This window comes from Barnesiella propionica (genome assembly GCF_025567045.1).
Classification (GTDB): Bacteria; Bacteroidota; Bacteroidia; order Bacteroidales; family Barnesiellaceae; genus Barnesiella_B; species Barnesiella_B propionica.
The window spans coordinates 115,343-173,013 of sequence record NZ_JAOQJK010000006.1 but is presented as its reverse complement, the minus strand read 5'-3'; the positions used below and the strand labels follow the sequence as shown (position 1 = coordinate 173,013).

40 protein-coding genes and 1 pseudogene (2 of these 41 running past the window's edge) are annotated in these 57,671 nt (G+C 41.1%); 20 read left to right on the top strand and 21 right to left on the bottom strand.

Features of this window, described 5'->3' with window-relative positions:
* The 10 genes from OCV73_RS09830 to OCV73_RS09785 form a co-directional block, all read right to left on the bottom strand.
* Positions 1-721: the 5' portion of a sensor histidine kinase gene (locus OCV73_RS09830; RefSeq protein ID WP_147551746.1), read on the bottom strand. It extends 335 nt beyond the left edge of the window; 721 of the gene's 1,056 nt are visible here — the first part of the coding sequence; it begins with the start codon at positions 719-721; the stop codon falls past the left edge of the window.
* Between the two features lie 43 nt (positions 722-764).
* Positions 765-1,985, bottom strand: coding sequence for an ABC transporter permease (locus OCV73_RS09825; RefSeq protein WP_147551744.1), 1,221 nt, complete (start codon positions 1,983-1,985; stop codon positions 765-767).
* An 11-nt stretch (positions 1,986-1,996) separates the two neighbouring features.
* On the bottom strand, positions 1,997-2,740 hold the full coding sequence (locus OCV73_RS09820; protein WP_147551742.1) for an ABC transporter ATP-binding protein: 744 nt from the start codon (positions 2,738-2,740) through the stop codon (positions 1,997-1,999).
* Positions 2,741-2,748: 8 nt separating this feature from the next.
* Positions 2,749-3,939, bottom strand: a complete 1,191-nt coding sequence (locus OCV73_RS09815) for an efflux RND transporter periplasmic adaptor subunit (protein ID WP_147551740.1) — start codon at positions 3,937-3,939, stop codon at positions 2,749-2,751.
* A 12-nt stretch (positions 3,940-3,951) separates the two neighbouring features.
* Entirely contained in the window at positions 3,952-5,277 is a 1,326-nt protein-coding gene (locus OCV73_RS09810; protein ID WP_147551739.1) for a TolC family protein, read from the bottom strand.
* A 234-nt stretch (positions 5,278-5,511) separates the two neighbouring features.
* Positions 5,512-7,206 carry a putative transporter gene (locus tag OCV73_RS09805; RefSeq protein WP_147551737.1) on the bottom strand — a complete coding sequence of 565 codons (1,695 nt, stop codon included), beginning with the start codon at positions 7,204-7,206 and terminating at the stop codon, positions 5,512-5,514.
* A gap of 265 nt (positions 7,207-7,471) precedes the next feature.
* Positions 7,472-8,845, bottom strand: coding sequence for a glycosyltransferase family 39 protein (locus tag OCV73_RS09800; protein WP_147551735.1), 1,374 nt, complete (start codon positions 8,843-8,845; stop codon positions 7,472-7,474).
* A gap of 1 nt (position 8,846) precedes the next feature.
* Positions 8,847-9,404 carry a hypothetical protein gene (locus OCV73_RS09795; protein ID WP_167551249.1) on the bottom strand — a complete coding sequence of 186 codons (558 nt, stop codon included), beginning with the start codon at positions 9,402-9,404 and terminating at the stop codon, positions 8,847-8,849.
* Between the two features lie 7 nt (positions 9,405-9,411).
* Positions 9,412-10,131, bottom strand: coding sequence for a glycosyltransferase family 2 protein (locus OCV73_RS09790; RefSeq protein WP_167551248.1), 720 nt, complete (start codon positions 10,129-10,131; stop codon positions 9,412-9,414).
* A gap of 263 nt (positions 10,132-10,394) precedes the next feature.
* Positions 10,395-11,120, bottom strand: coding sequence for an HAD family hydrolase (locus OCV73_RS09785; protein WP_147551733.1), 726 nt, complete (start codon positions 11,118-11,120; stop codon positions 10,395-10,397).
* A 265-nt stretch (positions 11,121-11,385) separates the two neighbouring features.
* Here OCV73_RS09785 and OCV73_RS09780 point away from each other — a divergent pair, with 265 nt between their 5' ends.
* Positions 11,386-12,036 carry an HAD family hydrolase gene (locus OCV73_RS09780; RefSeq protein ID WP_147551731.1) on the top strand — a complete coding sequence of 217 codons (651 nt, stop codon included), beginning with the start codon at positions 11,386-11,388 and terminating at the stop codon, positions 12,034-12,036.
* 204 nt (positions 12,037-12,240) lie between these two features.
* On the opposite strand, the gene OCV73_RS09775 is transcribed toward OCV73_RS09780, so the two are convergent.
* Positions 12,241-12,939 carry a superoxide dismutase gene (locus OCV73_RS09775; protein WP_147551729.1) on the bottom strand — a complete coding sequence of 233 codons (699 nt, stop codon included), beginning with the start codon at positions 12,937-12,939 and terminating at the stop codon, positions 12,241-12,243.
* 150 nt (positions 12,940-13,089) lie between these two features.
* Between OCV73_RS09775 and OCV73_RS09770 the strand changes: the two genes are divergently transcribed.
* Positions 13,090-13,794, top strand: coding sequence for an OmpA family protein (locus OCV73_RS09770; RefSeq protein ID WP_317244120.1), 705 nt, complete (start codon positions 13,090-13,092; stop codon positions 13,792-13,794).
* A gap of 27 nt (positions 13,795-13,821) precedes the next feature.
* Here the strand turns inward: OCV73_RS09770 and sov are convergent, their stop codons facing one another.
* The gene (gene sov, locus OCV73_RS09765) at positions 13,822-21,264 is read right to left on the bottom strand and encodes a T9SS outer membrane translocon Sov/SprA (protein ID WP_147551868.1); all 7,443 of its coding nucleotides are present in this window, start codon (positions 21,262-21,264) and stop codon (positions 13,822-13,824) included.
* Between the two features lie 45 nt (positions 21,265-21,309).
* Positions 21,310-21,891, bottom strand: coding sequence for a Holliday junction branch migration protein RuvA (ruvA, locus tag OCV73_RS09760; RefSeq protein ID WP_147551727.1), 582 nt, complete (start codon positions 21,889-21,891; stop codon positions 21,310-21,312).
* Positions 21,892-22,126: 235 nt separating this feature from the next.
* Here ruvA and OCV73_RS09755 point away from each other — a divergent pair, with 235 nt between their 5' ends.
* Positions 22,127-23,032 carry a Ppx/GppA phosphatase family protein gene (locus OCV73_RS09755; RefSeq protein WP_147551725.1) on the top strand — a complete coding sequence of 302 codons (906 nt, stop codon included), beginning with the start codon at positions 22,127-22,129 and terminating at the stop codon, positions 23,030-23,032.
* Here OCV73_RS09755 and OCV73_RS09750 read toward each other — a convergent pair.
* The gene (locus OCV73_RS09750) at positions 23,014-23,673 is read right to left on the bottom strand and encodes a cytidylate kinase-like family protein (protein ID WP_147551723.1); all 660 of its coding nucleotides are present in this window, start codon (positions 23,671-23,673) and stop codon (positions 23,014-23,016) included. The genes OCV73_RS09755 and OCV73_RS09750 overlap by 19 nt on opposite strands.
* 192 nt (positions 23,674-23,865) lie before the next feature.
* On the opposite strand from OCV73_RS09750, the gene OCV73_RS09745 reads away from it, so the two are divergent.
* The 3 genes from OCV73_RS09745 (at position 23,866) to pflA (ending at position 27,478) form a co-directional block, all read left to right on the top strand.
* Positions 23,866-24,246 carry a hypothetical protein gene (locus OCV73_RS09745; RefSeq protein WP_147551721.1) on the top strand — a complete coding sequence of 127 codons (381 nt, stop codon included), beginning with the start codon at positions 23,866-23,868 and terminating at the stop codon, positions 24,244-24,246.
* Between the two features lie 248 nt (positions 24,247-24,494).
* Complete coding sequence (gene pflB, locus OCV73_RS09740; protein WP_147551719.1) at positions 24,495-26,723, top strand: formate C-acetyltransferase; 2,229 nt, start codon at positions 24,495-24,497, stop codon at positions 26,721-26,723.
* A gap of 29 nt (positions 26,724-26,752) precedes the next feature.
* On the top strand, positions 26,753-27,478 hold the full coding sequence (gene pflA, locus OCV73_RS09735) for a pyruvate formate-lyase-activating protein (protein WP_147551717.1): 726 nt from the start codon (positions 26,753-26,755) through the stop codon (positions 27,476-27,478).
* 15 nt (positions 27,479-27,493) lie between these two features.
* Here the strand turns inward: pflA and OCV73_RS09730 are convergent, their stop codons facing one another.
* Entirely contained in the window at positions 27,494-28,510 is a 1,017-nt protein-coding gene (locus OCV73_RS09730; protein ID WP_147551715.1) for a tetratricopeptide repeat protein, read from the bottom strand.
* A gap of 249 nt (positions 28,511-28,759) precedes the next feature.
* Between OCV73_RS09730 and OCV73_RS09725 the strand changes: the two genes are divergently transcribed.
* The 7 genes and pseudogenes from OCV73_RS09725 to OCV73_RS09695 all read left to right on the top strand — a co-directional run bounded on the left by OCV73_RS09725 (position 28,760) and on the right by OCV73_RS09695 (position 37,282).
* The gene (locus OCV73_RS09725) at positions 28,760-29,575 is read left to right on the top strand and encodes a peptidylprolyl isomerase (protein ID WP_147551713.1); all 816 of its coding nucleotides are present in this window, start codon (positions 28,760-28,762) and stop codon (positions 29,573-29,575) included.
* Positions 29,572-30,810, top strand: coding sequence for a M16 family metallopeptidase (locus OCV73_RS09720; RefSeq protein WP_147551711.1), 1,239 nt, complete (start codon positions 29,572-29,574; stop codon positions 30,808-30,810). The genes OCV73_RS09725 and OCV73_RS09720 overlap by 4 nt, the downstream gene beginning before the upstream one ends.
* 68 nt (positions 30,811-30,878) lie before the next feature.
* On the top strand, positions 30,879-31,652 hold the full coding sequence (cas6, locus tag OCV73_RS09715) for a CRISPR-associated endoribonuclease Cas6 (RefSeq protein WP_147551709.1): 774 nt from the start codon (positions 30,879-30,881) through the stop codon (positions 31,650-31,652).
* Positions 31,653-31,788: 136 nt separating this feature from the next.
* Positions 31,789-33,597, top strand: coding sequence for a DUF349 domain-containing protein (locus OCV73_RS09710; RefSeq protein ID WP_147551707.1), 1,809 nt, complete (start codon positions 31,789-31,791; stop codon positions 33,595-33,597).
* A gap of 156 nt (positions 33,598-33,753) precedes the next feature.
* Entirely contained in the window at positions 33,754-35,136 is a 1,383-nt protein-coding gene (locus OCV73_RS09705; protein ID WP_147551705.1) for an undecaprenyl-phosphate glucose phosphotransferase, read from the top strand.
* Positions 35,137-35,146: 10 nt separating this feature from the next.
* A pseudogene (gene recQ / locus OCV73_RS09700) lies at positions 35,147-36,955 on the top strand (DNA helicase RecQ); the annotation flags it as partial.
* The gene (locus OCV73_RS09695; RefSeq protein WP_394802958.1) at positions 36,938-37,282 is read left to right on the top strand and encodes a helix-turn-helix domain-containing protein; all 345 of its coding nucleotides are present in this window, start codon (positions 36,938-36,940) and stop codon (positions 37,280-37,282) included. The pseudogene recQ and the gene OCV73_RS09695, both read left to right, overlap by 18 nt.
* 3 nt (positions 37,283-37,285) lie before the next feature.
* Here OCV73_RS09695 and OCV73_RS09690 read toward each other — a convergent pair whose 3' ends face one another.
* The gene (locus OCV73_RS09690; protein WP_167551246.1) at positions 37,286-38,797 is read right to left on the bottom strand and encodes a ClC family H(+)/Cl(-) exchange transporter; all 1,512 of its coding nucleotides are present in this window, start codon (positions 38,795-38,797) and stop codon (positions 37,286-37,288) included.
* 149 nt (positions 38,798-38,946) lie between these two features.
* Here OCV73_RS09690 and OCV73_RS09685 point away from each other — a divergent pair, with 149 nt between their 5' ends.
* Positions 38,947-40,029 carry an SGNH/GDSL hydrolase family protein gene (locus tag OCV73_RS09685; RefSeq protein ID WP_147551701.1) on the top strand — a complete coding sequence of 361 codons (1,083 nt, stop codon included), beginning with the start codon at positions 38,947-38,949 and terminating at the stop codon, positions 40,027-40,029.
* Between the two features lie 86 nt (positions 40,030-40,115).
* Here OCV73_RS09685 and OCV73_RS09680 read toward each other — a convergent pair whose 3' ends face one another.
* The 5 genes from OCV73_RS09680 to OCV73_RS09660 all read right to left on the bottom strand — a co-directional run bounded on the left by OCV73_RS09680 (position 40,116) and on the right by OCV73_RS09660 (position 45,326).
* Complete coding sequence (locus OCV73_RS09680; RefSeq protein WP_147551699.1) at positions 40,116-40,493, bottom strand: YbaN family protein; 378 nt, start codon at positions 40,491-40,493, stop codon at positions 40,116-40,118.
* Between the two features lies 1 nt (position 40,494).
* Positions 40,495-41,463, bottom strand: coding sequence for a methionyl-tRNA formyltransferase (fmt, locus tag OCV73_RS09675; protein ID WP_147551697.1), 969 nt, complete (start codon positions 41,461-41,463; stop codon positions 40,495-40,497).
* Positions 41,464-41,563: 100 nt separating this feature from the next.
* A complete protein-coding gene (locus OCV73_RS09670) occupies positions 41,564-43,357 on the bottom strand; it encodes a chloride channel protein (protein ID WP_147551695.1) in 1,794 nt (597 codons plus the stop codon).
* Positions 43,357-44,766, bottom strand: a complete 1,410-nt coding sequence (locus OCV73_RS09665) for a sugar transferase (protein WP_147551693.1) — start codon at positions 44,764-44,766, stop codon at positions 43,357-43,359. Before OCV73_RS09665 ends, OCV73_RS09670 begins: the two co-directional genes overlap by 1 nt.
* Complete coding sequence (locus OCV73_RS09660; protein ID WP_147551691.1) at positions 44,763-45,326, bottom strand: L-threonylcarbamoyladenylate synthase; 564 nt, start codon at positions 45,324-45,326, stop codon at positions 44,763-44,765. The genes OCV73_RS09665 and OCV73_RS09660 overlap by 4 nt, the downstream gene beginning before the upstream one ends.
* A 215-nt stretch (positions 45,327-45,541) precedes the next feature.
* Between OCV73_RS09660 and OCV73_RS09655 the strand changes: the two genes are divergently transcribed.
* The 6 genes from OCV73_RS09655 to OCV73_RS09630 all read left to right on the top strand — a co-directional run.
* The gene (locus OCV73_RS09655) at positions 45,542-46,357 is read left to right on the top strand and encodes a patatin-like phospholipase family protein (RefSeq protein WP_147551690.1); all 816 of its coding nucleotides are present in this window, start codon (positions 45,542-45,544) and stop codon (positions 46,355-46,357) included.
* Positions 46,354-48,066: an alpha-amylase family glycosyl hydrolase gene (locus tag OCV73_RS09650; protein ID WP_262512939.1), complete on the top strand. Its 1,713-nt coding sequence runs from the start codon at positions 46,354-46,356 to the stop codon at positions 48,064-48,066. Before OCV73_RS09655 ends, OCV73_RS09650 begins: the two co-directional genes overlap by 4 nt.
* 80 nt (positions 48,067-48,146) lie before the next feature.
* A complete protein-coding gene (locus OCV73_RS09645) occupies positions 48,147-49,085 on the top strand; it encodes a ribose-phosphate pyrophosphokinase (RefSeq protein WP_147551688.1) in 939 nt (312 codons plus the stop codon).
* A gap of 415 nt (positions 49,086-49,500) precedes the next feature.
* Positions 49,501-50,415, top strand: coding sequence for a TolB-like translocation protein (locus OCV73_RS09640; protein ID WP_147551686.1), 915 nt, complete (start codon positions 49,501-49,503; stop codon positions 50,413-50,415).
* A gap of 9 nt (positions 50,416-50,424) precedes the next feature.
* On the top strand, positions 50,425-54,255 hold the full coding sequence (locus tag OCV73_RS09635; RefSeq protein WP_147551684.1) for a T9SS type A sorting domain-containing protein: 3,831 nt from the start codon (positions 50,425-50,427) through the stop codon (positions 54,253-54,255).
* A gap of 415 nt (positions 54,256-54,670) precedes the next feature.
* Positions 54,671-57,671: the 5' portion of a RecQ family ATP-dependent DNA helicase gene (locus tag OCV73_RS09630; RefSeq protein ID WP_147551682.1), read on the top strand. It continues 1,877 nt past the right edge of the window; the window shows 3,001 of its 4,878 coding nt (coding positions 1-3,001); its start codon is at positions 54,671-54,673; its stop codon lies beyond the right edge, outside the window.

Here is a 57,671-nt window from a genome sequence, read left to right as displayed (position 1 = left end):
GTATATCTACCGAAACTTTAATATCCCTCGAAAGCCTCAGTTTCATAAGTTCTATATAATTGCGGATGAAATCCAGCTCTTTTTCTATAGGGACGAACCGGCTGTTATTTTCGTAGAGCGCGTGGCGCAGGAGCTTGCTTAATTCATGAACAGCGCTTTGAGCTTTTTCGGGACTTATCGCAATGAGTGAATATATGTTGTTGAGGGTATTGAACAGAAAATGAGGGTTTAGCTGGTTCTTCAGATTTTTCAGTTCGGCCTCTGTCCTGCTTTTTTCCAGTTCCTGCAGTTCTTTTTCGGATAGTATCCACCGGTTTGTCATTTTTATTGCGACACTCAATCCAGCTGTCAAAATCAGCCATATCATATCTCTGGACATAAAAATGAATTGGTCTATTATCGGTCTTGGCCTTATGTGCACAGGAACCTGGTTTTTATGGAACAGATGGGTGATAAGTCCGGCCAGAACAATTATAAGAACGTTCCATAAAATAAAGCGGACAGTCTGTTTGCGAAACAGCAGGCGGTCTATCAACCAGAAATAATTGCTGTAAAATACCAGCATATAAGTGAGGGGAATTACCAGGAAGTCTTTGTAACCTGAAGGTGCGGGGCCCGGACCTCTTTTTTCCAGAAATAGAAAAGGAATACCGAAAAGCAAAGCCCAGGTAAGTATATGTATAAAAATATTTACAGTACGTTTTTGATTGTTCAGGTTCATGGTGTTTCTCCTTTTTGCAAAAATACTATTTTATTTTTTAATATTATTCGTAACGGATAGCTTCTATCGGATCTAAGTTCGAAGCTTTTCGTGCGGGATACCATCCGAAAAATATTCCTGTTACGGAGCATACCAGGAATGAGAGTATGACCGAATACAGTTGCACATAAACCGGCCATTTAAATACGATATTGACAAGCGCGGAAGCTCCTATACCCGATATGACTCCTATTATCCCCCCTGTAACACTGATTATAACGGCTTCGATGAGGAATTGGGCGAGGATATCCCGGCTTTTGGCTCCGATAGACATGCGCAGTCCTATTTCACGGGTACGTTCGGTAACCGAGACATACATGATATTCATGATGCCTATACCGCCTACCAGCAGTGAAATGCCGGCAATGCAGGCGAGGAGTATGGTCATCATGTCGGTTGTAGAACTCAGCATGGAGCTGAGCTCTTGTTGTGAACGTATACTGAAATCATCTTCGTCGTTTAATCTGAGTTTATGGTTACGGCGGAGGATGGTGCTGATTTCTTCGGTCGCCAGGTCAGTCATGTCTTCCGACAGGGCAGAACAATAGATACCTTGCAGATAGGTGATGGCCAATACTCTTTTTTGTATGGTCGTATAAGGAGCCAGTACCATATCGTCCTGATCCATACCCATGCTGTTGTAGCCTTTAGGCGTGAGCGTTCCTATCACTTTAAACGGTATCTTGTTGAACCGTATGATTTTTCCCACCGGACTGTCTCCTCCCGGGAACAGGTTGTCGGTAATGGTTTTGCCGATAAGGCAGACTTTTGCCGAAGTTTGTATATCTTTATCGGTAAACATGTTGCCTTCTTCTACCGATATTTTGCGGATATCTAGATAATCCTCGTTAATGCCGTATATGGTGCTGGGATAGTTATTCGCCCCGTTGATGAATTGTCCGCTGCTGTTTACCGACGGAGAACAGGAAGACACGTATTCGGTATCTTCGCTTATCGCTTTGAAATCTTCCAGTTTAAGAGTTTGCATATCCGATGCGCTTTGTCTTACGCCTCCGCGTTCCATGTTTCCCGGGTGGATCATGATCATATTGGATCCCATCTCCGATATCTGTTCCTGTATGCTGCGTTTGGAACCTTGCCCGATGGCCAGCATCGTGATGACGGATGCAACCCCTATGATAATTCCCAACATAGTAAGGAAACATCTCAGTTTGTTGTTATTCAGGGCTTTTAATGCTATTTTTGTAAGATTTCCTATATTCATGAAATTGTGATTTAGTCGTCCTCGGCCGGTAGCTTTTCCAGCATTTCTGTGGCCGATTCGGGTTTAGGATTATTTGTGTCGTTTATGATTTTTCCGTCACGCAATACGATGTTCCGGCTGCTGTATGCTGATATTTCAGGATTGTGGGTAACAAAGATGATAGTTCTCCCGCGAGCGTGTAATTCCTGGAAAAGTGCCAATATCTCAAAAGAGGTGCGTGTATCCAGATTTCCGGTAGCTTCGTCCGCAAGAATAATAACCGGGTCGTTTACCAGTGCCCTGGCAATAGCTACTCTTTGTTGTTGTCCTCCCGACATCTGATTGGATTTGTGATTCAGTCTGTCCTGTAAACCTACCGATCCGAGCGCAGCGATGGCTTTTTTCCTTCTTTCTTTAGAAGATACGTCGGAATTATATAATAAAGGTAGTTCCACATTTTCTATAGCTGTTGTTTTAGCCAGGAGATTATAAGACTGGAACACGAAACCGATCTTCATATTTCGCAAAGTCGCCCTGTCGTTTTTTCCCATTTCACGAACCGGGACGTTATCGAGAAAATAATCTCCCGAAGAAGGTGTATCCAGGCATCCCAGTATGTTAAGCAATGTCGATTTGCCTGAGCCGCTGGTTCCCATGACTGTTACAAATTCGCCGGCTTCTATAGTGAAACTTACACCTTTCAGGGCGTGCACCGTTTCATTTCCTACAATGAAATTCCGGCGTATATTTTCAAGACGGATAATTTCTTTTCCCATATCGTTCTTTATTTTTTTCCCGGAGGTTTAGGCATGAACGGACTTTCTTCTTGTTGTTTATCCGTTTCTTGTACTGTGGAGACTCCGGCTTTACGGTCTGTTATGACTTCTTCTCCTTCCTCCAATCCCGATTTTACTTCAATGTTTATCCCGTTATCCATGCCGGTAATGATTTTTCGGGGAGACAGGCTGCTGTTCTCTTTTACCCATACGATTTTGGAGGAATCGTTTTCAACTGTAAGTTTTTCTTGGGAAAGCATATGCTGAGTTTTTCCGGATGGTAATTCAGGTACGAAGCGGAGCGCTTTCAGGGGAATATTAATAACATTCTTTCTTTCCGATGTATAGATCGTTATATTGGCTGTTAAGCCGGGTTTGAGTTTCAGGTCAGGATTGGGTGCGTTCACGATTACTTCATAAGTCACTACGTTAGAGGTGGTGGTGGGCTCGAGCCGTACTTGCGTGATGTCTCCTGTAAATACGTCGTTAGGGAATGCGTCTACGGTAAAGCTTACCCGCTGGCCTTCGGTTATTTCTCCTATGTCCGCTTCGTCCACATCCGCCACTACCTGCATTTTTCTCAGGTCATTAGCTATGGTGAAAAGTGTTGGTGTAGAAAAGCTGGCAGCTACCGTTTGTCCTTCATCTACGGCACGGGAAATGACAACTCCGTCGATGGGAGAGTAAATCCTGGCATAGTTGAGATTTGTTGTTGCTTTTACCAAGTCCGCTTTACTTTTTTCATAATTGCTTTTTGCTGTTTCGAACTGATATTTTGCTGTTTCGAATTCTGTATCGCTGATCAGCTTCTTGTCATATAATTGCTTTTGACGGTCAAAGTTTCTTGTCTGATAGTCGTATTCTACTTTCGCCGCATTCAGAGTTGCCGTACTCGAAGCCAGTTCTGCTTCCAGTAAGGTACGGTCCAGTTCAGCAATAAGTTGCCCTTTGGTGACGATGGAATTGTAATCGACATATATATGACTTACGATGCCTGATACCTGAGTGCCTACTTCTACCTGGGTAATGGCTTCTACGGTTCCTGTAGCTGTTACCATATTCGCTATGTCTCCCCGTGCTACTTTAACGGTTTCAAGTGTGAATGTTGTATTTCCGTTTCCTTTCAAGAAAAGAAAATAAGCACCCGATATAAGCAGAATGATAACGATGACGAGTAATATTATATTTTTCTTTTTCATAAGATTATTATTTTATTCTAAAGTAATAGGTTCGTTATTATAATAGTCGAGTAATTTTATGTTCAATAATGCCAGATATTTCGATTGAATTTCTTCTTGGCGGGCCGATAACAGATTGTTTTTAGCCGTAAGCATTTCGAGCGTATTCTTGATTCCTACGTAGAATTGTTCTTCCACCAGCTCGTAAGTTGCTTGTGCCGATTTCACGTTTTCTTGCGCTGCCATATATTTATTCTGTGCCGAACGGGCATCCAGATATGCATTCTCTATTTTTTTAAGGAGTTCTTTTTGTTGGTTTTGTAATTCCAGATTACTGTTTATAACCTGTAATCTTGCTTTTTCTACCGAAGAACGGGTACTCCGGTTGTTGTATATGGGGATCGATAAAGTAAGCCCGATTTGCTCATTCAGTTTATTTTTCAGCTGTGTACCGAATCCTGTTCCGGTTCCTGACAAACTGCTCGTTCCTATACCCGCATTGAGGGATAGGCTGGGCCAGTATCCGGCTTTGGCTTTTGAGACGGATAACTCTGCTATCTCGTTATTTATTTTACTGCTTTGGATAGATGGTATGAATGAAAGAGCCGTTTCGTATATTTGTTTTTTATCGGGAAGGGGCTTCAATATGTCACTATTATCCAACTCGGGAGATGCCAACTTCATTTCATCGTCCATACCCAGTTCCAATAGTTGTTTCAGATCCAGTTTCAGTCCTTCCAATGTTGCTTGCGAAGTGACCAGCTGATATTTGTCGTTACTGTACTGGGATTCTATTTGAGCATAATCGCTGCGCGATATGGAACCCGCGTCCAGTAATGCTTTGGAACGTTCTTTTTGAGATGCCGAGACCTCCACCGTTTGTTCGTTTATTCGGACCGATTCCTCAGCATAAAGGATTTGCAGGTAGTTGCTGAGAATAGAAAGCTCTATATTCTGCGAAGTTTCATCCAGATCATATTGTCCTACCTTCTCCTGTAATTTTTGTTGCTTGATAGTGCTGGTGCGTTTTCCCCCGTCAAAGATTGTCCATGATGCATCCACTCCATAAGAACCGTTATAGAGATTATGGCTTGTATTCTCTTCCGATATAAAAGGATTGTTTAGATAAGAATGAGAGGTTGAAAAAGATAAAGAGGGAAAAAGTTGCGCCTTGGCCTCTTTGGTATCTATCCGGTTTCCTTCCAGACTGATACGTCCTTGTTGCAGACTGATGTTATGGACGTGCGCATAATCTATGCAGTCCTGCAGAGTCCATTCGGCCGGCCGGTTGTTTTGTGCATATAAATATGGAACGATGAATAAACCTGTAAGTATGACGATAATTTCACGACGATTCATATCTTGTCTCTTTAGTTAATATGACAAAAATAGATGTCGGTCGGGATAGGTACAATTATAATATAAGATAATCCTTATTTTGCCGACAGGGAATATGTTTTTTACGATATGGTGCAATAAAGAAACGGCATTTTTAAAATTGTGTTTTTGAAACTAAATGTATGAATAATTATCATTAAAAAACGCCTTTCTCCATATGGAAAAAAGGCGTTTTGAAATATAAATAAGATGGTGTTAAGCGAAAGCCAGTACCATCATTTGAGCGGTTAATACTCGCAGGAACATCGTCAGAGGATATACAGTAGAATAAGCTACCGAAGGTGCATCGTTTCCTGCTATTTTGTTGGCATAGGCCAGAGCAGGGGGGTCGGTGCAGCTGCCGGATAACAGTCCCATGATTGAATAATAGTTCAGTTTGTAATACCCTCTGGCTACGGTTCCTACCAGAAGTAACGGTATAATGGTAATAAGGAATCCCCATAGAACCCAGACAAGCCCTCCTGACGCGACGGTCTCCACGAAATTTCCTCCTGCGGATATACCGACACTCGCCAGGAATAAACATATTCCGATTTCCCGGAGCATAAGACTGGCACTCGTCGATGTGTAAGTCACCAGCTTCATTTTGTAACCAAAACGCCCTATGAGTATTGCGACGACCAAAGGACCTCCGGCAAGTCCCAGTTTCATGGGAATAGGCATACCGGGAAAAGCGAACGGAATGCTGCCCAATATAATACCCAGAAAAATACCTATAAATAGTGTGATCATATTAGGTTCGTTCAGTCGTTTCATAGAGTTTCCCATTTTCTCAGCCAGACGGTTGATGTCATCCAGTTTACCTACGACCGTAATTCGGTCCCCCATTTGTAGATCGAGGTTAGGTTGAGCCAGCAGATCAACACCCGAACGGTTGATACGGGTGGCGTTCAGGTTATATCCCATGCGCAGGCGTAAAGAGCCCAGTTTGCGTCCGTTGTATTCCGATTTAGTTATCAATATTCGGCGTGATACGATAGGAGCTGGTATTGCTTCCCAGTTCATTTCTATAGGAGTCCCTATAAATGCTTTCATCGCGTCTTCGTCAATAACTGAGAGTACTGTCAGTAGTAAATCACCTTCCTCCAGTTTCGTGTCCGAATTAGGTATGATGACCTCATCGTTCCGTTTAATGCGGGATACTACGAAATTCCGGTCTATGAGTGCGCTTAATTCCTGAATGGTACGTCCTACGATTAATTTGTTCTCTACTGTGTAAGTGACGATATGCGGTTTAAGCGTACTGGCTTCCTTCTCTTCTTCTATTTGTTTACTTTCTTTTTCCAGACGTACTTTAAATATGGCACGGATAATAAGCATCGCCATGATAATTCCGATTACTCCTAAAGGATAAGCCACAGCATATCCCAGGGAAATAGGCCGGTTGGCAATTGATTCGGCCATTACAGGATTGAGGGCTCCGTCGAACTGAAGTTGTGCGATAGCCTGTTCTGCAGCACCCAGCCCCGGGGTATTGGTAACGGCTCCTGAAAGAATGCCGACCATCATGGGCATTTCAATATTGCCGGCTCCGTAATAAATAACGAGGGCAACAACGATATTCAATGCGACGATGCAGACGGCCAGCATGTTTAGCGTAAGCCCTCCTTTCTTGAAAGAAGAAAAGAATCCGGGGCCTACTTGCAATCCTATAGAATATATAAACAGGATAAGGCCGAACTCTTTTACGAAATGTAGAATACTTTCGTTAGCTTCAAAACCGAAATGTCCGACGAGTAATCCTACGAAAAGCACGAAAGTGACACCCAGGGATATTCCGAAAAACTTTATTTTTCCCAAAAGTACTCCCACTGCTATTACGAAAGAATAGAGAATGACCGTGTGTGCCACAGATGCATTGTTAAATAACAGATTTTGTATCCAGTCCATATGAAAATTATAATATATATATTTATTTGTAGGATAAATTTTTGATATTAAGGCGGTTGTCTCGTTAATCCAGCTGATGGATATCTTTGTTTTTACCAGTAATTTTTTTTCAATCCCAAATTTTGCACAAAGGTAGACAATTTATTGATTAAGCGTAATGTTTCCCGGTCTATTTTCTACGAGTTCTATTATATGAAAGAAGAGTCCTTATAATAAAAAATATACCGGCTTGAATTAAGGCCGGTATATTTTTTATGAGGACAATTTATTTCAACTTCAAGAATCCTTCCAGTTTTCCCGTAAGCCATATAGCGCTGCTGTTACTTACCGTGTAAGCCCATAACAGGGGAATGAAACAGAACATGAAACGTTTGGCAGAATATGCGAGAACATTGCCGATGCTATCCCAGATGTAATCTACGTGATATAATACCAGTATATAGAACAGCATGGACAATACGATCATTATCAGCAGATTCAGCCCGATACGGTTCTTGATAGTTCCCCAACTGTTGAAGATTACGGCTAAAGCAAATGCCGCAAAACTCCATCCATAATATAGAGGATTGGTAAAAAGAGCCCATAAACCGTTCCAGATGGTTGATAGTTTTTCTGGATCCCAGAACGGATGTGAGATAACGGCATTTTCGGAATAAAATCCGTTGGATTTCATGAATATGTTCCAGATGATCATTGGAGATAATACGACGATAGTACATATTCCCAACTGTTTATATTCTTTCCGGCGGATGCTGTCTATCAGGAATAAGACACCTGCAGCAGCAACGAAGACGATACCTTCGGTACGGCACCATAAATTAGCAGCCAGTAAGGCTACGCCCATATACAGATCTTTGTTTTCTCTCTTACGTAACCACAAGGAAAAATAAAGGATTCCGGTAGAAGCGATTCCCGCTTGTATGACATTGGTGATAGACATAGAAGAGAATGAAGTCATTTCGGGGGTGAGCAATACGAAGAATGTCGCTATTGCAGCTCCAGTATTTCCGGCCATACGGCTTAACACGGCATAAAATGCGATAAGGAAAAAGAGATATGACAGTGCCGGAATAATCTTGGAAGTTTCTGCGCCCAGCAAATACACGTAAGCATAGCTTAATTGCACCATAGGGGTGTAGCTAATAGGACTTCCTGCATTATGAATAGTTGGGATATAATCAGAAGTGAAGAATGACAAGTTTTTAAGTGTATGCTCTCCAGCTATGATGAATCCGAATGTATCGAACGATGTAAGGCTATCCCTGTCGAAAGTTGGAAAATACATGCATTTGGAGAAATTCATGTATTCGTACCAGGCAACGAGGGCTAATAATAGCAAGCAGACCAGATTGACCGATGACCATTCAAAAGAAATATTTTTTAGTTCCGTCTTTATCTTTTTTCTGCGTAGCCAGGTCGGTATATTCATCAGAATAAGCAATACCAGTCCCGAACTTAATACGGATGTGGAAGTAAGAGCTATACCGATCCAGTCTATTAATAACATAAGTAAAGTCTGGCAAGCGATGCCTAAAGGGAATGACAATCCTATTTTTTCCAGCCAGGAAAATTTAAACGAGATCGCGTTTACTAAAGAAAATCCGATGAGGATTGTTAATATAATACCTGTGAATAACATGTTAGTTCTGATTTTGTGTGGGAAGATTGACCGGTAATACGGCAAATTGGTATTCTTCGGGAACCGGATAATTGAGACGATCGCGTCCGCGTCCGTTCACGATTGCTACATGTGTTATCTGTCCGGCGTACGGGCTGTCTTTTAATTCGCTTGGCGTGACAAGCTTGCGGGGAAAAAGGAATCTTGTAGCCCATACCTTATTATACGGTTCCTGCCCTTTAAACTGACTTTCCGTTCCGGGAGGGAAAAAGTCGTTCCTTTCCGGATATAGTATAATAGCATTAGGAGGAGTTTGTTCCCTGATAAATTTTAGATATGCGTACGACGTACCCAGCTTCATCTCGTATTTTTGATCCGTGGTAAGTTTCGGGTATTGTTTGATAAGTTCCATATTCTGTTTAAGCATGCCCTGCGTTATCCATTGGTAACCAGGTTGTTTGAATACGAAATGGCTGATAAGAAACCAGCAAATGAGAGCCGCCACTCCGTTTTTACATACCCATATGAAGTAATCGAAAAACGAGCGTTTGTTCTCTTTCTTGTGATTGTCAGATGTCATGGTGTGATTATTTATGAAAACGATATTTGACTAAAGTCCAGATAGCTTCGATGCCGTCGTGCCATTTAACTTTTTTCCCTTCCTCTTTGGAACGGGGATAGTAATGGATAGGAACCTCTTTTATCTGGTAACCCCGTTTTGCGATTTTTGCGGTTACTTCGGGACAAAATTCGAAACGCATACATTCTAACGGAATAGAACGTAATACGTCGGCGTCGAACATTTTATAACACGTAGGTTCATCGGTAAGCCGTAAACCATAAAGTATATTCGCGACGATTGAGACCAGCCGTCCTCCCCAGTAAAATGTTTTATATGAATGAACATTTTCTTTTTTGAGGAAGCGAGAACCATATACGACTTTGAATTCTCCGGAAAGGATAAAAGGTAACATATCGGGATAATCGGCAGGATCGCATTCCAAGTCGGCATCCTGTATGGTTATTATATCTCCCTGAGCAACGGCTATTCCGGAACGTAGTGCCATCCCTTTTCCCTGATTTTGCTTATGATTGACAAATGTGACCGGTACTTCGGGGTGAGTCTGTATGTAGGTCTCGATGCGTTCTTTGCTTCCATCTTTAGAACCGTCGTTAATAACCACGATTTCTTTGGATAGCCCGTTGGGAAGATGGACTTTATCCAACTTATCAAGGATAAGATGTACCGTGTTTTCTTCGTTGTACACAGGTACCAGAATGGATAGAGTCCTATAATTTTTGGTCATAAAACAGATGATAGTAATTTAAAGTTTTAAAAGTAGATATATTATATTGACTGTTGGCGATTATAACCCTTAAAAGATGTGAAACAGGTGTTGACCGGCATGGAATGATGTTATGGTTTCGTTTGTGAAATAATGAAAAAGATGCCGGATATATAAATATATCCCGGCATCTTTTAATAGAATCAATTCACTTTATGCTTAGAAAACCTCGGATATCTACATTCACATGCCGAATTACGAGTTTTGGGTTATATAGTAATACATTAATTTAGAGGCAATATCTTATTTATCTCTTTTAAAGTATTAATTTTAAAATCGGTTTGTCGTTTGCTTGCTACAGACACTGCTTTAGGAGTAAGCCAAGCCGTTTTGCATCCTAGTTGAGACGCCGGAACAAGGTCTGTCTGCAGAGAATTACTTATAACTAAAATCTCTTCCGGTTGCAGGTGTAAAGCAGAAACACCCTGACGGATTATATCGTTATACCGGACATTTTCATTCGTTTCAGATTCTATGATATCAGTAAAATAAGAAGCTACTCCGAAGTCGATCAGTGTATGCAGTACATTTCCATAAGATTCCGAGATAATTGCCAGTTTGTATTTTTGGAATAAAGTTTCTAGTATCTTTTCATTTTCCTTTATATTCATTATCGCATGATTATAACACATAGCGGCTAATTGCTGCGGAAGCATTTCGGTAGTCCTGTTTTGGGATATCAATCCGTTCTCTATAAGATAGCTTGCCTGTAAAGAAACTTTTATCAGTAATACTTTATAGAAGTTGTCTCCTTTTTTTATGAGCTTTTGGTTCTTTATTTCATTTTCGGCATAACGATGAGCTTCCAGATAATTGGCTTTATTAATGGGTACAGACATCTTTTGATAATTTTTCCAGATAAGGTCGAACCAATCTATGCCGTTCGTATCTATAGTGCCACCGTAATCAAAAAGGATTCCTTTAATTATATTTGTATTACGAGTTTCCATAATTCTTCTTTTTTTCTGTTACAAAGATATAGGTGACTATTGGAAGAGGAAAGGTCATTAAGCCTTATATAATGTTCTTTTTCTCTTATATATATGGGTGAAATAGTAAATATTATATATATTATGGTGTATATTTCGTATATATGAACTCTGGAAGAGATACAATCAGGAGAAAAGAAAGGGATAATTTTATAAATATTCCCGAAAGAAGGGCGGAACAACTGTTTTTTATTAATTTCGTACTAAGAAATAAATAAAGGTGTATATGACAGGACTTGTAATTTTCGATTTGGACGGAACTTTACTTAATACGATCGATGATTTGGCGATAAGTACCAATTATGCTTTAAGCCGGTGTGGTTTTCCGGAACATGATAAAAGCGAATATCCGTATTTTGTCGGGAACGGGATTAACAAATTATTTGAAAGAGCGTTGCCGGAAGGAGAAAGAACATCTGAGAATATTGCATACATGCGTCGTTATTTTCTGGACTATTATTCCGATCATAATACGGATTATACTGTTCCTTATCCCGGAATCACGGTTCTTTTATCTCAATTGGTATCGCGCGGTATATCTTTAGCCGTGGCATCTAACAAATATCAGGAAGGAACAACTAAGCTTATAAACCATTATTTCGGAGCGCTTCCTTTTGCAGCGGTTTTCGGGCAGCGTGAAGGGGTGCCACCGAAACCCGATCCGGCAATTATAAATGATATACTCCGAAAAACCGGGATCAGGAATAAGGCCAATGTATTATATGTAGGAGATTCCGGGGTAGATATGCGTACGGCCCGTAATGCCGGGTTGCGTTCGGTAGGTGTGACTTGGGGATTTCGCTCCCAAACCGAATTACGGGAGAATGGAGCGGATGTCCTTGCCGGTAAGCCCGAAGATATATTACGTTTTTTGTAAGAAAAACGGCAACTCCGCTTCCCAGCGAAAGTGCCGTACCACCAAAATATATAGAATAGTTTAATCGAAAAAAATAGTCGCTTATTTCTATCTCTTTTTCTCTTGATTACAAATATAGAGGAAGTCGGGGGAGATTAAAAATAAAATCGACCAATCTCCTGAATATATCGGTGAAAAATTGTTCTTTTACCGATGATTCGTTACTTACCGGCTGCTATGTTGTCCTGAGCCATTGCTTTGATTTTCTTCGTACCGCTCCGATATGGCATTCCAGTCTATTACGTTCCATAGCTGTTCTATGTAATCGTTCCGGTCGTTTCTGTAATCGATGTAATAAGCATGTTCCCACAAGTCCGAACCGAATAATGGTTTGAGTCCCGCTTTAAGTGGATTGCCTGCATTCTGTTCGGAGATGATATCCAACGTACCGTCTGGTTTTTCAACCAGCCATACCCATCCTGAACCGAATAACTTACGTGAAGCTTGTGTGAAATTTTTTTTGAAGTTATCGAAATTTCCCCATTGTTTTTCGATGGCTTTTGCCAGAGCCCCGGTGGGAGAAATATGAAGGTCGGGCGAGAGGGAATTGAAGAAAAAAATATGATTCCATAATTGAGCTGCATTGTTGAACAGCTCTCCTTCGGATTGAATGACAATAGTTTCCAAGTCTTTTCCTGCCAGCTTATTCCCTTGCAATAACCGGTTGGTGTTATTTAAGTAATTTCGTACATGTTTGTCGTAATGGAAGCTCATGGTTTCAGTACTTATATAAGGTTCCAGAGCTCCCGGGGCGTAGGGTAATGGAGGCATTTCGAAATATACGGCATTGGTCTGTGCCCATATGCCCGGTATGATACCGGGAAGTCCCAGTAAAAAGAAGATGATAAGAAGATTCTTTTTCATTTTGTTATGATAATTAGGTTTATATATTATAACCTTCAGTCAGAAGATTTGTTTAGGATAGTTTCTTTTCTTTTTATTATATTGACGTACTTTGTTCAACACTCCTCCTCTATTGGTTGTTGTATAAATAAAAAACTAAAAAATAAAATCATGAAAGGAATGAGTAAAAGTATAAAGATCGGGATGATAGCAGTAGTGTGCAGCTCGATGGTGATGATGGGAGGGTGTTCTGCCTATAAGAATATGAGTAAAACAGGACAAGGTGCTGTCGTTGGAGGTGGTTCCGGTGCGGCACTGGGGGCCGGTGTCGGTGCAATTGCCGGAGGGGGCAAAGGAGCCTGGATAGGTTCGCTTATCGGTGCGGCGGTGGGTTCGGGTGCCGGTGCACTCATCGGGCATAAAATGGATAAACAACAAAAAGAACTGGAAGCTGAATTGAAGAATGCCCAGATAGAGAAAGTAAAAGATAGTAATAACTTGCAGGCTATAAAAGTGACTTTTGACAATGGAATTCTTTTCGCAACAGGTTCCAGCACCCTGAGTCCTTCGGCACGTACCGATTTGAACGGTTTGGCAGCTAATTTACGTCAGAATCCCGGTACTAACGTTCAGATTTTCGGATATACCGATAATACGGGAGGACAGCAGCTCAATGAACGTTTGTCATTACAGAGGGCTCAATCGGTCGCTAACTATCTGGTAAATGCAGGGGTGAATTCCACTCGTTTGTCGGAACAAGGCATGGGATGGAATGATCCGGTTGCCAGTAATGCGACACCTGAAGGGCGTGCCCAGAACCGGCGTGTGGAAATTTATATAACAGCAGGAGAACAAATGATTAAAGATGCCCAATAAGGTTTTTGGTTATTATATATAACGATTTTATCTTGTCAGGGAAAGACGTACCGATATACCGTAATTACTGTTAGTAATAGGATATGAAGTCGATGAAACCAGAGGTTTATTCACCTGTCGGTCATAGTAGGCACCTAAAGTAATACGTTTGCTCAAGACATAGTTTGCCGTGAATTTTATTACATAACTGGATGTACCTGCAGTTGCCTGGGTATAATTCTGATCGATACGCCTGATAAGAGTGGACGTATTCCGGAACGAAATATCTCCCGTAACGGTAAGGTCGTTGCTTACTCCGGTTTCGCGTCCTTTTATTTTCAAGATGGTATTGAAGTTCGCTATTTTATAACCGGCTCCTATGGTAAAGTCTCTTGTACTGCCTTCGACCAATTGTCCTGCGGCGGGGTTGAGGGTTAGCGTACGTGAATCTTTATATTCTACATTTCCGGTAATATTATTTTTCATCGTCATTTTAAATCCGATGAGAGGAGCAAACCGTTCGATGAGAGATACCGAAGATATGTCGTATGGGGAGGACGGTACGAGTGTATTGTTCAGTTCGTCGGTTATAAAACCGAAATTACCGTCTGCTTCCACCCAAGTCAGGTATGAAGAGTAAGAGCCTACCGTGTAGGTACATTGATATGCGTGATTCAGCGTGAAACTTTTAAAATGCTGTCTGAAGAAAGGCAACTGCATCAATCCGTCGTATGTAACGCGCCAGTTCGGCAAGATGCTGGATAACGAAGGGAAAGGCGACAGACCTATTTTTCCGGCATCGCTTCCCGTATATGCAGCCAGGAATGCAGGGATCATAACATCGGGAGAGTTCCTGTTGATCTCGCCTATCGGCATATTGTTATCGGTTGCAATACCCTTACCTGCAACGCTGTTTTTCTGGTAATTCAGATTTGCGTATTTCCGGGAGAGGCGGGATGCGATTATTTCACGATTTCGCATAAATTCATCGAATGCGTCGCTCTGGTATCCATTAGATGATTTGGAAGAACGTAACGCGGTTTTTATAGCTACATGAGTTTTTGTATAACTACCGCCCCGTAATGTAGGCATGTCGTCATACATGAACTGTATCTGGTTATTGCGGTTGTCCGTACAGTTTCCGGTGAAGTTTATTTTGAGTCCCCGTATAGGTTCCAGTGCCACTTCTATGTTCAGTTCGGTTCCTTTATTTATGATGGCGGGGGTTACCTGAGATTCGTCGGCAATAAGCCATCCGCGATCCTTTGCTTTTCGTATATAACTTTCATCGGTGAAACCAAATGCGAAATCCAATCCCGGCGAGAGAGGTCCAGCCGTTGTTGATTGTCCGAATATATCACCTACATTGGGACGGAACAGAGGGATAGACATACTGTTATTAGTCCGGTAACGGACGCTTATGTTCCTGACCATCATGGCGGTGCGTAACGAATATTCCGCAACGCGCGTCCAGAACTCGTTGCCGGCATTCTTCACAGGTACGATAGTTATTTTCCAGCGTTCTTTTCCCTTATTAAGTATCTGTACACTGTTAGAGTCCATTACCTTGTACTTAACCTGTACTAGTTTGCCTGTGTTATCCCGGGCTGTTACTTTCACCTTTTTATTATTCAGGTTATGTCTTAATTGTACGGTGGTATCTTCACGCAATGTAACCTGCCGTTCAAATTTTCTTTCTTTTTTTGACGTTTTGTTGGAAAGGCGTGAACTGGTGGAGAACTTGCGGTTGATGTCTCTCAGATACCGTGATTTGTTATATAGTTGTTCGAAATTGAACCGTCCGTCGAAACTGAGCTGGGCCTGATTGTTGATATTGTTTCCCAGGTCGGTTTCATCGTCGACTTGCACTCCCCGGTCCCAGCCGTATGTAGCATTATACTTGGCGGATAAAGAAAGATAATCCAGTACCGGTATCTTATTAAACGGTACGTTATATGTTGCATTAAATGTCTGATTATAATTCCAGGGAGTTCCCAATTTTTTGACACTGCTCCATACCGTATCTTTCCATGCTTCGTATTCATCATGGAAAAGACGTTTGTTCACCGGTCCGCTAGGTTCTTCGATGCGGGCGTTTGTCATGGTTTGCAATGACAGGTTCAGGGATTTGAATAAGTTCCATTGTATAGACATTTGCCTGTCCCATAAAAAGTTTTTACTCACCGAAACGGGAAGTTCATATCCGGAGGAGCCCGATTCTGTCAGGTCACGTAATTGCTGTTCGTAATAATACCTCGATATATTCGTACTGAATGCTATATTGGTCGGCAGATAGTTGATCTCCATTTCCCTGAGGAATTTTACATGCTTCGAATTGCTCTTTATGAAGCTGAATGGTTTTAGTGGCGGTACATAGGGAGTGTAGCTATACGTAAGATTTCCCCGGTGGTCGTATGTATTCTCGTATTGTGTGGTAGGGTTCTCTTTACTTTGCCTATTGTAAGAATAACTGGCAGTAAGGTTGGCCGGATCGTAAGGCATCGGGTTCTTACTTTGTATGTCGACTTTTGCTCCTGATATGCTGAAGCCTTCCACCGTGATTTTATCGATAGACATGGATTTAATAGAATCTTTTTCGGCTTTGGAGCCGGCATTGTCTAGTGCGTCTTTCAACAATATATCCTGGTCGAGAGGATTATATTTCGGCATGGTTTTTTGTTTCGATATCGAGTAAAATACGGGTAGTTTTACTTTCGCTTTTTCAGGGAAGAAACGTCCCACCTCTACCATTGTAGCGATATTATATTGATAATAATCGTCGAGTCTGCGCTCAGTCAGGCTCTGGTCTATTCCTCCGAAACCAACTGTTTCCACCTGTCCCCCCAGGTTCAGCGTAGCTATGTCCGATATGTTCAGGTTCATATTGGCTTTGGCAGCCCATCCGCCGCTTTCATCAAAGTCGGTCAACCTCATTTCATTTACCCATATAGTTCCCTCTTTTGTGGCGTTGGAGTTGTTTCGTATACCTATGAAAATTGTACGTACATCCGATAAAGACGGATTACCTACTATCGTTACTTTGTTTTGCGGTTTTTCAGGATCGTATTCCGAATAGCGGGACTGGAAAGTAATTCCTGAATTATCTTTGCGTTTTTCGGTATTTCTTTTCAGTTTAAGATCTGTGAATACCGATAACGGGAAATCGAACATATTCTGGCTGGGCCATACAGCTTCCTGATCCTGAGAATTATAGGTATTATAAGTTCCGGGTGCAGTAAGGACCAGAGGTATTTCATATTCATAATAATTGGAACGGCTGTCAGTACCGATACGCAGGAAAACGGTCAAATCTCCGTTTTTCAAATTGCTCTTGTCGTCTATTAGTTTTTCTGCGTGTGTAAACATTTGCAAACGTTTGTAGCTACGCATGTCAAGTCCGCTGTTCTTATATACGGCCAGAGCTTCTCCTGATTTCAGGTCGGTTATTTTCAGGGACATCGCTTGTTCGTTCAGTTGTGTGATCTGTGATTGTCCCGGATCGATAATACGGGTTACACCAGGAGGCAGTACGTAGTTGACCGGGGTTTGTCCCGCATTTTCTTCTATATTTACGACAGAGATATCCAGTTTCCCTTTTACAGGTTCATCGACCTTACTGTCGGGGTTATAATCGTAGTTTCTCCATTCGCCCCGTACCAGTTCCAGTGTGGCGAAGCGAAGATGAGTTTCTTTTTCGAAATCGGTCATGAACATACGGATAAAGCGGATGGTCTTGAAATCCTGTATAGATCCTATCTTTGTGTCGTAGCTTTTTAAAGGTATCTTGAATTGATACCATACAGCTTCGGTCTCTTGTCCGTTACGCAGTTTGACCGTAGCTACGCGTTTGTCCGTAACATAGTTTTTACCGACTTCGAGATCTTCAGGGCGTAGAGATACTTTGTATTGATAATAGCGTTCGTATTCGTTCAGCGTGTAGTCCTGATTGATATCTTCTACATCGGGAACCGTACGCGAAGACATATAATACTTGTCGTTAGCCTCTTTTTCCGATAGAGAGTTCCCTTCCGTTCCGTTATATCGTTTGTACCGTTTCAGTATGCTCGCCTGTTCATTATCGTAATCTTCTCCCCGGTAATAGTGATAATTATCTCCGGCGGGGTCATTAAGGGGAGAGAACGGGTCGTTCAGCATCCGTTCTTTGGCGCCAACATTCAGTTTACTGTTTAATTGTTCCAGATATGTGGCATAGGCAGGATATACGAATTCTTCATCGGTGGAGAGACCATTGAGACCCACATCCTGTTGTTTACGGGGTACCGAATTGTCGAAACTGAATGTAAGTGACGGGCTCTTCGATACCTTTCCCCATACGGTATATGCTATTTGGGTAGTATCACCGTTAGCAGGAAGAGTGTTTTCTGCCGATTTCAGACCGTCTTTCAGAATGTCTTCCGATATTTCTCCCAGGTTGAAAAACAGTTCGCCGCCTGAAGTATTAGGATTGTTTTCATCCAGAAACGGATCCATCATCCAGAATTGTATGTATTCTATATTCATGGATTCGAAATCCGTATTATCCATTTTCTGCATAATACCTCCCCAGCGGTTTTTAGGATTGAGGAGATTCCCTTCATCATCAATGTTAGTGCCGTCCAAGTTATAAGGTCCTCTTTCTTGGGGATAAAAAGAAAGATTAAGCGTTTGAAGTACCGAGGTTTCTCCGTAGTTCAATTCTTTATTGGGGAATATTTCCCGTGAATTGATTTCCCGGACATAAGGATTGGATAATTGATCCAGATCGTTCTTAATATGGGCCGGGGTCAGGGACGAATTTTTCATGGTGAACATCCGGTCTATGTAATACCATGAGATTAATGCCCGGTCGGTACCGTATTCTATATCATTGGATTTTGCGGCGTTTAAAAAGAATTGTTTGCTCCTATCCGTTGGGTTGGGGTTATAAGGAGTTGAGGCGAGTGCCCAAGAATAAGGGGAACGCAAGTCAATTACGGTCTGTGTGGATTCGAAATCATCTATGTAAGACATTCCGCGCTGACTGCCTTTCTTCGATTTCCCGGGAATCAACTGTGCGAATTCTGCCGTTACTGCCAGGCGTGACGGGGCTGTGGCGTTCACTGTCGGTATTTTATTCAGCAGATTAGTCAGCCACAAGAATTGTGTGTTGTAGGACGTGTTGATTCCCCATAATGTATTATTGAGAACTTCATCCCCTATGTTCACTTTCTCGGTAAGGGATTTCTCAGATAAGTGCATGATAGTAGCCCCTACATTGAAATTTTTTGAAAAGGCATAGTTCAGGTCGAGTCCCAGCATGGTTTTCCTTTGCATGCTGAACATGGATTGGTTTTCCAATGTCACGCTGATAGGTGTTCCCGATTCGATAAGGCTCTGGTCCTGTATCGTAACGATACCCATAGAATAATCTACCGTATAATCTGTATTTTCGGTAAGGGTACGTCCTCCCGCCGTAACGACTACGGAACCGCGGGGAACATTGGCTGCGTTCAGCCTGATTTCAGCTCCGGAAGATGACTGGTATTCTCCGGTCATGACAAATTTGTTCTTTTCCGAGAATTGCCGGGCTACCGTGAGGGTAGAATCATATAATTCCTGAAAAATATAGTCTTTTGCAATATTGTCATTTCCGATTTTAGTTTTTAAATAATTACCGAACGGTTCTACGGAAGGAAAAATGATTTTTCCGTTTGCCGAAAGTACGGTGAAGCCTTCTACGAAGTCGAATATACCATCCGGATTAGCTTCTTGGTTGGCGTCTAACCGATCCAGGTTCATGACACGAATGAGGGGAATTCCTTTTATGTTGCCTTCGCTTATGTAGTTAAGCAATACTCCGGTCGTATCGCTGAGATATTTGATATTTAACCGGAACTTGTCTTTTTGTACCTGATATGCATTTAATGAATATACGTTCTTCATCATCAATTTCCAGATAGGAAGCTGAGGCGTAATGGTCGTGCCTTTCAACATTTTCAGAAACAGACATTGTTCTGTATTGGTAATATTACCGGAGAATTCACCCACCTGGAAAGTCTGTCCGTTATAAGTATACTCATAAGCTACGGCCAGTACCTCGTCGGGATTGAGCATCGTTTTCAGCGAAATATATCCTAATTGGGAATTCAATGTATATTCCGAACTTTCGAGTTTCCGGGCATTTTCTATTTTGACATAATCTTGCCCTCCTTCTATACCGTGAACACTAAGTCCTTCCAACGCTTGCGTAACCTGGCTGATGTTACGGGCGTCGGGATACTGCTGTGTGATAGTAGAGTAAAGATTATTAGCTGAATTCTGTGTATTGGGCTTACTTACTTGTCCTATCCAGAAATCGTTCGCTACTTTCTCATTTTCTCCCAGATCCATGAACGCTAGTATATTACGGGCCTGGTCATTGTTTCCTCGTTTATTAGTTACCCATACTTCGATGCGGCTGATACTCACTCCTGAAGAAATATATGGGAATTTGGCAATGAATTTATCGTAATTATCCCTGAAAAAATGGCCTAGAAAGAAATGACGGTTTTCGTCATACTGATCTGCGCTGAATTTGAATTCGGTCGTTTGGGCCCCACCTTTCGTGTTCACGGTTTTAGTTTCCGATTCTTGTTGCGAGACGAGAGCCGTAGCTGTTAATTTACCGAATTGCATCGTAGTTTTGATACCGAACAGGGCGGAGCTGCCCCGAATTAGCGATGAACCTGTGGTCATGCTTACGTTACCGGCTTCAATATTCTTGATAATTTCGTCTTCTTTTCCCTGATATTGCAGTTTCAGGTTTTTGGAATCGAAATCGAAAGTAGCGTCCGTATTGTAGTTCATGTTAAAACTGAGTTTATCCCCCACTTTCGCATTTACAGTTGCCTGTATTTTTTCATCAAAATCGAAATAGGTCTTTTTACGTGCGCTTTCTGGAATACCCGGGTTATCGGTTTTATTGGATTTTATACCCATATTCAGGTCGATAGACCCCTGGGTCTTTAACTGTACACCGCCGGGGCCGAATATTTTTTCCAAAGGCCCCAGAGAGAATTGCATATCAAGAAAATTGAACTCGTTCTTTTTATTATTGATAAAATTATCGGCATTCCGTTCCCGGTAATATTGCATCATCGATTGTTTCAATGTATAGTCGTTATACTCATCTGCCGATAACATGAAAGGAGTCGCAATTTCGGTGTCTCCTACTTTAGTGCGCATAACATAGCAGTTAGTGGTCGGGTCGTATTCCACTACGGTTTTTACGTTGGAAGGAGTCTTAAGGTCGGCAGGAGATTCCTTACCGATATCTTCGTATTTTTCGGGAGATGTTTTGGTGATGGGAAAATGGGTTTGGACACTATCCTTCTTTGCGGGAGTTTCTCTGGATGGAGCCTGAGAGGCAGGAGCGGGTGAATAGGCGGAGCTATATGCAGCATAAGCAGAGTAAATGCTTACTCCGCTAAACAATAATATAGTGTATATTAAAAATTTAAAGCTTCTCCTCATTCTTAAAAACCCCTGGTTGTTTTTGCGCACTTTACCGGTGGTTTATCACAACATTTTCAAGGCTACTTTAATGACTGTTTCCACATTCATCTGAGGGGATTCCTTCAGTAGCTTTTGAACAGCTTTTTGCGATTGCTGTTGTGAAAAACCTAGCATTACCAGTGCGGCGACCGCTTCATCAAATACATCGTTGTTCATCGGTGTACTTTCTAATAACGGGTCACCTGTAGGTTTTATTTTATCTTTGAGGTCAACAATTATGCGTTGAGCAGTTTTTCCGCCTATTCCTTTTACACTTTTTAGAATATTAACGTTTTCCGAAACGATGACCTGTTCCAGTTCAGACGGATTTAATGATGAAAGAATCATACGTGCGGTATTAGGGCCGACTCCCGATACCGAAATTAAGAGAAGGAACAATTCCCGTTCCCGGCGGGCGGAGAATCCGTATAAAAGATGGGCATCTTCACGTATTGCTTCGTAAACATAAAGTTTGGCATCATTCCCTTTTTGTAACGAGCTGTATGTATTAAGTGATATGTTAAGGAGATAACCTATTCCCATACATTCGATAACGGTTTCGGTAGGAGATAACTCTGCAACTTCTCCGGTGATGTATTCAATCATTGTGTCCTTTAATTAAAGATGGTACAAACTTACAAAATAATTCTCTTTGTAGAAAGTTTTCTTTTTGTATTCTCTATACCCCTTGACGAAGGCCGGGAGGTATATTTGAAGACATTCCGGGAATAAGGGTATTAAAAGGTATATGAAAAGAGTTCTTTACTATTGGATTATTGTTCTCGGAGTGATTCAAATTCGTTTTTTTTGCGTATCTTCGCCAGCCTGTAAAAGAGGTTGAATGGATAAACTTAATTTTGCTGCTATTGACATTGGTTCCAATGCCGTACGGTTGCTGATCAAGGGGATCGTTGCTGGGGAAACGGAACAGGACTTACGAAAGGTCTTTATTGTTCGTGTACCTTTACGATTAGGTCAGGATGTATTTACCAGAGGACGTGTATCAAATGAAAAAACCGAAAAACTTCTTCGTTTGGTAGGTGCTTTTAATCAGCTTATGCAGGTTTATAATGTGATAAGTTACAGGGCATGTGCAACTTCGGCCATGCGTGATGCCTCGAACGGAGCCGAAATCGTGCGTTATATTTCTGAAATGACAGGGATATATATAGAGATTATTGACGGAAAGGAGGAGGCTCGCATCGTTTATGACAGCCATAGTGTGGATATATTGGATTCCGACGGTAATTTTGCTTATGTGGATGTAGGAGGAGGAAGCACTGAGATCAGTGTCATCAGTGATCGCTCATTGATCGATTCTCATTCCTATAATATAGGAACGGTACGGATTCTGAATAACCGGGTGGATAATTCTGAATTGCAGCGTATGTATAAAGATCTTTCTGCTTTATACCGCCAATACGGGAATATGGAAATAATAGGTTCCGGTGGGAATATCAATAAATTATACCATTTGTCAGGTACGCCCGGGGGGGAACCGTTAACAGTCCGTTCCCTGACCTCAGTAGTAAACAGGTTGCGTTCCATACCGGTTAAAAAACGCATAGATGATTTGGGCCTTAAGCCCGACCGCGCCGATGTTATCGTACCGGCCGGTGAGATTTATATGCAGGTGGCTTCGCATTTGGGTGTAGAGAATATATGGGTACCTACCATAGGAATTGTCGATGGTATAACGTATACGTTGTGTGCCGGATACATCCGGGATCACAAATGTGAAAACTGATTGGTTTCTCCTTTTTTAAATCCTTGTTTGCGCAAAATAAAATCTTTGATGAAATTTGCAGTGTCTTCGGTCCCCAGTATGGAAGAATCCACTGTAAGATCATACGAAGCGGCGTCTCCCCAATCTTTATCGGTATAGAAATTATAATAAGCGGCTCTTATCTTGTTTTTCTTTTCGGCCAGGTCTCTGGCTTCCCGTTCATTGGCTCCGTCGTTTCTTGACAAGATGCGTTTGATTCTTTCTTTCTCGGGAGCATGAACGAATATGTTGTAACAGTTGGGATAATTACGCAATATATAATCGGCGCAGCGGCCTACGATAACGCAAGGACGTTCTTCTGCTATTTTTAATATTACGTCGGACTGGAATTTGAAAATGTATTCATTTGATAGTCCACCGTCGTTCAGGATACCGCCTGCACTGGTTATCCAGTTAATGGAAAAAGCATGCATAAGGCCGTTCGGGGCACGTTCGTCGGCTTTTTCAAAATATTCCGTACTGAGTCCGCTTACTTTGGATGCTTCGTTGATCAATTCTTTGTCATAATAAGCGATACCGAACTTATCGGCCAGAAGTTTTCCGATCTCTCTTCCGCCAGAGCCGAATTGACGGCCTATCGTGATAATCAGGTTTTCTTTCATGGCTTGTATGTTTTATGGTTACTATACAAACATATATATTTTTCTTAGAAATTACTATCCTCTCTTATATTTTTGAGTTTTTTTATCCTTTATCCGAAATATAAAGCACGGAACGATGATTTTTGTTTTCTTTTTCTTTTGTAAAGATGAAACTTTTTTAGTTATCTTTGTAAAATAACAAACACAACAGGAATGACTATGGGTGACGATTTACAAAAAGTATTAAGTAAAGATACCGACGGGTTACTTACCTATGAATATATAGCCAACCACATGGGGCATTGTGATGATGAAATGGGAGAACTGGCCGATAACATCATAAAGGTGGATCACAAGGGACAAATCACAGTAAGCGCAGCGCTTTATTTACATTCGACGGATAGTGAAAAATATGCTCCGTATGTGGCTAAACTTATTCAGGCTTCCCTCGAGAAAGATAGAGAACATTCTTATATAGCGGACTTACTGCCCGGTATATGGGGCGAGGATTATAAAGAGCATGTTGCCGAATATAATGCTTCGAGCGATCTTTTTCGACGTATATATAAACGTGTCTATGCAGAAGGTATTTGAACGGTTTTATGTTTTGGATAAATAAGAGAGGCAGGAACGAATTTCGTTACTGCCTCTCTTATTATTTAGATATATAATTTTAGAGTTAAAACTAATAAGAGGAATATGGCCTATGGAATATCAGTGGAAAAAATTGTGTTGAAAAACATAATTATGCAACAGATATTCTTTATGAATGGAGAATAAATCTTACCTTTGCGGCATAATTAGTTATCGGATATTTATCCTGCTTTAAAAAAGATTTTTATATGGAATTAAACAAGAACTTCAACGACGGTCTTTGGAGTAAAGAAATCAATGTAACGGACTTTGTAAAAACGAATATCACGCCTTATGACGGTGACGCTTCTTTTTTGGAAGGACCCACAGAGAGAACCAAACGGGTCTGGGCTGTATGTCTGGAAGCAATAACCGAAGAAAGAAATAATAATGGAGTGCGCTCTATAGATAACCGGAATGTTTCGACTATAATTTCACATACAGCAGGTTATATCGATAGAGAAAATGAACTGATCGTAGGATTACAGACCGATGAGCTGTTGAAACGGGCTATCAAACCTTTCGGCGGGATCAACGTTGTAGCCAAAGCTTGTAAAGAGAACGGGTTGGAAGTAGATGATAAAGTAAAAGATATTTTTACCCATTATCGAAAAACACATAATGACGGTGTATTTGACGTATATACCGAGGAGATACGTTCATTTCGCTCTTTAGGATTCCTGACGGGATTACCCGATAATTATGCACGGGGACGTATTATAGGCGATTACCGCCGTTTGGCTCTTTACGGTATAGACCGATTGATCGAGGCTAAGCAGAACGATTTGAAAGGATTGACCGGACCTATGACCGAAGCCCGTATTCGTCTAAGAGAAGAAGTGGCGGAACAGATAAAAGCACTCAGGGACATAAAAGTCATGGGAGAATATTACGGTTTGGATTTAAGTCGCCCTGCATATACCGCGCAGGAAGCTGTACAATGGGTGTATATGGCATATCTGGCCGCAGTAAAAGAACAGGATGGCGCTGCTATGTCATTGGGAAATGTTTCTTCTTTCCTGGATATTTATATCGAATATGATTTATCTCATGGGATTATTGATGAAGTATTTGCTCAGGAATTGATAGACCAGTTTGTTATAAAGTTACGTATGGTACGCCATCTGCGTATGAATTCGTATAATGAAATATTTGCGGGAGACCCTACATGGGTAACCGAATCCATAGGAGGACGTTTTAATGACGGCCGTTGCAAAGTAACGAAAACATCTTTCCGCTTCCTGCAAACACTATATAATCTCGGACCGTCTCCCGAACCGAATATGACGGTACTCTGGAGTTCCGAATTACCCGAAGGGTTCAAGAAGTTTTGTGCCAAAGTATCCATAGATACTTCTTCCGTACAATATGAAAATGACGATTTGATGCGTTTGGTACGGCATTCCGATGATTATGGGATTGCCTGCTGTGTTTCGTTTCAGGATATAGGCCGTCAGATACAGTTTTTCGGAGCCCGGGCCAATTTGGCGAAAGCTTTGTTGCTGGCTATTAACGGAGGCCGCTGTGAAAATACCGGAACACTGATGATACCCGGCATACCGGTACTTACGGGAGAGGTGCTGAAGTATGATGAGGTGATGGCTAATTACAAAGTAGTATTGAAAGAGATCGCCCGTGTGTACAACGAAGCTATGAATATCATTCATTATATGCATGATAAATATTATTATGAGAAGGCCCAGATGGCATTTGTCGATACCAATCCCCGTATTAATCTGGCTTATGGTGCGGCTGGTCTTTCGATTGCCGCCGATTCACTTTCAGCGATTAAGTTCGCTAAAGTAACCGCACACCGGAATGATATAGGATTGACCGAAAGCTTTGATATAGACGGCGATTTCCCTTGTTATGGTAATGACGATGACAGGGTAGATGAACTGGCGGTAGGTCTTACACATTATTTCAGTGAAGAATTGAGCAAGCTGCCCGTATATAAAAATGCCCGTCCTACTCTTTCCATACTTACAATCACTTCCAATGTCATGTATGGCAAGAAAACAGGTGCTACCCCCGACGGAAGAAAAAAAGGAGTAGCTTTTGCACCGGGAGCGAATCCTATGCACGGACGGGATGCAAAAGGGGCTATAGCTTCTCTTACGTCAGTTGCCAAAATCAGCTATAACGACGCTCAGGATGGAGTTAGCAATACATTTTCGATCGTTCCTAAATCTTTAGGTGTGACAGAAGAAGACCGGGTTGATAATCTGACGTGTATGATGGATGGTTATTTTTCTAAGGGAGCTCATCATCTTAACGTAAATGTGCTGAACCGTGAAATGCTGGAAGACGCTATGGAGCATCCCGAAAAATATCCTCAGCTCACAATACGCGTATCGGGTTATGCCGTTCATTTTGTAAGTCTGAGCCGCGAGCATCAGCTTGAAGTGATATCCCGTAGTTTTCATGACAGGATGTAAAGAGGAGAAATGCCGATAGAGTATAAAATATGATACAAGTACATTCATACGAAAGTATGGGGACTTTCGACGGGCCGGGACTCCGGCTCGTCGTGTTCCTTCAAGGTTGTAATTTCCGGTGTCTTTATTGTGCCAATCCCGATACCATCGCTAGTGGCGGAACAGCCACTGATGCCGAAGAAATAGTGCGTATGGCTCTTAGCCAGAAAGCTTTTTTCGGTAGGAGAGGGGGGATTACGTTCAGTGGAGGAGAACCAACATTGCAGGCTTCGGGACTGTTGCCTCTTTTCAGGAGGTTAAAAGAAGAAGATATTCATATATGTCTGGATACGAACGGAAGCGTGTGGAACTGTGATGTAGAAGAACTATTATTATTGACCGACCTTGTTCTGCTCGATATCAAGGAATACGATCCTGTTAAACATCAAAAACTGACAGGTCGTTCCAATTTACATACATTGAAAACGGCCGAATGGCTGGAGTTGCATGATAAACCTATGTGGCTGCGTTATGTTCTTGTTCCCGGATATTCCGATTTCGAGGAAGATATCAGATCCGTAGGTAGAGATTTAGGCGATTATAGAATGATACAAAGAGTCGAGATTTTGCCTTATCATACTTTAGGAGTACATAAATATGAAGCGATGGGCATACCCTATTTGCTTAAGGATATAAAAGAAAATACTCCCGTACAGATAGAACGTGCACAGGAGTTGTTTTCTTGTTATTTTCCTTTGGTTTATGTGAACGGGTAATTTAGAATAATTTCTTTAGTTTCCGGTTAGCTCGTTTATTTCTTTTTCAAGTCCTGCTATTTCATTGTCAAATGCTCCGGGAGTTTCCTCTCCGGCTTTCGTGTAGCAATCTATGGCTTCTTCGTAATTCTTTTTGGCCTTTTCAATGTCACCCGTCAGTTTGTTCAGTTGAGCTGTGCTTTGAAGTACGGCGGCTATATACAAGTTCCCTTCCGTCGGATTATCTATAGATAGCTGACGATATATTTCCATCGCTTTTCCATACTCTTCGAGCGCGGATTCATAATTCCGGATATTGCGGTGGATATTGCCTAAATGGTGCATAGCCGAGGCTACTAAGGTGATATAGGCCTTTTGTCCCTGTGAAATAATATTTTTAAAATTGCTCAAAGCTTCTTTGAAGAGATCTTCCGCTTCCTGATATTCTTCGTTTTTCCCCAGGTAATAAGCCAGAGTGTACCGGCTTTGGGCCGCCAGTCCGTTAAATATCATAGGATTATCTTCTCTCAATTGTTCCCGGATATTCAGGGCGTCGCGCATTAGTTTTATTGATTGCTCCGTTTCTTGTTTATCATGATGCAATTTGGCCATTTTTTCCAGAGTATCCGCCATATCGGCGGAATGAACGATCTGTAAGCGGTTGTATAATTCTATCTCTCTTGTATAGATTTCCAGAGCTTTGTCGGGGTATCCCATTTCCATATACAGATCTCCCAGATCGTGAGTGATATTCAATAATTCCGGCAGAAAAGTTTCTGCATCCTGGTCGATCAGTGCTTCATATATTTCTTTTACCTCTTTGTAACGGCTCTCAGCTTCGTCTGTCGCCCCCATTTGATACAGTAAAAATCCGTAATTGTGTATAGGACCGGCCATTTCCTCGTCCGGTAAACTACCTTTTCCCAACTGTATCGCTTGTTTGTAGGCTTCGCAGGCTAAATCGAATTTTTCATCGGCTCCATAATCTCCCGCTTTTAATAAGTAACGTTCTATTTCATTTCGTAAACTATTTAGTTCTTTTTCCGATTTCATAATATTTTTGTTTTTTTATATTATGCGATAAAGATAAATAAAAAAGTTAGAACAGGGAATATTGCTGAACCTTTCTTGTAAATGTCACATAATTATGAATATACTTAAAGACTAATTCAAGAATGGCGCTATAACCTTTTGTGTATTATATATGTTATACGCAAAAGGAAAATAATAAGCAATAGGTGTAAGAAAAAAGATTATTATTATATTTGTACAAATTTTTAGGCAATATAATGGTTGCTGTATATGAAAAAGAATATTATTTATTTGTTGATTTTATTCCTGTTTAATATGAGCTGCGAATCTAAAAATAAAGATACGTATGTAGTTATGGAAACATCTTTGGGGCGTATCAAGCTGAAATTGTATGATGATACTCCTTTACACAAAGAGAATTTCATAAAACATGTCAATGACGGATTTTATGATGGAATTTTGTTCCATAGAGTGATTAACGAGTTCATGATACAAGCGGGTGACAGCACTTCAAAAAATGCTTCTGCCGATAAATTGTTAGGAAGAGGAGATGTGACTTATACAATACCGGCCGAATTTATATATCCCAAATATTTTCATAAGCGCGGAGCATTGGCGGCAGCTCGTTTAGGTGATCATGTGAACCCTGATAAAGCTTCCTCAGGAGCACAGTTTTATATAGTTACAGGTAAAGTTTACGAACCGGTGCAGTTGGAACAATTAGAAAGACAGCTGAGGATGATGCAGGAAAAACAAGTGTTTGACAGTTTGGCATCGGATCAAAGGCCTAAAATCGTAGAAATGAGAAAGGCTCGTGACATGGAAGGGTTACAGGCTTTGCAGGATACGCTTATTGCACAGATGAAAGAAATAGTTTCCAAGGAACCGGTAAGCCTTACTCCCGAACAAAGGGCGGCATATTCGACTGTAGGAGGAACACCTCATTTGGACGGTCAATATACTGTGTTCGGTGAAGTAGTGGAAGGAATGGATGTCGTGGATGAGATACAGAAAGTGGAAACCGGAGCGGCTGACCGTCCTTTGACAGATGTAAAAATATTAAAAATGAAAGTCGTCGAACAGTGATAAAGGTCAACAGGCACATTTTAGATAACGGATTACGTATTTTACATCATCGTGACGACAGTACACAGATGGTGGCATTGAATTTGTTGTATGATGTCGGTGCCCGTGACGAAGACCCTCAACGTACAGGATTTGCCCATTTGTTTGAACATCTGATGTTTGGAGGGTCTGTAAATATCCCGGAATTTGATACTCCTTTGCAAATAGCCGGTGGTGAAAACAATGCCTGGACGAGTAATGATATTACGAATTTTTATACGGTAGTTCCGGCTTATAATGTAGAGACTGCTTTCTGGCTGGAATCGGACCGGATGTTATCATTAGCTTTTACGCCACGTAGCTTGGATGTGCAAAAGCAGGTCGTGATAGAGGAATTTAAACAGCGAAATCTTAATCAGCCTTATGGCGATATGGATTTGTTGCTTCGTCCTCTTGCCTATAAAGTCCATCCTTATGCATGGCCTACGATAGGAAAGGATATATCACATATTGAAGGTGCTACTCTGGACGAGGTAAAAAGTTTTTTCTTCCGGTATTATGCTCCCAATAATGCGATATTATCGGTGTCGGGGCATATATCATTTGATGAGACTGTGCGTTTATGCGAAAAATGGTTTGCACCTATAGAACGAAGGAATGTTCCGAAGAGGAATTTACCGGTGGAGCCTTTGCAAAACGAGCGCCGGAGTATGGAAGTTGAACGCAATGTTCCGTTGGATGCTATAAAAATGGCATTCCATATAGGAAAACGTACCGATGTGGATTATCATTGTTATGATACTTTATCGGACATATTGTCCAACGGGAATTCATCCCGTTTATTCCGTAATTTGGTAACGGACAAAAAAATATTCGCCGAGGCGGATGCCAGCATTACGGGTGATCTTGACAGCGGATTGTTTTTGTTATCGGGCAAGTTGTTGCCGGGAGTGACAATGAAAGACGGGGAAGAGGCATTGTTGGAAGAACTGGATCGGCTTGTAACGGAGAAGGTCGGCGAAGAAGAATTGCTGAAGGTTGTTCATAAATTCGAATCGAATGATATGTTCTCCAACATCAATTATCTCAATAAAGCTACGAATCTGGCATATTATGAGTTATTTGACAAGGCCGAAAGTATTAATACGGAAGTGGATAAATATTACAATCTGACTCCGGGGCGTTTACAAGAAGCGGCAAGGAAAGCTTTTGTGGCTACAAATTGTTCTGTCGTATATTATAAGGCCCGGAATTGAACGTTTCATGATATTTCAGGTATTGGAAAAATAGTTATTTTCTTTTTGTTATATGAAAAAATAACATTATGCGCTTTAAATTGATATTGTCTGTAAGGTCTGATTCGTATGGTAATGTACTGCCGGTAAGTTATCAGTATGAATTGTCTTCTTGTATTTATCGGAAACTGAGGGAATGCCCCGAACTGTATAGGAACTGGTTAGGGATGAACGGCTTTTTTCCTGAGTACGATATGAAATACAGGTTATTCTCAATATCCAATTTTTATATTCCGAAGATAAAAGTAGAACAGGACAGGCTGTTTGTTTTAGCGCGGCGCATCCAGATGTGGATTTCATTTTTACCGGAACGGGGAACCGAAGAATTCGTAAATACACTGCTAAAAGAAAAAACATTGTTGATTGGCGACCGGAAATCGAAAGTTGAACTGGTTGTGGAAGATATTGTACCTTGCCGGCCATTGGTTCAAAAGGACACCCTCGATTATTTATCGCTTTCCCCTATAGTCCTGACTAATTTACGCGGCGGCAAGGGATATGAATATTTGTCTCCTGCTTCGGAAAATTATAATGAATATTTATTACAATCCATTTTACGGAAGTATGAATATTTTTACGGAAAGCCGTTTGAATATGATCCCGGATTTAAAATGGAATTTCTGAATGAACCTAAAAGGAAAGGTATTTTCATTATGAAATATACGTCCGATGAGACAAAGATCATAGGCTACATGTATAAGTTCAGGCTTACTTTGCATCCAGAGTTGCATCAATTGGCTTATTGTACGGGGATAGGAGAAAAAATTAATTTGGGATTCGGGTGTATCGAAGAACTGAAGTAGATGCTGATTTTTACTCCATCAACAAAGAAATGGAGAATAAGAGGAAAAAATAATCAAAATTTATATGAATTGACAATTTTATTTCATTAATTTGCTCATGTAATTGAAAGCTGCGGCTTTTATAAATAAATTGACTATGAATGAAGCTCTCGAAAGGTCTGTGACAAATGAAGAACAAGAGTTACAGAACACAACCCTGGATACTCAACCGGAGGTAACAGAAGTTCCGGAAAAGCAGAATGTAAAACTGACAAAGGAACAAATTGTAGAAACACTTCGCGATTTGATCGAAAAACCGGTAGAAGACGTAAAAGAGGAAGTCGATTCTCTTAAACAAGCGTATTATAAAATTAAAAAAGCGGAGATAGAAGAAGCAAAGAAATTGTTTGTGGAGCAGGGAAATCCTGAAGAACAATTTCAACCGGAACCTGATTCTTTGGAAGAACAATTAAAAGAGTTGCTGGCGACATTCAAAGAAAAGAAAGCCTCATACCTCGTACAGTTGGAACAAGTGCGGGAAGAAAATTTACAAAAGAAAAAAGAAATTCTCGAAGAGATAAAATCTTTGACCGAAGATACCGATAATATTAATAAGCATTATAACCGTTTTCAGCAATTACAACAGTCGTTCAAAGAGAGTGCGGAGTTACCTGCTTCTTCGGTGAATGATCTTTGGAAAAATTATCAGGCCTATGTAGAGCGTTTTTACGATTTACTGAAAATAAATAAGGAGCTGAGAGATTACGATTTTAAAAAGAATCTTGAACAAAAGCAGGCTATTTGCGAATCGGCCGAAGCTTTGTCTTCCAATGAGGATATTATTGCGGCATTCAAAGCACTGCAGCAGTTGCATAATGAATGGCGGGAAATAGGACCTGTTGCTAAAGACCTTCGTGAAGATTTGTGGAATCGTTTCAAAGATGCTTCTACCATAATTAATAAGAAATATCAGCAATATTTCGAAGCCCGTAAAGACGAAGAACAAAAGAACGAAGATGCCAAGACTCAATTATGTCTTACGATTGAAGCAATTGAAGTGGATAAGCTTACTTCCTTCAACATGTGGGATGAGAAAACCAAAGAAATAATTGCTTTGCAGGAACAATGGAAGCAGTTGGGGTTTGCTCCTCGTAAGACGAATAATGTTTTGTTTGAGCGTTTCCGTAAAAGTTGTGACGATTTCTTTAATAAGAAAGCGGAGTATTTCAAAGCCGTGAAAGATGAATTGGCTCAGAATCTGGAAAAGAAGAAAGCCCTTTGTGAAAAAGCAGAAGCATTGAAGGATAGTACGGACTGGAGATCTACCACCGATACTCTTATCGCTTTACAAAAAGAATGGAAAACAATAGGTCCGGTGGCTAAAAAATATTCCGATGTGGTGTGGAAACGTTTTATCACCGCTTGTGATTATTTCTTTGACCAGAAGTCAAAACAGACTTCGTCCCAGAAAGCACAGGAACAAGAAAATTTGAAAATTAAAAAGGAGATAATAGCCAAGTTGGCTGCAATAGATGAAACGACACCTGATGCCGATGCCTCAAAAGCGGTAAGAGAACTTATGGCACAATGGCAATCGGTCGGTTTTGTCCCTTTCAAGGAAAAAGATAAAATATATAGAGAATATCAAGATGCATTGGATAAGCAATTCTCCCGGCTCAATATGAACGAAACGCGTAATAGATTGGATTCGTTCCAGTCTACCGTACAGCAAATGGCTTCGGACCAGTCGCAAAACAAACTGTACCGTGAGCGGGAGAGGCTGATGCGTTCTTACGAGCAAAAGAAAAATGAACTGCAGACCTATGAAAATAATATGGGATTCCTTAATATTTCTTCGAAAAGTGCTGGTGGATTGCTGAAAGAAATGGAACGTAAAATGCAAAAGCTGAAAGAAGAAATGGAGCTTATTGTTCAAAAGATCGAAGTTATAGACCAGAATTTATAATAAACGCAAGATCTCCCATAGCCGGAGGTTTATGCTGAAAATATCTTTATCGCAGGTTTTTTGATGATCTGCGATAAAGTTCCCATCTATATCCGGAGAAGACCGCCGGAAGATGGGGAACGATGTAGTGATATAATTTAAATTTTTAATCTTGCTATGGAATCGAGAGGACGGTACGGATACTTGTTACGGTCATTGATTGTCGTTATAGACTTTTTGTGCCTTAATCTGGTATACGCTTTGGTCTGTATATGGGGGAGCGAAGATTCCGAGTTCAGGAATAAACTGGTGTGGCTTTTGCTTAATTTCGCTTATTTTCCTGTAGTAATGATTTTTTCCGGTATACATAACCGGAGGATTGTATATATAGACCATGTACTTATAAATGCCACCCAGGCAATAGCTGTTCATGCTCTTATTTTTATCGCTTTACTCTCTTTCCTTAAACTGGATGGTATTCATTCTACTACTTTAGTGGAATATTATTCCATCTTTTTTATGGTGATATGCCTGTGGTGGGTATCTTCCCGTAAAATACTGAAATATTACAGGAGTAAAGGTTACAATTTTAAAAGAGTTATTATAGTAGGCGCCGGAAAGACAGGATTGTTGCTTTATAATGAATTGCAATCCGATATAGGCTACGGATATAAATTTATGGGATTCTTTGATGATAACCTCTCTCGAAAAGATGAAATTCCTATGTATAAAGGAGTCGTTGATGATGTAGAGGACTATGTAAGGAAGAATAATATAGATGAAATATATTGTGCCTTGCCTTCTACTCAGGATGTTCGTATCCTTCGGTTATTGAAATTCTCCGAGGCGAATACGGTTTCCTTTTTTATCGTACCCGAAGCCAGTAAATATATGTTACGTCGTCTGCACTTCCAGATGATGGGACGCGTTCCTGTTTTTTCCGTTCGGGAAGAACCCTTGCAAAATCCTTTGAATTCGGGTATTAAAAGGGCATTTGATATCATATTCTCATCTGTTGTCCTTTTATGTTCCCCTTTTCTTTTTTTACCCATTGCCATAGCTGTCAAATTATCTTCCCCCGGTCCTGTATTTTTCAAGCAGAGAAGGACCGGTTTCAGAGGTCAGGAATTTTCCTGTTATAAATTCCGTACCATGAAAGTAAACGATTGCAGCGATACTTTGCAAGCTACAAAGAATGATCCCAGGAAAACGCGGATAGGTGAGTTCCTGAGAAAGACCAGTCTGGATGAATTACCACAGTTTATTAATGTTTTTATGGGCGACATGTCGGTCATAGGCCCCCGTCCCCATATGGTGAAGCATACACAGGATTATTCTCAGATTATAGATAAATATATGCTGCGTCATCTTATTAAACCCGGTATAACCGGCTGGGCACAGGTAAACGGATATAGAGGAGAGACCCGTGAATTATGGCAGATGGAGAAACGAGTGGAATATGACGTATGGTATCTTGAGAACTGGAATTTCTGGTTGGATATCAAAATTATATTTCTGACATTATATAATGCCGTTAAAGGAGAGAAGAATGCCTTCTGAACAAAGTAGAATGTCTGTCGATGAACTTTTGGGACAAGCTGCCGGATTTCTGAAAAAATATTACGGTTATGATACGTTCCGGCCTTATCAGGCCGAGATTATCCGGGCTGCTCTGGAAGGGAAAGATACGCTGGTACTTATGCCTACCGGAGGCGGGAAGTCCCTTTGCTATCAATTACCTGCATTATTGTTACCGGGAACGGTCATTGTAATTTCACCCTTGCTTTCTTTGATGAAAGATCAGGTAGATGCTTTACAGGCCAACGGGATTCCGGCGGCAGCATTGAATAGTATGCAAGGAGACGCCGAAAACCGTAGTATACGCGAGCAGGCTTTACTGGGACGCTTTCGATTATTGTATATATCTCCGGAAAGGTTATTGGGAGATATGGACTTTTGGTTACAAGGAATGAATGTTTCTCTTTTTGCGATAGATGAGGCTCATTGCGTTTCTCAATGGGGACATGATTTCAGGCCCGAATATACCCGGCTATCCGTGATTCGTTCCCGTTTTCCGGAAGTCCCTGTCATGGCACTCACTGCTACGGCCGATAAATTGACGAAAGGCGATATTATACAACAGCTGGCATTGGAAGATCCCCGCATTTTCATTTCATCGTTCGATCGTCCGAATATAAGTTTACATGTACGGGCGGGATACTCCAAACCGAAAAAAATAAAAGAAATACTCTCCTTTCTGGAAAATCATCCCCGGCAAAGCGGGATTATTTACTGTCTGAGCAGAGATAATACGGAGAAAGTGGCACAGGAACTTGTGCAATATGGTATTATGGCATCTTCCTACCATGCCGGATTGTCGGCTCAATTAAGAGAAGATGTGCAAAACCGTTTCTTGAACGATGAAATACGGGTGGTATGCGCCACTATTGCTTTCGGGATGGGAATTGATAAATCGAATGTCCGCTGGGTAATACATTATAATATGCCTAAAAGCATGGAGTGTTATTATCAGGAAATAGGACGTGCCGGGCGGGACGGTCTTTCGGCCGATACATTATTATTCTATTCATTAGGAGATGTTGTTATGCTTTCCCGGTTTGCCGAAGACAGCGGGCAAAGTACCGTAAACAGGGAGAAATTAAGGCGCATGCAGCAATATTGCGAGTCTCCTGTTTGCCGCAGGCGAATATTATTAAGCTATTTCGGGGAAGCATACGAGCATGATTGCGGTAATTGCGATGTCTGCAAACATCCGCCTGTCCGTTTCGACGGAACCGAAATTGCGCAAAAGGCGTTGAGTGCTATGGTGCGTACCGGAGAAAAGACCGGATTTAATATGCTGATAGATATTTTAAGAGGTTCACGGCGGTTCGATCTGCTAAGTGCCGGATATGACCGTATCAGGACTTTTGGGGCAGGAGCCGCATACAGCTACCATCAATGGCAAGGATATCTGTTGCAGATGTTACAACTGGGATATTATGAAATTGCTTACAACGACCATAATATACTCAGGGTTACTTCTACTGGCTGGAAGGTCTTGCGTGGAGAAACGGTTGTATGGCTTTGTGAAGTAACGGAAGAACAGGAGAGACCGAAGAATAAACGAATAAAAAAAGAAGAGCAGATAAAAGAATCCCTTTCGTTGGAGGAACAATTGTTCGAGTCTTTGAGACTGCTCAGATTAAAGATCGCTACCGAAGAAGGAAAACCGGCCTATGTCATATTTACCGATAAAGTATTGTACGAAATGGCAGAAAAGAAACCGGTATCAATATCCCAGCTTGCCGGGATAAGTGGAGTAGGAGAGGCAAAAGTGGCTAAATACGGTAAAGATTTTATTGCTCTTATTCGCAAAGAAACAGGTGAAAAATCGGCGAGGAAAGGAGATTCTCTGGAAGAAACATTATATTTGCTCGGACAGGGAAAAAATCTGGAAGAAATAGCTTCTATGCGAAATCTGCAGGAAACGACAGTTTGCAGCCATGTGGCGCAGTTAATAGGAGAGGGGCGCTATAAGGACTGGAAAAAATTAGTTACGCCCGATGAAATATTGTCTGTCGCCCATGTTTCCAAAAAAGGAAATGGAGAGTTGAAACCTATTTATGAAGCCCTTGACGGAACACTCTCCTATGGAAAAATACGGATTATTCTGGCCGTTCTGGGTTTGTCCGATATGTTTTAACGGTTATTCGTTTGCCATACTTCTAAATACTCTGAAGAGTTTTTCAAGGTCGTGCGAATACAGGTTTATTTCTATTCTGTCTCCGGGTATTAAGGGGACGTTATCTCTCAAGCAGGTTTGATTACGTACAATAGATACGATTTTACAGCCGGCCGGTAATTCGATTTCATTTTTACATTTTCCTTCCATATATGCGCCTTCTGAAATTTCGAACGGTATTGTCAAACGTGATTCATCCGTTTTAATATCTGCAGGCAACAGTCTTTGGTATAACATATCATATACGGGTTTAACGCGGAACATTTCACTGATGAAATAAGTAAAACCTACTACAACGATCATCGGGAATAATGCTTCGAATTTTGCGGTCATTTCCAGTATCAGTACAAGTCCCGTTATGGGAGAACGTACTACTGTCGCGAACAAAGCACTCATGCCTATTATCATAAAGAACCCGAAATGTTCGGGTGCTATATACCCTAATTTTATCAGAATAAGCGCGAAAAGTTTTCCGGTGAGCCCCCCGATTACCAGTAAAGGTAGGAATATACCGCCCGGGAACCCCGTAGAATAACACAAAGTAGTGAACACCAGTTTTATAATGATAACTATTGCGAGCGTGAAAATAGCCTTGTCCGCCAGACCTTCTTCCAATAGATAAGTTTCCCCTCCGGCTACCAGGCCGCTCATATAATATCCCAGGATATAGGTGATAACCATAATGCCGAGTAATTTCAGCCATGCGGGAATAGGACTTTCGCTATACCGTTTCTGAAATTCCAGTAACAAATAATTGAACGATTTTCCTATTGCTGTGAGTATAAGAGAGAATGCGACGAACGCAATGAACATACCGGCTGTTCCTAATTCGGTGGGATATGAAGTATTAATGAGGGCGTACGGATTAGTGGTGAATACAATACTCGCCATCCATCCCGAAATAATTGCGGCCAGTAATGAAGTAATGGCGATTTTTACCGAATCGAATTTTTCCATTTCCTCAATAACAAAAATAGAAGAAGCCAGAGGTGCGGTAAATGCAGAAGATAAACCTGCACTTGCTCCTCCCGTAAGTAAGTAGCGCTGTTCGGCAACACCGGCTTTTCCCCATTTACCTATAAGTTTAGCGACGAAAGCTCCCATTTGTACCGAAGGACCTTCCCGTCCCATGGATAATCCCATTCCGATACCAGCTACTCCTCCCGCGAATTTTGCCAGCAGAGTTTTAAAAGCGTGTTTAAATGCGAATCGTCCGTAAATGGCTCCTTCGGTCTGAGGTATGCCGCTACCCGAGATGACAGGGTACTTTTTGACCAGGAAATGTATACCCATGGCGACGCACCACATGCCCGCGATTATAATGATATGCAATATCCAGAAATGATGCGGTGCGAAAAGAATATCTCGTAAGGCAGCCATTTTGACAAGCAGATAGCGGTAGGGAACAGTGATGAGTCCGGTAACGGCTCCTACCAGAATACAAAGAGAATAAAGTTTGATATGGTCAAATTTCATACTTCTGTTTTTGCTCTTAACGGAAAATAAAGAGGAGAAGTTCATAAAGAAATGTTTTCTTAATTTTTGAGTGCATATGAGTATATTATAAATTTTAATTATTATCTTGCACCTTATTATAGATTAAGAACAAACATTCACAAATAACTATGAAAACAAGACATTTTATTGTGCTTTCAGTATGCTTATTATGGGCCTGTGTTGCCGGTGCACAGAATCAGCGTTTTGAAAATGCACTTGATTTCCGGGTAATTAACCAAGGGTTTTCTCAAGGATTGGAAGAGCCTTTCGATCGTCTACCTTTGAGCATGAAAGACAGTGTACGGCCCGATTTATGGCAACGTTCTAAAAATACGAGCGGTATAGGTATCCGGTTTCGTACCAATTCTACCAGCATCGCAACCAAAATGGAGTTAAGGTGGAATTTCTCAATGAACCACATGTCATTTGTAGGTATAAAAGGACTTGACCTGTATTGCCTGAACGATGAAGGCAAATGGCAATTCGTGAATGCAACCCGTCCGAAAGGAAAAGAACAGACATTTGTGCTGGTGGAGAATATGGAACCTGAAGAACGGGAGTTTATGCTGTTTCTGCCTTTGTATGACGGAGTATTAAGCCTGGAAATAGGAGTGGACAGTACTGCAACATTGATGCAGCCGAAAGTGGATTCTCCGCGCAAAGAAAAGAAAATAGTCGTTTATGGAACCAGCATTACACAAGGAGGGTGCGCTACACGTCCCGGAATGTGCTACAGTAATATAATGTGCCGGGATTTGGATTGCGAATTTATCAATCTGGGTTTCAGCGGCGAGGGAAAACTGGATATGGTAATGGCAGAAGCTTTGGCTAAAATGGATGTGAACTGCTATATAATAGACTGTATACCTAATTGTACCTTGAACGATGTAAAAGAAAGAGCTTATAATTTTGTAAAATACCTTCGTGAAAAACGTCCTGAAGTGCCTATAGTTATGGTAGAAGGACTTCTGTATCCGTATTCCCAATATAATACTTTCTTTAAAAAATATCTTCCGGAAAAGAATGCAGCTCTTCATGATGCTTTTAAAGCTTTGAAAAAAGAAAATAAGAAAAATTTGTATTATATGACTTGTGAAGGTATTGTCGGATATGATGAAGAAGGAACGGTAGACGGTATTCATTATACCGATATAGGTTTTCGACGCTATGCAGACAAAATGATTCCTCTTTTAAAGAAACTCATCAAATAACATTTGTTGTTTTTTAAGATCGATAAAAGGTAACGAGGTGTAGGCCCCGTTACCTTTTATTGTTTTAATATTGTCAATATTGCCGGTTACTTCAATGTTTTGTAAGATAATATATGGATAGTGACGGCAATAGTGATCCCGATCAGGAGCATCTGAATCCATAATATTCGTACCAGCCATATCGACAGGGCTATGGTGAGCCACATCGTAGTAATAGATATGATTTTTATTTTCAAGGGGATAGCCCTGTAAACCTGAAAATTCAATACAGTATGCCGGAATAGGGGAATTTTCATAACACGGTCGTATAGACGTTGCGAACTTCTCATATATAAGTAAGCCGTAAGCAGCCAGAAAGGAGTAGTGGGCAGCACCGGAATGAATAACCCCAGGAAACCGAGAATAAAGCTCAGAGTTCCCAGGATCGAAAAAAGGAGTCGTTTGGGATTCCTCGGAAGATTCATACTATAGGCAGATGAAATCGTTCGTGATATTGAATCCTCGCAATAATTCTTCCGTGCGGAGTCGTTTTTTTCCGGCCAGTTGTAGTTCTTTTAATCTTATATATCCGTCTTTACATGCGATATCTATATATTTTTTCCCGTCGGTAAAGACCTTTCCGGGATTAAAAGAATGTGAGGTGTGTATTTTTTCTGTTTCGAATATCTTCACACTATAGCAAGTACCGTCGGGAGTTTCCATTTCGGTCCAGGCTGCAGGATAAGGCGATAACCCCCGTATGAGATTATATATTTGTTCAGCGGGAGCATTCCAGTCAATATGGCAGGTCTCTTTAAATATTTTGGGAGCCGGACGTAGCGGTTCTTCGCAAATCATGGTATCCTGTTCTATTGATTTTACCGTACCGGCAAGGATAGAATCTACGGTCTCGAGAACCATCTCTGCTCCCATCGTCATAAGTTTGTCGTGAACTATGCCTACATTGTCGGTTTCGGCAATAGGTATGCTTTTTTGCTGGATAACGCGTCCTGTATCTATTTCGTGGGTGAGAAAGAACGTGGTTACTCCGGTTTTCTTGTCTCCGTTAATAACCGCCCAGTTAATAGGAGCAGCACCCCTGTATTGAGGTAAGAGTGAAGCATGGAGATTGAATGTTCCCAATTTGGGCATATCCCACACGACTTCGGGGAGCATTCTGAAAGCCACGACAATTTGCAGATCTGCTTTTAACGAATGTAATTCATTCAGAAACTCTTCATCCTTTAATTTTACAGGTTGCAGCAATTTCAGATTTTGTTCCAGGGCATATTGTTTTACGGCGGAATATTGTATCTTATGTCCCCGTCCGGCCGGTTTGTCCGGCATCGTAATGACACCAGCCACGTTATAGCCCCCTTCTACCAGGCGGCGCAGACTTTCTACTGCAAAATCGGGAGTACCCATATATACGATACGTAATTCTTCTTTCGTCATCTTTTTGTCGTTTTTACAAAGTGATAATAATATTCTGCGAACTTTCTGTTTCGGAATATTTACTTTATTTCTTTTAATCGGGTTTAAATTGCAATCGTGTTTAATCCTGTGAAAAATGGACCAGCACGCGCCGGTAGGAATTGAATATTTTCGATTTGGAAACAAAACCTACATATTCATTGTTCTCAACGACCGGTAAATTCCAGGCATTTGTTTCATCAAATGTTTTCATTACTTGTTCCATGCTCATCCCTACCTCTATTTTTGCTGGGGGAGAGACCATGAATTTACGCACGTACATGCGTTTGTATAGGTCTGGCCGGAACATGATATTGCGTATGTCGTCTAAAAGCACTATCCCCAGCATTTTATTGTTCCGGTCGGTCACGGGAAATATATTACGGTGTGACTGGGAAATGACTTTCACCATATCTCCCAATGTCATATCGGGTTGTACGGTAAGAAAATCTTTTTCGATCACACTGTCCATTTTCAATAAGGTGAGTACGGCTTTATCCTTATGATGGGTCAGCAGTTCGCCTTTCTTTGCCAGACGCATTGTATAGATACTATGAGGTTCGAATATTTTTATAGTGGCGTAAGCTACGGTCGAGGTTATCATAAGAGGAAGAAATAATTCATATCCTCCCGTCAGTTCGGCAGTAAGGAATATGGCCATCAGTGGGGCGTGCATAACTGCGGCCATGACACCGGCCATCCCCATAAGGGCAAAATTCTTGGCAGATAATTCCATAGGCATGCCTATATGATTCAACGTGTAAGCAAAAAAGAAACCGGCAAAACATCCCACATAGAGGCTGGGAGCAAATGTTCCACCTACTCCGCCGCCACCGTTGGTCGCACTGGTGGCGAAAACCTTAACTAAAATAACCAAGCTTAATATTAAGATCATATTCCATGCCTGTTCCCGGCCGGCGTAAAATAAACTGCCCTGTGTTATTTCTTCATAATGTCCGCTTAAAAGCTGCAGGATAGATTCATATCCTTCACCGTACAAAGGCGGCAGTAAAAATATGGAAAGACTTAATATAACGGAACCGAACGCGAATTTTTTCCATGGAGTCCCTATTTTTCTGAAGATGTTTTCCATCCGGTTCATAACACGGGTAAAATAAAGAGATACGAATCCGCAGAAAACACCCAGTACGATAACGTATGGAATACGTCCGGCCACAAATTCTTCGGTTTGGACAAAACTGAACTCGGCATTATATCCGGTGAAAATATAAGACACGGTAACGGCGGTAATAGAAGAAACGAGCAGAGGGAGTACCGATGTGGTCGTAAGGTCTACCATTAAAACTTCCAAGGTAAAAAGCATCCCGGCGATAGGTGCTTTGAATATACCGGCGATAGCTGCAGCCGAGCCGCACCCGACAAGTAGCATCAATACCCGCTGATCCAGCCGGAACAATCGTCCTATATTGGAACCTATAGCCGCTCCGGTATATACGATTGGTGCTTCGGCTCCTACCGAACCACCGAATCCGATGGTAATGGAACTGGCAATGACCGAAGTATACATATTGTGAGGTTTCAGCCGGCTTTTCTTTTGTGATATGGCATATAATATGCGGGTGACACCATGACTGATGTCATCTTTTACTACATATCTTACATAAAGTCCAGCCAATAAAATACCGATAACGGGATATATCAAATAGAGATAATTAGCCCCGTCCACGGACAGATGGTCGGTAAGTAAGTTCTGGATGGTGTGTATAAGATATTTCAGCAGCAAAGTGGCAGCCGCGGTGAATATGCCTATTATGAAACTCAGAATAAGAATGAAATTTCTTTCTTTCAGATGTTTCTCTCTCCAAATAAGTAACCTGAGAAACCAATCTTTTTCTATTGTAATATCTTCTTTCATCAGATCCCTTTTCCTGTAATCACTGTCTTAATGGTGTAGATAATTATTTTCATATCTACCAGCATGGACATGTTCTCTAAATATAATATATCGAATTTGAGTCGTTTTATCATTTCATCTATATTGCGGGCGTAGCCGAACTTGACCATTCCCCAGGAAGTAATACCCGGTCTTATCTGGTATAATAAAGTATAATACGGAGCTTTCTCCATGATTTTCCGGATAAAAAACTCCCGTTCGGGGCGGGGACCGACGATGGACATATCTCCTTTTAATACATTCCAGAACTGAGGTAGTTCGTCAAACCGGTATTTGCGTAGAATATGTCCTATACGGGTAATACGTGTGTCGTTTTCGCTCGAAAGAGCCGGTCCTTCCGTTTCGGCATCCTGTCTCATCGTTCGTAATTTATACAGGATAAAAGGTTTATGTCTGTAGCCTATCCTCTCCTGACGGTAAAATACAGGACCTTTGGAATCCTTTTTTATATATATGGCGAGAATTGCCATGACAGGAGCAATCAAAACAAGAGCTATACAAGACAATAAAATGTCCAGTCCCCTTTTTATATTCTTATACGAATCGGAAGCTACGCAGCTTGTCATATCTACCAGGGGGGTTCCGTATATATTCGTAAGTTTTACCCGCGAAGAAATAAGCTCGAAATCGTTCAATCTCAATTTTATAGGAAGATCAAGAGGATATAGACGGTTTATAATGAAGTGCAGTTGTTGACGGTTATAACTGTCGGGGACAATAATAAGCTCCTTGATGTTCATTTCTTCAATAATTTCGCTTATGTTTTCCAGGGAATAGACAGGACGGGGTAATGTTTGTGTTTTTTCCTTGGGAAGCTGTACGAACCCGACAATGTTGTATCCCATGGATTTTTTCATTTGCTCCAGTTCGTTATAAAACTTGACAGCCGATTTTCCTGCTCCGATGACCAATGTGTTGAATTGCCATATTCGTTTATGAATTTTTTTTGTGGCATAAGATGTTATCCAGGCTCTTGATATGTAGATACAAGTGAACTGAATTCCGATAAGTCCCAATATGAGTTCGTAATTATCCTTGCGGAATGGCATTACGTCATTGATAAGAGCGATGAAAAATATAAGAATGGCACAAATGACGGTAGAAGAAAGAGATGTGAAAAATTCCTGAAGGCGGGATTTGAAAAAGGGCTGGTTATAATAGCCGGAAAAATAATAAATAGCCATCATCAGTACAGGAAAAAATATCTGTCCTTCTATAACGCGCCAGGAAGATAAATAAACTTGTAAAGATTTGAAATTGACAAATGCTACAAAATAATATCTCAACAGATTAAATAAAAACCAAGTTACGTTGGAGGCTATGAAATCCCCAACGACATATTTTATTTGTTGTTGTTTTCTGTTTATCAATCGCGTATGATTTTTATAATACCACCGGTTCCCAGTTTAATAATACTGGATGGTTTTGCAGGTGCGTTTTCGTCCCTGCGTATGGTTACAACGTAATCCACTGCATTTTTAATTTCATCCGTTATATCGGCAAAACATTTTGGAGCAGCTTCTCCGCTGATATTTGCCGAAGTAGAAACGACCGCTTTACGAAAACGTTCGCATAATTTTTTTGAGAATTCTTCTTTAGTTATACGTATGCCTATGCTTCCGTCTTCCCCGATAAGGTTCGGTGCCAGGTTACGGGCCCCGTCATAAATTACGGTAAGAGGTTTGTCTGCCGCATCCAGTAAGTCCCAAGCAATATCAGGAACTTCACGGATATAAAACTCGAGCTTCGAAGGCCGGTCAGTCAATACGATCATTGCTTTATTATCAGCTCTTTTTTTTATGTCATATACCCGTTTTACCGCTTTTTCATTAGTTGCATCGCAACCGATTCCCCAAATGGTGTCGGTAGGGTATAAAATAATACCTCCCCCCTCCATAATTTCACAAGCTTTCTTTATGTCTTCCTCCATCTCGATCAATAAGATTATTTTACGTAAATTGATACAGGTTTTCTAAAAAAGAATAATACAAAGGTAAGTAATCGGATTTCGATTCACAAATAAAAAATATTCTATTTTTGTTGTTTATTAAATATGTATAGGTTATTTCACGGCTGAACGATTCTGAGTTCAGGGAAATATTGTTATCTTCGCATAACGATATTTATCAACGATAATGAAGTAATATGGAAGAGCAAAGCAGTACTGCATTGACCGGAATAAAGCCTTATCACCTGGGGTTGGCTCTCAGCGGAGGAGGAGCGAAGGGCTTTGCCCATGTGGGAGCTTTGAAAGCGATGGAAGAACTGGGCATTCGTCCCGACCTTATTTCCGGAGTAAGTGCCGGCTCATTAATCGGGGCATTATATGCCGATGGCTATTCTCCCGACGAGATGCTCGATTTGTTTTCAAAATTAAGTTTTTCCGATCTGGCCGAACTGACTATTCCACGGGCCGGCTTTTTTAAAATAGACCGTTTCCGTAATTTTTTGGGAAAAAATCTGAGAACAAAACGGCTGGAAGACTTATCCATTCCTCTTGTCGTTTCTGCTACCGATCTCGATAACGGTAAACTGGTATCTTTTACTTCGGGCGAGATCGTTGAAAGAATATGCGCATCCTGTAGTATCCCTATTCTTTTCAGTCCTGTAAATATTGAAGGCGTGAATTATGTAGATGGGGGCGTTTTGCGTAATCTGCCGGTAACCCCTGTGCGTCAGAGTTGCGATATCATCATAGGTGTAAATGTAAGTCCTTTGGTGGCCAGGACCTATAAACAAAGTATATTAGGAATTGCGCAACGTTCTTATAGTTTTATATCTAAAGGAAATACGTTTATGGATATGAGATTGTGCGATGTGCTTGTACAAGTGAAGGAAGCTTCCGAATATAATATATTTGATCTGGAAGATTTGAGAGAAATAGCCAATGCCGGTTATCAGAGAACGATGACTGTTCTTTCATTCAACACTAACAGGAAAAAAATGGAATTGACGATATGAAAAAAAAAATGATTATATATCAGATGTTTACCCGTTTGTTCGGAAATACGACCGAAAATGTAATACCTGATGGTGATTTGTCCGGGAACGGGGTTGGTAAACTGAATGATATTACAGCAGAAGCGTTAAAGAGTATCCGTTCTTTAGGCTCTACACATGTGTGGTTTACAGGAGTCATAGAACATGCGACGGCTACCGATTATTCTTTATATGGTATAGATAAGGACAATCCTTATATTGTTAAAGGCAAAGCGGGTTCGCCTTATGCCATAAAAGATTATTATGATATAGATCCTGATCTGGCGGTAAATGTTCCTGGTCGCATGAAGGAATTCGAAGCTTTAGTACAGCGTACTCATCAACAGGGACTGGGAGTTATAATTGATTTTGTACCCAACCACGTAGCCCGGCATTATGTTTCGGATGCTAAACCGGCCGGTGTGAAAGATCTCGGAGAGGATGACGATACATCGGTACATTTTTCTTCCCGTAATAATTTTTACTATATACCCCGTCAGGAACTGGTTCCCCAGTTCTATGTAGGAGAGGGAAAGAATGCATATCATGAATATCCTGCCAAAGCCACGGGAAACGACTGCTTCGGAGCGTATCCATGCAAAAATGACTGGTATGAGACGGTAAAACTCAATTACGGTGTGGATTATATGCATGGGCGTCACCGTGTTTTTGACCCGATACCCGATACATGGATAAAAATGTTGGATATTCTTCTATTCTGGTCAGGAAAAGGAGTAGATGCTTTTCGTTGTGATATGGCAGAGATGGTTCCCGTTCAGTTTTGGGGATGGGCGATCCCGAAAGTTAAAAAGCAATATCCCGGTATCCTGTTTATTGCAGAGATATATAATCAAGGAGAATACAGGAATTATATACATAATGGAAAATTCGATTATTTATACGATAAAGTAGGGCTGTACGATACACTTAAAGCCGTACTTTGTCACAATGCCTCGGCTTCTTTGTTGACACAATGCTGGCAATCGGTGGACGGAATAAACCATAGCATGCTGAATTTTCTTGAAAATCACGATGAACAACGCTTTGCATCTCCTTTTTTTGCGGGCGATGCAGGAAAAGTTCTTCCGGCTTTGGTTGTGTCTGCGATGATAAGCGTATGCCCGTTCATGATGTATTTCGGACAAGAACTGGGAGAGCGCGGGATGGATGCTGAAGGATTCAGTGGTGAAGACGGCCGTACTACCATATTCGATTATTGGACCGTACCTACGATAGCCCGATGGAATAATAAAGGAAAATTCAATTCGGCTAAGCTGACGGCCGGAGAAAAAAAACTGAGAAAGCTGTATCAGAAAGTTCTTCTTTTGTGCAATAAAGAAGATGCGATATCGGAAGGTTCCTTTTTCGATCTTATGTACGTCAATTATGATAATCCTGATTTTAATGCACACCGTCAATTCGCATTTTTACGTAGAGGGAAAAAAACGTTGCTGGTAATCGTGGTTAATTTTTCTTCCCGTCCTGTCTCGGTAAAAGTGAATATACCGGCTCATGCCTTTTCGGTCATGGCTTTACAGGAAGGAATATTCAAATGTGAAGAATTATTGTCGGGGGATGAAGATACTAAAAAAATATATCCCGATATGCCTTTTGAAACGAGAGTTGACGCATACGGAGCTGTCGTATGGAAAGCCGTTCAAAAAAATATAGGAGTAGAGATAAAAAAATAATAGGTTCAGGGATTATTTAAGAATAGAAATAGTAACTTTGCAGAAAAATTATACAAACTTCGTTTTATATCAAAAACCTCATGAGTCAAACACCTCCCTTTAAGGTCTTTTCCGGTACTAATTCACGGTATTTGGCGGAAAAAATATGTAAGAGCTTAGGTTGTGAACTGGGTAATATGAATATCCAGCATTTTGCCGACGGCGAGTTCTCCGTTTCGTTTGAAGAATCAATAAGAGGTTGCCAGGTTTATCTGGTGCAGTCTACTTTCCCGAATTCCGATAACCTTATGGAATTGTTACTGATGGTGGATGCGGCTAAACGTGCTTCTGCGAAATCGATTATTGCCGTAATTCCGTATTTCGGATGGGCACGTCAGGATCGTAAAGACAAACCTCGTGTTTCCATCGGAGCCAAGTTGATTGCCGACCTGTTAAGTGTTGCTGGTATCAGCCGGCTTATTACTATGGATTTGCATGCCGATCAGATTCAGGGATTTTTCAATGTCCCTGTGGACCATTTGTATGCTTCTTCTGTATTTATCCCTTATATCAGATCTTTAAATCTGGAGAATATGGTTATCGCTACTCCCGATGTGGGAGGATCTAAACGTGCCAGCACGTATGCGAAGCATTTCGGTGTTCCTCTTGTGTTGTGCCATAAACAACGTGCTAAGGCAAATGTGGTGGAAAGTATGACTGTGATAGGAGATGTAGAGGGTAAAAATGTAATACTCATTGATGATATGGTAGATACGGCCGGAACTATAACCAAAGCCGCAGATCTGATGAAAAATAAAGGAGCCCTTTCTGTGAGGGCTATAGCCAGTCATGCGGTTATGAGTTGCCCGGCTACCGAACGCGTAACGGAATCTTCTATGGAAGAAATGATATTTACCGATAGTATTCCTTATTGTAAAGAGTGCGATAAAGTGCATGTAATTACGATTGCCGATATGTTTGCCGATACAATTCGCCGCGTTTACGAGAACCAATCTATCAGTTCTCAATATATTCTTTAATATAAGTAGAGATAGTATATAAAGACGAACCTTTTTAGGCTCGTCTTTTTTTTGAATAATATTTCTTATCGTTTTTTCTGTTTGGTTTTAATATCTTATTTTTATTTCGGAGTTTTTTTATCTTGTTTTTTTCTTTTTTAGAAGAAATGAAAAAAAGATAAAAAACAATCTGAAAATTTGTATCTGTCAATAAAATCTTGTACGTTTATCCTTGAAATCTGAGAGCACGATGAAGTTCTTTTTTGCGAAAAAGGACAGTGAGCTGATTGAGTGAAAAGTAAAAAAGCCGGAATTATCAGTTGGGAGATGGAAAAACACAAGAGTTGATAGATAGTGTGGCTATGAAAAACTTGCTTTATAGAATATATTATAAAATAAAATCAATCTTTATTATTAACCTTTAAATTATCCAATTATGAAAAAACCTATCTTAGCGTTGCTCGTATTCGCGAGTCAGCTGGCTTTTTCTCAGGGAATATCGGTTGTCAGCAATGAACAGCTTCCTATTCCTTCCGGGAGCAATTATCTTCCGGTATTGAGTCCTGCCGGAGATTTCCTGGTTTTGACGAATAGTGACATGAATGGCCTTCAAAAGTATGATTTGGCTACGAAGAAAATGACGACTTTGACGACGGACAAAGGTTCCGGATTCGGAGTTGAGATTTCTTCCGACGGAAGTACTGTTGTTTACCGGAACCGCGAGTATAAAGGAAAGCTTCGTTACACGACACTGAAAAGTGTGAATGTAAATACCGGAAAGAAAAGTGAACTGGTAAAAGCTACCCGTGATCTTCAGGGCGTTGCAGTAAAAGAAGGTACTGTATTAGCTGTTAACGACGGAAAACTTCTGTCTAAAAAAATGTCCGGTAGCAAGTTGTCCCGTATACCGGCAGTTGCCAGTATTAAAGACGGGCAACTCTATGTAACCGTAGACGGTACTACCCGTCAGGTATCCCCTGCCGGAACCGAGGTAAGTTACCTTTGGCCTTCGGTTTCTCCCGACGGAAAAAAATTACTTTATTATGTTATGGATTACGGCAAAGCTTATGTAAGCAATCTGGATGGTAGTAATCCCGTTTCATTAGGTGTAATGCGTGCACCGAAGTGGATGGGTAATGACTGGACGGTAGGTATGGTCGATTATGATAACGGTGAAATTGTTACATCTTCCAAGATCGTTGCCGTAAGTGCGAATGGCAAAGTTCGTACCGATTTGACCGATGAATCATCCATATCTATGTATCCCTGTGCATCGGCCGATGCTTCGAAAATCGTATATAATACGGCCGACGGTAAAGTGTTCCTGATGCAAGTAAAAACCACAAAATAATCGACGACTATGAAACTAAGAAAACTACTGATAGCCTGCGTAGGAATGTCGATGGCATTTGCAGCCAGTGCGGCAGGTAATGTTCCTGAATTTTCCCAGGCACGCGTATATATAAATCCCGGTCATGGCGGATGGACTGCAAATGACCGTCCGATGGCAACAATAAACTACGCCCAGATGGATACAATGGGCTTTTTCGAAACGAATACCGACCTTACGAAAGGTTTGACTTTGCGGAATGTATTGCAGAAAGCCGGAGTCGGTTTTATAAAAATGTCCCGTACGAAGAACGGTTATGTATCGGAAGGGGATAAGAATAAAACTCCAAACGATCAGATAGAGACAGCTCCGAGTAATGACGGAAACCAGCAAGTGGTAACACTGTCGGTTATCTGCCAGGATGTGGAGTCGAATAATATGGACTATTTTATTTCTATCCATAGTAATGCAGCCAGTGAAGGTTCGGTTACCAATTATCCTCTGTTATTATACCGGGGAACCGATGATGCCTCAGGTAACGGTCTTGTTAATGCAAAAGCTATGGCACAGGACGCCTGGAAGTATGTGGCTAAGAATGGTGTGACTTACCATTCCGCTTATACTGCCGCTACATCCAATAACAGCCGTGGGGATATTACGTTTTACGGAAGTTCTTCGACCAATGGATTGGGGTATACCGGTTATCTGGGTGTATTGAAACACGGGTGCGACGGTTTTCTGAGCGAAGGCTGTTTTCACACCTATCAGCCCGAGCGTCAGCGTTTGCTGAACAAAGATTACTGTCGTCAGGAAGGCGTAAGATATTCACGTGCCATCCGCGCCTGGTTCGGTGATAACAGCGAAACCAAAGGTTATATCATGGGTACCGTAAAAGATAAAAATAATACGCTGGAACATAATTTGTATAATTACAAACCGAATACGGTCGATGCATATAATCCTTTGAATAACGTAACGGTCGTGCTGCAGGATAAAGACGGGAATAAAGTCGGAGAATATACGACGGATAAGGAATATAACGGTTTGTTCGTATTTTCCGATCTGACTCCGGGTACCTATAAACTCGTGTATGACATACCAGGTTTCTGGCCCGAAACAGAAGAAATAGAAGTTGTGGCTAACGAAACGGCTTTCACTAATAAGAGATTGACCGATACTTCTCATGAGAAACCGTCGGAAGAAGAAATTATACCCGAAGTTGAGGACTATCCCCATCCCGTACAAGATGGTGATATTGCCGCTGCAAGCTCTTATAAATTCATGAAAGAAAGCAATCTGGAATCGATTGAAGCTTTGAAGGATCTGAAAATTCGCCGGGCTATTCTTCGTGACGGTAAATATTATGTATTGGCCGTAGACGCTGAAAAAGCTCCTAAACTTCTCGTTATCGATCCTGTTACCGGGTCTCTTGTCAAAGAAATGAGTACTGCAGGTATCAAGACCGAAGGATTTAACGGAAAGAAATATCCTTATGTTCTGTCGGATATCGCTTTCACCATGGACGGTGTTTTACTGGGAACCAATTCAACGGTAATCGGTAGAGAAAACAACGGCTATCAGACGGGTGACTTCTACATGTATAAATGGCAAGCTGCCGAAGGCGGAGCATTAGAAGACGCTACTCCTGAAGTATTGCTGACATTGCCGACCAATACTTCTGAGAGCCTGGCCGCAGCAGGAAATAACTATTCCAATTTTATCGCCAATACTATCGCTATTAGCGGTACCAGCAAAGAGTTTAAATTCTATTTTGACTCTCATGCCGGAGATGCTTGGAATACCGATTACGGTGTCAAATATGTATGTTGGATCGTAAAAGACGGAAAAGTTTCGGCTACCCAGCATAATGCTACGATATATGAGGAAAATCAATTCGGTGAAGATGCACAAATGACATTGTCTCCGTTGGCTATAGACCGTATCATAGTAGACGGATCAGCCATCGCACCGAAAGAATTCGGAATATCTTGGGAAACGAACGATGCTGTAGAATACGGAAGCTTTTCGGGTGATATACCAGTGGAATCTTACGGTTCCAATTATTTCCGTTATGCCGACAAGATATATATGAGTGCACCTGTATGCGAAAAACAAGGGGAAACTTATTCCTATAAATCATATTTGTTTGACGTGACCGGTGGTCTTGACAAGGCAGAAAACATTGGTGTAACAGATGCTGTGATAACCGGAGTAGCTTCTCCTTCTTATATGACCGGCGCTGGTGTTGTTGATAATGCCGATATCAATATGTATTTACTGGCCGGCGGACAATTTGTAAAATATACGACAAAAGGCGTGGAACAAGATCCCTCTCCGGCTCGTATCTTTGCTTATAATTTAAAATCTGAAATGAACGGTAACAATTACAATGTTACTTTCGAGTTGAATGAAGATGCTACATCTGTTGATTTGATCTTGACTGGCGCTGCTTCCGGAGAAGTTGTAAAAACTATAAATCTGGGAGCAAAATCCAAAGGTCTTAACGATGTTACGGTAGCATCATCGGATATTCCTGCCAATGCGACTTGCAACTGGAGTATTCGCGCTACTGCCGGAAATGTGACCCGTCTTACCAAGTTGTCGGACGATAAAGCCATTTACAAATATGACGCTCCTAATGGAGTAGCTATCGACAAATCACCGGAAAGTAAATATTTCGGTCGCGTATATGTAACAAATACTACAGGCGCTACGACAACAGGTCTTTATGTTCTGGAACCCAACCAGAGTGAAGTATCGTCAGTTCATAATGGTGGCATATCCTGGACCGGAGTTTCGGGTGAAGGTCCTCGTAAAGTTGCTGTCGCTGAGGACGGACGTGTGTTCTTGTGTGATGCAAGCGCTTCCAATGCCGGTATTTATGTGATGAATCCGGAAGACTTTACCATGTCTCCTCTCTTTGAAGGAGCAACTAATGAAGCAGGAGTTCTTTCAATCGGCGGTACATATGTCGGCGGTCAGACTGTTGCCATAGGAGTAAGAGGATCCGGTGAAAATACCCAGTTATACGCAATTGACAAAAATGCTCCGGGATCGTCTGCTTGGAAGAAATTTACCAACACTTATAATATCGGAACTTCTTCTAAATGGACAGCAGCTCCTACTTCTTCCAAAGCTGCCAGCAGCTATGTAGGAAACGACAATGCAAGTATAGTTCCGGTATCGACCGGTTTCTGGGCGGCTCAGTATCGTGGCGCAGGTTCTGGTAACAACTCGGGAACGCCTTCCATGTTCTATTACAGTGACAGATATTCCGATGCTGTATTTAATTCCGCAGAAACAAACCTGATAGAATCTTCTCAGAACGGAGGTTTGGCTGTAAATGAAAAAGAATCGTTAGTAGCAGTCAGTGATAATAATGGGCTTTCTGTATTCACTTATAAGATGAATGCTGAAGGTATGCCGGTTGTAACGAAGAAGTTCCATACTGTTCTTGAAGGTCCGAGTGCCGGTTACGATGACTTCGAATTTGACTATGCCGGAAACTTATATGCAATATCCAAATCCGGTAAAGCACTATCTGTATGGGCAATGCCTACTGAGAATAATGTTTGTACCACTCCTGCTCCCAAAACTATGACTATGAGCGGAACAAGTGGAGTGGAAGCTTCTGAAGTTCCTGCTGCACGCATGTATCCTAACCCTGTTACTGATATATTGAAAGTGGAGGCTGCAGAAATTATCAATACGGTAGATGTATATAACCTGGCGGGTGCTTTGGTTGCTAAGAAAGCAAATGTGAACGCTATGTCCACTACCATAGACCTGAATGACCTTGTAAGAGGCATTTACTTTGTGAAAGTTAATAACGGCAATGCTGTCAAAGTAATTAAGAAATAAAACTGTGAGTTATCTTTTCTGAATAGAAAAGGAAATTAGTAAAATAAAAACCGGCCGTGATAATATGCACGACCGGTTTTTTATTGATGATATAAGAATGTTTTTTGCTTAACTTTATTAAAATCAATATAATATCTCTATCGGCGACTTGCGTGAACATATCATAAATATAACGTAAACCAGAAAATAATTATCTATGAGTAAATCAACTCTTGTCGACAAGAGTAACTTTTTTCAATAAGCCAACAGATGTAAACACATAAATATCATAAGAAAACGGTAATTTTAACAGATTTTGCGGTTTTATATTTACCTTTGTATGTGATGGGTTATTATACCCAAACAAAAATAAGAGAACCATGCGAACACATAATAAATCCAAATTATATAACAGCTAATTATTATAATTGAACATATGTCAATATGGAGTAGACTCATAGGGATTAGGAGTGCTGAAGATACAAATAATGTCATCGGTAATAAAACTACATCTGTACCATATGATGCTTCGCGATATGCCATAGTAGATGTTGAGATTAGTTTGAAGGATCATAAAATCCATGATATTGGGGCACTCCGCCATGATGGTGCAATATATCATAAAACTTCGAAAGAGGAATTATTTGAATTTATTAAGGATACAGACTATATCTGCGGACACAATATCATTCATCATGATGCCAAGTATCTGTTCATAGATAAAACATGTCGCTGGCTTTTGGTCGATACACTTTATATTTCGCCTTTATTGTTTCCGGAGCGCCCTTACCATAGGCTTGTGAAAGACGATAAACTGATAATCGACCAGATGAATAATCCGGTGAATGATTGTGAAAAAGCAAGAGATTTGCTAATGGACGAAATAGCACGCTGGAATTCGTTGACGAACGAAAAGCGCAGTCTTTTTGCCTCGTTGCTAAAGGGCAAGAAAGAGTTTGAGGGATTTCTCAGCATGGTGGGTGCGGAGCATATAGATGAAGGGGTGTCTGAACTAATAAGGAACCTTTACGAGGGAAAAATCTGCCAACATGCTGATCTTGATATGCTGATCAAGCAATATCCGTGCGAATTGGCATATGCATTAGCTCTAATAGATACTACCGACTATTGCTCCATTACTCCCGGATGGGTACTTTACAATTATCCCGAAGTAGAATTTGTTGTGAAGCTTTTATGCCACAACAGTTGTAACGAAGGCTGTGTTTACTGTAATACCCAGCTGAATGTGCTCTATAACTTAAAGGCATTCTTTGGATATGAACAATTCCGCACATATGAAGGAGAACCACTTCAGGAGCGGGCCGCCCAAGCAGCAGTGAAAGGCAAGTCGCTACTGGCAATATTTCCTACCGGCGGTGGAAAATCGCTTACCTTTCAATTGCCTGCACTCATAGCAGGCCGTTCTGTGCATGGACTTACGGTTGTTATTTCACCATTGCAGTCGCTGATGAAAGACCAAGTAGATAATCTTGCAGATAGAGGTATTACTGCTGCTGTAACCATTAATGGTCTGTTAGACCCAATCACAAGGGCACTCTCAATACAAAGAGTGCAAAACGGAGAAGCTTCGCTTTTATATATATCTCCTGAAATGCTTCGCTCAAAAACCATCGAGAAAATTTTGATGGCACGTCATGTCGTGAGATTTGTGATAGATGAAGCACATTGCTTTTCTTCATGGGGACAGGATTTTAGGGTTGATTATCTCTATATAGGGAAATTCATTCAGAAATACCGGCAAAAAAAAGGATGCAGGAATTCGATTCCTGTATCCTGCTTTACTGCTACGGCAAAACAGAAAGTAGTGCAAGACATCTGTGACTATTTCAAGCTGACATTGAATTTAGATTTAGAGTTATTTGCTTCAACGGCTTCAAGGACAAATCTGCATTATTCCGTAATACATGCCGAAAGTGACGATGATAAATATTTAAAACTGAGGGGACTTGTGGCTGAATCCGATTGTCCGGCAATTGTTTACGTATCACGTACCAAACGTACAAAAGAACTGGCTGCCAAATTGACTCGCGACGGTTATAAGGCATTGCCTTTCAATGGCAAGATGGAATCTGATGAAAAGATTGCAAACCAAGATGCATTCATGAATGACCAGGTACGCATCATTGTGGCAACGTCTGCTTTTGGTATGGGAGTGGACAAGAAAGACGTCGGTCTTGTAGTGCATTACGACATTTCCGATTCGTTGGAGAATTATGTTCAGGAAGCAGGCAGAGCCGGCCGGGATCCCGACCTCAGTGCACGTTGCTATGTGCTTTATAGCGATAACGATTTGGACAAGCATTTTATACTGCTGAACCAGACAAAGCTAAGTATTAGCGAAATACAACAAGTTTGGAAAGCTGTAAAAGACCTTACCAGGCAACGTATGAGAGTTTGCTGCTCTGCGTTGGAAATTGCGCGGCAGGCAGGGTGGGACGATTCGGTATTTGATATTGAAACCCGTGTGCGGACAGCTTTGGTCGCTTTGGAACAAAGCGGATACCTGGTAAGAGGAAACAATGTGCCTCATGTGTATGCCACAGGAATCACGGTGAAGAATATAGATGAGGCAAAAAAGCGGATATCAGAATCTCTACTATTTGGTAGTGATGAAATAGAGAAGTCTGTCAGAATCATCAAATCACTGATTTCCCAAAAACATGTGGGCAAAGCTCAAGATTCAGAGGCTGAGTCGCGAATTGATTATCTGGCAGATATATTGGGCATAGGCAAGAGCGAAGTCGTATCTGTTGTAGAGCGAATGCGACAGGAAGGCATATTGGCAGATAGTAAAGATATATCTGCCTATTTACTGGATACTGATGATTCGGAACGAAAATCAAGGAAGCTTCTTGAACGTTTTGCGAAACTCGAACAATACATCCTCAGCCATATTCCTGACGAATCTTTGTGGATATCATGTAAACAGCTGAATGATAATGCTATAAACGATGGAATCAATACATCTAAAGAAAAAGATATTCGGACACTACTTTACTTTCTTACCGTCAAAGGATATACTCGCAAGAAAGAGGATGCGGTTCGCAATATGAAAATCAGTCGTCAGGCAGACTTAGAATCAACCATCAGGCGTTTTGAAAAGCGATTGGAAATAAGCCGTTTTGCTGTGGAATGGCTATACAAGTTAGTCGCTGATACGGGAAAGGGAGTCTCACAAAACAAGACTATTCAATTCTCCGTGATAGAACTTCTAAATCAAATAAAGTCAAGTCCCCGGTCCCTTTTCAGTGGACTTGAAAATTTGCAGTTGGAAGACGTGGAGGAAGCTCTTCTGTATCTGTCGAAAATAGGTGCACTAAAACTTGAAGGTGGCTTTCTTATCCTTTATAACGCTATGGATATACAAAGAATAAAGGATAACAAATCGAGATATAAGCAAGATGACTACCGGATGC

Excerpts from the sequence above, each read along its gene's own strand:
- OCV73_RS09825 (WP_147551744.1), bottom strand. The coding sequence starts at position 1,985 with ATGAATATAGGAAATCTTACAAAAATAGCATTAAAAGCCCTGAATAAC.
- OCV73_RS09820 (WP_147551742.1), bottom strand. The coding sequence starts at position 2,740 with ATGGGAAAAGAAATTATCCGTCTTGAAAATATACGCCGGAATTTCATT.
- OCV73_RS09815 (WP_147551740.1), bottom strand. The coding sequence starts at position 3,939 with ATGAAAAAGAAAAATATAATATTACTCGTCATCGTTATCATTCTGCTT.
- OCV73_RS09810 (WP_147551739.1), bottom strand. The coding sequence starts at position 5,277 with ATGAATCGTCGTGAAATTATCGTCATACTTACAGGTTTATTCATCGTT.
- OCV73_RS09805 (WP_147551737.1), bottom strand. The coding sequence starts at position 7,206 with ATGGACTGGATACAAAATCTGTTATTTAACAATGCATCTGTGGCACAC.
- OCV73_RS09800 (WP_147551735.1), bottom strand. The coding sequence starts at position 8,845 with ATGTTATTCACAGGTATTATATTAACAATCCTCATCGGATTTTCTTTA.
- OCV73_RS09795 (WP_167551249.1), bottom strand. The coding sequence starts at position 9,404 with ATGACATCTGACAATCACAAGAAAGAGAACAAACGCTCGTTTTTCGAT.
- OCV73_RS09790 (WP_167551248.1), bottom strand. The coding sequence starts at position 10,131 with ATGACCAAAAATTATAGGACTCTATCCATTCTGGTACCTGTGTACAAC.
- OCV73_RS09785 (WP_147551733.1), bottom strand. The coding sequence starts at position 11,120 with ATGGAAACTCGTAATACAAATATAATTAAAGGAATCCTTTTTGATTAC.
- OCV73_RS09780 (WP_147551731.1), top strand. The coding sequence starts at position 11,386 with ATGACAGGACTTGTAATTTTCGATTTGGACGGAACTTTACTTAATACG.
- OCV73_RS09775 (WP_147551729.1), bottom strand. The coding sequence starts at position 12,939 with ATGAAAAAGAATCTTCTTATCATCTTCTTTTTACTGGGACTTCCCGGT.
- OCV73_RS09770 (WP_317244120.1), top strand. The coding sequence starts at position 13,090 with ATGAAAGGAATGAGTAAAAGTATAAAGATCGGGATGATAGCAGTAGTG.
- sov (WP_147551868.1), bottom strand. The coding sequence starts at position 21,264 with ATGAGGAGAAGCTTTAAATTTTTAATATACACTATATTATTGTTTAGC.
- ruvA (WP_147551727.1), bottom strand. The coding sequence starts at position 21,891 with ATGATTGAATACATCACCGGAGAAGTTGCAGAGTTATCTCCTACCGAA.
- OCV73_RS09755 (WP_147551725.1), top strand. The coding sequence starts at position 22,127 with ATGGATAAACTTAATTTTGCTGCTATTGACATTGGTTCCAATGCCGTA.
- OCV73_RS09750 (WP_147551723.1), bottom strand. The coding sequence starts at position 23,673 with ATGAAAGAAAACCTGATTATCACGATAGGCCGTCAATTCGGCTCTGGC.
- OCV73_RS09745 (WP_147551721.1), top strand. The coding sequence starts at position 23,866 with ATGACTATGGGTGACGATTTACAAAAAGTATTAAGTAAAGATACCGAC.
- pflB (WP_147551719.1), top strand. The coding sequence starts at position 24,495 with ATGGAATTAAACAAGAACTTCAACGACGGTCTTTGGAGTAAAGAAATC.
- pflA (WP_147551717.1), top strand. The coding sequence starts at position 26,753 with ATGATACAAGTACATTCATACGAAAGTATGGGGACTTTCGACGGGCCG.
- OCV73_RS09730 (WP_147551715.1), bottom strand. The coding sequence starts at position 28,510 with ATGAAATCGGAAAAAGAACTAAATAGTTTACGAAATGAAATAGAACGT.
- OCV73_RS09725 (WP_147551713.1), top strand. The coding sequence starts at position 28,760 with ATGAAAAAGAATATTATTTATTTGTTGATTTTATTCCTGTTTAATATG.
- cas6 (WP_147551709.1), top strand. The coding sequence starts at position 30,879 with ATGCGCTTTAAATTGATATTGTCTGTAAGGTCTGATTCGTATGGTAAT.
- OCV73_RS09710 (WP_147551707.1), top strand. The coding sequence starts at position 31,789 with ATGAATGAAGCTCTCGAAAGGTCTGTGACAAATGAAGAACAAGAGTTA.
- OCV73_RS09705 (WP_147551705.1), top strand. The coding sequence starts at position 33,754 with ATGGAATCGAGAGGACGGTACGGATACTTGTTACGGTCATTGATTGTC.
- OCV73_RS09690 (WP_167551246.1), bottom strand. The coding sequence starts at position 38,797 with ATGAAATTTGACCATATCAAACTTTATTCTCTTTGTATTCTGGTAGGA.
- OCV73_RS09685 (WP_147551701.1), top strand. The coding sequence starts at position 38,947 with ATGAAAACAAGACATTTTATTGTGCTTTCAGTATGCTTATTATGGGCC.
- OCV73_RS09680 (WP_147551699.1), bottom strand. The coding sequence starts at position 40,493 with ATGAATCTTCCGAGGAATCCCAAACGACTCCTTTTTTCGATCCTGGGA.
- fmt (WP_147551697.1), bottom strand. The coding sequence starts at position 41,463 with ATGACGAAAGAAGAATTACGTATCGTATATATGGGTACTCCCGATTTT.
- OCV73_RS09670 (WP_147551695.1), bottom strand. The coding sequence starts at position 43,357 with ATGAAAGAAGATATTACAATAGAAAAAGATTGGTTTCTCAGGTTACTT.
- OCV73_RS09660 (WP_147551691.1), bottom strand. The coding sequence starts at position 45,326 with ATGGAGGAAGACATAAAGAAAGCTTGTGAAATTATGGAGGGGGGAGGT.
- OCV73_RS09655 (WP_147551690.1), top strand. The coding sequence starts at position 45,542 with ATGGAAGAGCAAAGCAGTACTGCATTGACCGGAATAAAGCCTTATCAC.
- OCV73_RS09650 (WP_262512939.1), top strand. The coding sequence starts at position 46,354 with ATGAAAAAAAAAATGATTATATATCAGATGTTTACCCGTTTGTTCGGA.
- OCV73_RS09645 (WP_147551688.1), top strand. The coding sequence starts at position 48,147 with ATGAGTCAAACACCTCCCTTTAAGGTCTTTTCCGGTACTAATTCACGG.
- OCV73_RS09640 (WP_147551686.1), top strand. The coding sequence starts at position 49,501 with ATGAAAAAACCTATCTTAGCGTTGCTCGTATTCGCGAGTCAGCTGGCT.
- OCV73_RS09635 (WP_147551684.1), top strand. The coding sequence starts at position 50,425 with ATGAAACTAAGAAAACTACTGATAGCCTGCGTAGGAATGTCGATGGCA.